Raw genomic sequence first — 45956 nt, forward strand, 5'->3', positions numbered from 1 at the left:
ACCACCGACCCGAAGGGTCTCTTCGGTCCGCTCCGGACCACCGGCCGGTGGTGGGTTGCTCGCGCCGTTCCCCGGGCCCCTGGCGGGCACCCCCTTGCCGAAGCGAACCCCACAGCCCCCGTCCCCGGCGGAAGCGCGCACCCGCCGACGCAGCCGGCGCCCTCAGGCCCGCGCCAGCGGAGGCGTACCCCCTTGCCGTGAGGGAGCCGCGGAATCCAGCCGCCCGGGAAGGGCTACTGCTGGGGTTTGGGGCATTGCGTGCCCCGGATGACGGCGTACGTACCGCCGATCCGGTACGTACCGGCGGCCGGGACATTGAGCCGCGTCCACTCACCGTCCGGCATCAAACACCCGTGCCGATTATCGTCCGCACCTTCGATCCCCAGCACCGGGGACCAGGGGATCCGCAGCAGCACCGACCCGGCACGCGGCATGGTGACGGTCAGCTCGGCCGGCCCGGCCTCCGCGACGGCGGCCGGCGGGTCGGCGAGCGGGTCGACATCCGCGGAGACCCGGAAGACCTGCCAGTTCGCGTCGTTCCACACCGGCGTCAGCCACGCGGGGGAGGACCGTACGAGCTTCGCCTCGGCGACAGCCGCGCCGTCCGGCTGGTCGGACGGCAGCACCACGTAGTAGACGCTCCAGTGCTGCAGCCACGCCTTGTAGCTGTCGGGGGCCAGTGTGCCGTCGTAGAAGAGCGGGTTGCGCTCGACGTCGGCCTGCCGGTTCCAGCCGCGGGCCAGGTTGAAGTAGGGCGACAGGCCCGACGCCTCCCAGTGCGAGCGCAGCGGTACGACCTCGATGCGGCCCTTGTCCGCGTGCAGCTTCTTCAGTTCGGCGATGAGCGGCGGCGCGTGCCGGACGGTGGAGCCGACCGCCGAGGTGTTCACCTGGTCCACGATCGGCTTGGTGATCTGCCAGCCCGCCACCCCTGCGAAGGCCAGCCACAGCGCCACCAGGCGCCGCCCGGTCCAGTGGCTGCTGCGGGCCACCAGCAGCAGCACCGTGCCGCCGAAGAGCAGCGCGAGGCGTTCCACGTTGCTGCCGATGGGCGACGGGATCACCCAGGTCATGGCGACGCCGACGGCGTACACCCAGGAGCCTGCGCGCATCTCGCGCCAGGCCTTGGGCACCACGAGGGCCGTCACCAGTGTGACGGCGAACGGGATGATCGCGAAGTACCAGGCGAAGGGCTGCACTCCGTAGAAGGGGAAGAGCAGCGAGGTCGCGCCGACCACCAGCGGCGGCACCACGGCCAGCACGTAGCTGTCAGCCTTGCGGCCGGTCAGGAACAGAGCCGCCGCCACGACCAGCATGAAGAGGCCGGCCACCGGGCTGCACATGGTCGCGAGCGCGGTCATCGCCACCGCGGTGGCCAGCCGGGGCGAGCGGCCGCGCGCGTCAGGGGCGGCGGGAAAGAGCACCAGGGCGGCGACCATCGCGAAGAGCATGCCGAGCGCGAAGGTGACCCGGCCGGAAACGACGTCACACCAAAGGGCGAACGTCGTCCACAGAACCGGCACCATCGGACGGCGGATGCCGCCCCGCATCAGCAGTGCCGCGCCGACCGTCGCCGACAGCGTGCCCGCGATCACCGCGGTGGTCCGCACCCCCAGCGCCGCCATGATGTACGGCGACAGGATGCTGTACGAGGCGGGGTGCATCCCGCCGTACCAGGACAGGTTGTACGAGGCCGCGGGATGCGCCCGTATGAAGTCGGTCCAGGCGTACTGCGCGGCCATGTCCCCGGAGTCCTTGGCCAGGAAGAACGCCCACAGCACGTGCAGCACGGCGGCCAGCGCCGTCGCCACCACGACGGGGTGGCGTACATTCACCCGGCGCAGCAGGGCCTTGGGCTTCCGGGGTGCGGAAACCTGCGCAGGCTGGCAGGTCGTCACGTGGCCTCTTCCGGGGGGCGGGGAATGGTGCGGGTGTCCCGGCCGGCAAACTCCCGGCGGGGATCGAACCCCCACCCGTGACCGGCTCGGATCAGAGTTCGAACACAGAGTTTGGACGCTAGCACGGCCCGCATGGTTGCTCGCGCGCGGGCGTGCGCCCGGATTCGCCCGTTGCCTCCCGGGGCACCCCGCCCCGGCCGTACCGTGGTATCGGCACCGCAGATCTTGTACCGGACGAGTGCGCCCGCCCGCTGGGACGGGGTCGGCGACAGCCAGGGGAAGGAGCCCAGCGAACGATGGACCGCCCTGATCCGACGGGGCTTTCCGGCCGGATGCCGCTCGCGGTGATCGTGGTGGACGCCGCAGGCGCGGTCTCGCACTGGAGCACGGGCGCCCGCAAGCTGTTCGGCCGCTCCCGCCGGGACGCGGTGGGCCGCCCCGCGGCCGATCTGCTGCCGGTGGTCGGTGCCCTGGAGGGCGCCGCGTGGCAGGCCGTCGGCTTCCCCTCGGGCGGCGGCGCGGCCTATCCGCCCGCGGGGCGCGCCCGGCTCTACGAGCCGGAGCGGGACACGGCGCAGGACGGCGCCCTCGACGTGCTGTGGTGGGCCTATCCGCTGATCGGCCCGGGGCCCGAGCGGCTGCTCGTCCTGGCCGCAGACGCCGCCCGGGTGCTGCCCGGCGACGACGACGCACCGGCCGAGGCCCGCGGGCGGATCGCGCCCGGCTTCGCCCTGCACACCGAATTCGCCGGCGCGGAGGGGCTCGCCAAGCGGCTGCCGGAGATCATGCCCAGCATGAATCCGCTGGACAGCGGCCTTTCCCGCGCGGTCCCCGTTCCTCCAGTGCACGGCCACCGGCGAACCGGTGATGCTGCCGCGCATCGGCGAGCAGGCGGGCCGTGCCCTCGCCGCGCTCTTCCCCCGGCGCGACATCGGCCCGCTGATCACCGACCGCTCGATTCTGGTGCTCCCGCTCAAGGCCCGCGACCTGGTGCTGGGCTTCATGATCCTGCTGCGGCACCGCGAACGCCCGGCGTTCAACGCCATGGACCGCGTCACCGGCGCGGAGCTGGCCGCCCGCGCCGGGCGCGTACTCGACAACGCCCGCGTGTACACGCGTCAGCGTGTCGGCGGCGTCGCGAGGTGCGCAGGGCCAGATCCCTGGTCCGCGGCACATTGCGGGCGTGGAACCTGGCCGAGGGCAGCGAGACTGCGGAGCTGCTGGTCGGCGAGGTCGTCACCAACGCCGTACGGCACGCGCACGCCCGGCCGGTGGGATTACGCGTGGTGCGCGCCGACGCCCTGCTGGTGGAGGTCTCCGACGACGACCACGGGGTGCCGGTGCTGCTCGGCGCGGGTCCCGAGGACGAGTACGGGCGCGGGATGCGGATAGTGAGCCGGCTGGCCCGCGAATGGGGCACCAGCCGGTCGGCGCAGGGCAAGACCGTGTGGTTCGAGCAGGCGCTGCCGGCCCGCCGAACGAGCTGAGGCTCCCGGCCGGCCGCGGCGGCCCGCTGTGTTTTCGTACGATCACGACGTGGGGAGTGGTGAGTACGTGTGAACGTCTCCGAGCGGTACGCGCGGGTGTGGGAGAGCTTCTGGGAGGACGCGCCGTACGAGCCGGGGGGTGTCCTGTGGGACGCCGACCCGGCGCAGACGGCCGAGCGGCACCTGCGCCATTTCGCCGCGCACTTCGACCCGGGCCTGCCGCTGGTGGACCTCGGCTGCGGCAACGGCACGCAGACCCGTTTCCTGGCCGGCCGCTACCGGCGGGTCGTCGGCGTCGACCTGGCGCACGCGGCCGTCGCGCGCGCCAGTCGGGACGACCCGCACGGCCTCGCCGCCTACCAGCAGCTGGACGCCGTCGACACCGACGCGGTCCGCGCGCTGCACGCGGAATGGGGCGACGCCAACATCTATATGCGCGGCGTGCTGCACCAGAGCGACACCGCCGACCGCAGCCGCCTGGTGGACGGCATCGCCACCCTCACCGGGCAGCGCGGCCGGGTCTTCGCGGTGGAATTGGCCGAGGCGTGCAAAGGCCTGCTCCTGGACCTCGCCCAGGACCCCGCCGGGCCGCCGCCGAAGCTCGGCGCGGTCCTCGCGCACGGCATCGCGCCCGGCGAGGTCCAGGACGCCGCGCTGCCCGGCTACTTCACCGCCGCGGGCCTCGACGTGCTGGCCGCGGGCGAGGAGCCGCTGCTGACCACCGAATTCCGGCCGGACGGCACACGGATCGAGGTCCCCTCCCTGTGGCTGGTCGCCGGACTGGCCGCGTAGTGTGATCCGGCATGCGGAAGATCCTCATCTCGGCTGACATGGAGGGCGCCACCGGTGTGACCTGGCCGGCCGACGTCCTGCCCGGCACCGAGCAGTGGCAGCGCTGCCGCCATATGTTCACCTCCGACGTCAACGCGGCCGTCGCCGGCTTCATGGACGGCGGCATCGACCAGGTGCTCATCAACGAGGCCCACTGGACCATGCGCAACCTGCTCCTCGAGCAGCTCGACGAGCGCGCCCAGATGCTCACCGGGCGGCACAAGGAGCTGTCCATGGTCGAGGGCGTCCAGCACGGCGACGTCGACGGCATCGCCTTCGTCGGCTACCACACCGGCGCCGGCACCGAGGGCGTCCTCGCCCACACCTACCTCGCCAACTCGATCACCGGTGTGTGGGTCGACGGCGAGCCCGCGAGCGAAGGCCGGCTCAATGCCCTGGTCGTCGCCGAATACGGCGTCCCCGTCGTCCTGGTGACCGGCGACGACCGCACCGGCGTCGACGCGCACGGCTACGCGCCGCAGGCCCGTACGGTCGCCGTCAAGGACTACGTGTCCCGTTACGCCGCCGTCTGCCGGCCGCCCGCCAGGACGGCCGCCGACATCCGCGCCGCGGCCCAGCAGGCCGCGGCGCTGGCCGTGCGGCACGAACCCGCGCAGGCCGGGCCGTTCACCGTCGAGCTGGAATTCGACGCGTGGCACCTGGTGGGCGCGGCCACCGTGATCCCCGGGGTGGAGCAGACCGGGGAGCGGCGGGTGGCGTATACCCTGCCGACGATGTACGCGGCCCTGCGCGCGTTCAAGGCCGTGACGACTCTCGTGTCCCAGGCGGTGGAGGAGCAGTATGGCTGATCGGTCCGTGGAGGCCTCGCACGAGCACGGCGCCCCGGTGGTCGACGACGTGGCGCTGGAGGAGGTGGTGCGGTTCACCTCCGACCTGGTCAGGATCGACACCACCAACCGCGGCGGCGGCGACGGCAACGAGCGGATCGCCGCCGAATACGTCGCCGAGCGCCTCGCCGAGGTCGGCATCGAGCCGGCCCTGCTGGAGAAGACGCCGGGCCGCAGCAATGTGGTGGCCAGAATCCCCGGCACCGACCCGTCGGCCGACGCGCTGCTGGTGCACGGCCACCTCGACGTGGTGCCCGCGCAGGCCGACGACTGGACCGTGCACCCCTTCTCCGGCGAGGTCCGCGACGGCGTCGTGTGGGGCCGCGGCGCCATCGACATGAAGAACATGGACGCGATGGTGCTCGCCTGCGTCCGCGCCTGGGCCCGCGCCGGCCGGCGCCCGCCCCGCGACATCGTGCTCGCCTTCACCGCCGACGAGGAGGACAGCGCCGCCTACGGCTCGGGCTACCTCGCAGCCGAGCACGCCGACCTCTTCGCCGGCTGCACCGAGGGCATCAGCGAGTCCGGCGCCTACACCGTCCACGCCGACAACGGGCTGCGCATCTACCCGGTCGCGGCCGGCGAGCGCGGCACCGCGTGGCTCCAGCTGACCGCGGACGGCAGGGCGGGCCACGGCTCGAAGATCAACCACGAGAACGCCGTCGTCCACCTGGCCGCCGCCGTCACCAGGATCGGCGAGCACCGCTGGCCGGTCCGCCTCACCGCCACCGTACGGTCCGCCCTCACCGAACTGGCCGCGCTCTACGGCGTCCCCGCCGACCTCGACGACGTCGACACGCTGCTCGACAAGCTCGGTATTGCCGCGGCCTTCGTGCGGCCCACCGTCCGCAACAGCGCCAACCCGACGATGCTGCAGGCCGGCTACAAGGTCAACGTCATCCCCGGCACCGCCACCGCGTACATCGACGGCCGCGTCGTGCCCGGCGGCCAGGACGAGTTCACCAGCACCATGGACCGGCTCACCGGGCCGCACGTGCGCTGGAACTACCACCACCACGAGGTGCCGCTCGAAGCGCCGGTCGACTCCGCGTCCTTCGCCGCGATGCGCGAGGCCCTCGAACACTTCGACCCGGGGGCGGTCGCCGTGCCGTTCTGCATGTCCGGCGGCACCGACGCCAAGCAGTTCTCCCGGCTCGGCATCACCGGCTACGGCTTCTCGCCGCTGCGGCTCCCGCCCGGCTTCGACTACCCGGCGCTCTTCCACGGGGTGGACGAGCACGTCCCCGTCGACGCGCTGCACTTCGGCGTACGCGTGCTCGACCGGTTCCTGCGCGGCACCGCGACGGAGGAGTCCGTATGACCACGGCCACGCAGCAGGACGCCCGCTACGGCAGCTGGCCCTCGCCGATCGACGCGGCCACCGCCGCCTCCCACGACGGCAGCCCCGACAGCATCGGCATCGTCGGCGACGACCTGTGGTGGACCGCGCCGCGCCCCGCGGAAGGCGGCCGGCGCGCGCTGATCAGGCGCCGCCCGGACGGCACCGAGGAATGCCCGCTGCCCGCGCCCTGGAACGTCCGCAACCGTGTCATGGAATACGGCGGCACCCCCTGGGCCGGCGCCCTCGTCGACGGCTCCCCGCTGATCGTCTTCGCCCACCACCTCGACCAGCGGCTCTACGCCTTCCGGCCCGACCGGCCGCAGGACCCGCCGTATCCGCTCACCCCGGTCTCCGCCGTCGGCGGCGGACTGCGCTGGGCGGAGCCCGCCGTGCGCCCCGAGCGCGGTGAAGTATGGGCGGTCCTGGAGGAATTCACCGGCGAAGGCCCCGGCGACCTGCGCCGGGTGCACACCGCCGTCCCGCTCGACGGCGCCGCCGCGGACAACCGTGACGCCGTCCGCGAACTCGCCCCCGCCGCCCACCGCTTCATCACCGGCCTGCGGCTGTCGCCCGACGGCGGCCAGGCCGTCTGGCTGGCCTGGGACCACCCGCGGATGCCCTGGGACGGCACGGAATTGCGCGTCGCCGACGTACATTCCGACGGCACCCTCGGCCCGGCCCGCACCCTCATCGGCGGCCCCGACGAAGCCGTCTCGCAGGCCGACTGGGCCGCCGACGGCACCCTGCTGGCCGCCACCGACCGCACCGGCTGGTGGAATCTGTACCGCGTCGACCCGGCGACCGGCGACGCCGTCAACCTGTGCCCGCGCGACGAGGAATTCGCCGGGCCGCTGTGGAAGATCGGGCAGCGCTGGTTCGCTCCGCTCGACCACGGCCTGGTCGCCGTCCTGCACGGCGTCGGCGCCGCCAGGCTCGCGCTGCTCGACCCCGCGAGCGGCCGGCTCACCGACGCCCCCGGCCACTGGACCGAGTGGGGCGGCACCCTCGCCGCCACCGGCAGCCGCGTCATCGGCCTCGCCGCGAGCGCCCGCAGCGCGCCCGAGATCGTCGAACTCGACGCCGCCACCGGCCGCACCCGGGTCCTCGGCAACCCCCACCACGACGCCGTCGACCCCGCGTACCTCCCCGAGGCCCAGGACCGGGTCTTCACCGGACCCGGCGGACGCGACGTGCACGCCCACGTCTACGCCCCCCGCCACCCCGAGCACATCGCCACCGGGCCGGCCCCGTATGTCATCTGGGTGCACGGCGGACCCACCAGCCGCACCTCCATGATCCTCGACCTGGAGATCGCCTACTTCACCTCGCGCGGCATCGGCGTCGCCGAGGTCAACTACGGCGGCTCCACCGGCTACGGCCGCGCCTACCGCAACCGGCTGCGCGAACAGTGGGGCGTCGTCGACGTCGAGGACTGCGTCGCCGTCGCCGAGGGCCTGGTCGCCGAGGGAGCCGCCGACCCGGCGCGGCTGGGCATCCGCGGCGGCAGCGCCGGCGGCTGGACCACCGCAGCCGCGCTGACCACCACCACGGCCTTCGCCTGCGGCGCGATCAGCTACCCGATCCTCGACCTGGCCGGCTGGTCGCCGGCCGGCGGCGAGACCCACGACTTCGAGTCCTGGTACCTCGAATCCCTCATCGGCCCGCACACCGAGGTCCCCGAGCGCTACCACGACCGCTCCCCGGTCCACCACGCCGACCGCATCACCGCGCCCTTCCTGCTGATGCAGGGCCTGGACGACGTCATCTGCCCGCCCGTCCAGTGCGACCGCTTCCTCGCCGCCCTCACCGGCCGCGGCATCCCGCACGCCTACCTCGCCTTCCCCGGCGAGAGCCACGGCTTCCGCCGCCTCGACACCCTGGTGACCTGCCTGGAGGCCGAACTCTCCCTCTACGGCCAGGTCTTCGGCTTCACCCCGCCAGGGGTGCCGGTGCTCGACCTGACGCCGTGAGCGGGACCTCCACCCCGGTCCACCCCGCCGCGGCCGGGCTCGTCAGGCCGCGGCGGCTGGCGGCCGGGGACCGGGTCGGCGTCGTGGCGCCCGCCGGTCCCGTGGCGCCGGACGTGCTGGACGCCGGGCTCGACGTGCTGCGGGGCTGGGGCCTTGAGCCGGTCGTCGCCCCGCACGTCCTGGACGGCCACCCCTGCGGTTACCTCGCGGGGGCCGACCAGGCGCGGGCCGACGACCTGCGCGACGCCTGGTGCGACCCGGACCTGGCCGCCGTGATCTGCGCCCGCGGCGGCTACGGCACCCAGCGGATGGCCGACCTGCTGGACTGGGACGCCATGCGGCAGGCCGCCCCGAAGGTCTTCCTCGGCTACAGCGACATCACCGTGCTGCACCAGGCCTTCGCCACCCGACTCGGCGTGGCCACCCTGCACGGCCCGATGCCCGGCACCCCGGGCTTCCTCACCGACCCGGCCGGCCAGGAGCACCTGCGCCGCACCCTCTTCACGCCCGAGGACGTCCAGGTGCTGCACGCACCGGCCCCCCGCGCACTCGTGCCCGGCCGGGCCGCGGGCGTCGTCCTGGGCGGCTGCCTGAGCCTGCTGGCCTCCGACCTCGGTACGCGGTCGGGCCGTCCGTCGGCCGCGGGCGGCATCCTGCTGCTGGAGGACGTCGGCGAGGAGGCGTACCGCCTCGACCGCTTCCTCACCCAACTCCTGCGCGCCGGATGGCTCGACGGGGTCGCCGGGATCGCCCTCGGCTCCTGGGAGGACTGCGGCCCCTACGACGAGGTGCGCGCCCTGCTCCTCGACCGCCTGGCCCCGCTCGGCGTCCCGATCCTGGAAGACCTCGGCTTCGGCCATTGCGACGCCGCCCTGACGATCCCCCTCGGCCTTCCCGCGACCCTCGACACGACCACGGCCACCCTCACCCTCGACACCCCCGCCCTGCACTGACCCCCGCCGGCACGGCGGCACCACGGCAAGTGCCACCCACCCAGACGCGCGGGGAACTGCGCGCCCGGCCGCAGCGCACGGCAAGCGCGAGGCGTACCGCGAGTGGCACCGACCTGGGGGGCGGGGAACCGCGCGCGCAACTCCGGCGTGGCGGCACGGTGTACGCCACGGCACGTGGCACCCCCTGAGGTGCGCGGTAGACTGCGCGCCCGGCGGAAGCGCACGGCAAGTGCGACGCCCACGGTAAGTGGCACTCACCCGGGCGCGCGGGGACCTGCGCACGCAACCCCCGTGCGGCGGCACGGTGGACGCCACCGCGAGCGGCACCCACCCAGGAGCGCGAGGACCCACGCACCCGAGAACGGCCCACCCGTAGGCCCACCCGGGCCGGAGGCCAGGCACGGGGGCGAACCGCCCGTACCCCCTAAAGCCCCCCCGGCAAGGGAGCGGCCGGGGGCAGCACGACCTCGAAGCGGCACCCGCCCGGCACATTGTGAACGGCGGCCCGCCCGTGATGCGCCTCCACGATCCCGCGAACGATCGCGAGCCCGAGCCCCGCCCCCGCCGGAGGCGTCCTCGCCCCGCTGCCCCGCCACCCCGTGTCGAAGACCCGGGGCAGATCGGCCGGCGGAATCCCGCCGCAACCGTCCGTCACGGACACCACCACCGACCCGGACGCGGCGTCCCGCAGCGCGGAGACCGCGACCGTACCGTCCGCCGGCGTCCGCCGAATCGCGTTGGCCAGCAGATTCGCCAGCACCCGCGTCATCTCCCGGCCGTCGACCTCGATCGGTATCCGCTCGACCCTTTCACCGACCAGCCGCACGCCATGCTCCGCGGCGAGCGGATCCGCACCGGCGATGGCGTCGCCGACGAGGTCGTAGACCGACATGCGCGCCGGGCTGAGCGCCAGCACCCCCGCCTGGATGCGGGACAGTTCGAACAGGTCGCCGACCATCCCGCTGAGCCTCTCGACCTCGGCGCGGATCTGCCGGTGGTAGCGGCCGGGGTCCGCCGCTATCCCGTCCTCCAGCGCCTCGGTCATGGCCCGCAGCCCGGCCAGCGGGGTGCGCAGGTCGTGCGAGATCCAGGCGACCAGCTCGCGCCTGGACGCCTCAAGCGCGCGCTCCCGCTCCCGGGAGGCGTCCAGCTTCGCGCTGGTGGCCGCCAGCACGCGGCCCAGCTCGGCGAGTTCGGCCGTGGGCGCGCCCGGGGGCGCGGCGAAGGCGTCGCCGTCACCGAAGGCGCGCGCCGCCGCGGCAAGCGCCCGGCTGCCGGCCACGACCGTGCGGCCGAGCAGCAGCGCCACCCCGAGGGAGACGGCCGCCGCTATCGCGCAGACGGTGGTGACGACGCCGAGGTCGTGCTCCGACAGGAACATCGCCCAGGCCACCGACAGTGTCCCGGCCAGCATCGCGCAGACCGCGACGACGGCGACCACGGCGAGGGACAGCGCGACCGAGCGGTTCCGCAGCAGGCGCAGGGCGGCGGCACCCAGCAGCCCGACGACCGCCGCGCCCACCGCGGCATACGCGGCGATGACCAGCAGATCACGCATCGGCGGCACCGCCCTCCGCGGCCCCGGGCGGCCCCGGATCGAAGCGGTAGCCGACGCCCCACACCGTACTGATCAGCCGCGGCCGGGCCGGATCGTCCTCGATCTTCTCGCGCAGCCGCCGCACATGCACGGTGACCGTCGACAGGTCGCCGAACTCCCAGCCCCACACCCGCCGCATCAGCTCCTCGCGGCCCAGCACCCGCCCCGGGTGCTGGAGGAAGAAGGACAGCAGGTCGAACTCGCGGATCGTCAGCGGCAATTCCGTGCCGTCCCGCAGCGCCCGGCGGGCGGCCGGGTCGAGGGCGAGCGGCCCCGACCGCAGCCACGGCCCGGGCGCGGGCGGCGAGCCGGCGCGGCGCAGCACCGACTCGACCCGCAGCACCAGCTCGCGCGGCGAGAACGGCTTGGTCACATAGTCGTCCGCCCCGACCTCAAGGCCGAGGATGCGGTCGTCCTCGTCACCCCGCGCGGTGAGCATCACGACCGGCAGCGGCCCCGCCTCCCGTATCGCGCGGCACACCTGGAGCCCGTCCATGCCCGGCAGCATCAGGTCGAGCACGACCAGGTCCGGCCGCTCGGCTGCCGCGCGGGCGACCGCGGTCGGGCCGTCCGCGGCCCGCTCCACGGCGAAGCCGGCCCGGTCGAGATAGCCCGCGACGACCTCGGCGACGGTCGGGTCGTCGTCCACGACGAGGATCCGCCGACGCGGCGGCGGTACGGAGACAGGTGCGGTGCTCATGCTGACGAGTCTGGCACCCGCCACTGACAGTGACCATGGGCCAGCGGTCCAGCACCGCCACCGTCCGTGTTCTGTAAGGATTCTCCGCCCGGATCGCCGCCGCCGGCTCCGTAGCGTGACTCAGCGGTCGGCTGACCCCGGTGCACCGGCCCACGTGCGGTCGAGGAAGTCCGCGATGAGCGGGGCGATCTCGCCGACCTGCTCCTCAAGGGCGAAGTGCCCGGTGTGGAAGAGGTGCAGTTCGGCGTCCGGCACGTCCCGCGTGAAGGCGCGCGCGCCGGCCTCGGTGAAGAACGCGTCCCCCGTGCCCCACACCAGCAGCAGCGGCGGCCGGTGCTGCCGCAGCCACTCCTGCCACCGGGGATAGAGCGCCACATTGCTGCCGTAGTCGTAGAGCAGGTCGAGCTGGATGCCGTGCCGTCCCGGCAGGTCGAGGAAGTGCTGGTCGAGCGTCCAGCCCTCGGGCGCCACGACCGCCGGGTCCGCGGTGCCGCCCTCGTACTGGCCGCGGGTCACCTCCGCGGTGAGCAGACCGGTCACCCGCTCCCGCGACCCCTCGGCCTCGGGCGTCTCCGCCACCAGGCCCCGCGCGAGGTCGCTGAGGCCCTCCTCGTAGGCGTTGCCGTTCTGCACGACCAGGCCGGCGACCCACTCCGGGTGCCTGGTGGCCAGCCGGAAGCCGACGGGTGCGCCGAAGTCGAAGGCGTAGAGAGTGAAGCGGTCCAGGCCGAGTGCGAAGCAGAAGCCCTCGACCGTGTCTGCGAGCCGGTCGAAGGTCCAGCCGCTGTCCGCGGGCAGGTCGCTGTACCCGAAGCCGGGGTAGTCGGGCGCGACGACCCGGTAGTGGCCGCCGAGCGCGTCGATCAGCCGGCGGTACTGGTGCGAGGCCGAGGGGAAGCCGTGCAGCAGGAGCAGCACGGGGGCGTCCTCGGCGGCGGGCACTGCCTCCCGGTAGAAGATCCGCAGCCCGTCGACCTCGGTGAAACGGTGTGCCACTCGCGGCAGTTGCAATGCGGGCATGATCGCGTACGCCTCCCCGTGCAGAGGGCGGCCGGTGCCGCCACGGCCAACACTAATGGTGCGAAGGCATTACTTCCATTAGGCGCGGTGATCGCGTCCCTGCCTGCGTCGTGCGCCGGGACGCGGAGCGCTCCCGTCCCGCCGTCGTCCCTGCGGCGCTGCCGCGCCCGCTCACTGCCGCGATCCGCGGGCGCGTCGATTCGGCACCGCACCCGCGGCGGTTCGCGTAACAGCCGCTGTACCACCGTTGACACCTCTGCGCCGGGCGTGTCGTACTGACGGGATCGAACTCGATGTCGTAAGGGGGCCCGGCCTTCCGTGCCCGGGCCCCCTGGGGGATTGCGGTGGCGAGGATGGCGGGGATGCTCTATCCGACGACCGATGAGATAACCGCCGGTGCCCGCGCGCTGACGCTGGGCTATCCGGGGATCTGCCGGCTGGGGAGGGTCGGCAGTTCGCGGGCCGGCCGGCCGCTGCTGATGCTCTCGGTGGGCGAAGGCCGTCGCAATGTACTGGTGGTCGCGGGTCCGCACGCCAACGAGGCCGCCGTGGGCGGCGCCACGGCGCTGCGGCTGGCCGGCGGCATCGCCCGGCAGCGCGCACACGGCGAGGACGACGGCAGCAGCTGGCACTTCCTGCTGTGCATCGACCCGGACGGCGCCGCGCTCAACGAGCCCTGGCTGTCCGGCCCCTACACCCTGCGCGGCCACTACGAGCACTTCTTCCGGCCCTGCACGGCCGAGCAGCCCGAGTGGCTGCCGCACGACGACGACACCTGTCCCGCGCTGCCGGAGACCCGCGCCCTGGTCGGCGTCCTCGACATGCTGCGGCCGGTGCTCCAGTGCTCGCTGCACGGCATCGACGTCGGCGGCAGCTTCGTCCAGCTCACCAGCGAGGTGCCCGGAGTGCCGGAACGTATCGGCAAGTCGGCCGCGGAACTGGACATCCCGCTGGAGAGCGGCTCCTCCGACGCCTTCCAGTGGCCGAGCCCCGGCCCCGGCGTCTATGTGATGCCGCCCTGCGAGGACCCCGCGGCCGGCGACGGCGCCCACTCCACCTGGGTGCACGCCAGGCGCTACGACGGTGTGACCGCGATCGTCGAGGTCCCAATGTGGGCCTGCGACCGCAGCGCCGACACCGCCCCGCACCCCGACCCCGACCGCGCCCTGCGCACCGCGGGCGCCGGCCTGCGCCGCGACCTGCCCACCGTGGGACGGGTCCTGGACGCGGTACGCCCGCAGCTCAGGGGGGTGGACTGCGCCCTGCTGCGGACCGTGAGCGAACTGATCGGCCTCGGCCCCGCGCTCACCGCCGACTGGGACCCCGCCGTCCGCGCGCCGGACGCCGCTCCGCTGCCCGACATGACCACCGCCCGGGTGACCAGCATCGAGGTCTACGCCCACCGCATCCCGCTGCGCGCCGCCGCCATGCTCCGTCAGGTCGCGGACGTCCCCCTGGTCGCCCGGCTCGTCGACACATGGTGCGAGGCGTACGAGCGCGCCTACCGCCCGCGCTGGGTGCCGGTCACCGACCAGGTCGAGCAGCAGGCCCGCAGCGTCCTGGCCGTCTACGAGGAACTGCACGCCTGACCGCGCCGTCACCCGTCCGGAGCAGTTCGCCCCCGCCCCCGCCACCGTTCCCGGGGATCATGGGCGGCGGGGGACCGGCAGCCGAGAGCAGGGTGGTCGTCATGACGTCCGACAGAGCGGCAGGCCGCGGCCTGCGCGAGCGGCTGACGCCGGGCCGGATCGCCGTCCTGGTGATCGCGGTGTTCGCGCTGGTCTTCGTCTTCGAGAACACCCACAGCGTCCGCATCCGGCTGATCGTGCCCGAGGTCACCGTCCCGCTGTGGCAGGCACTGCTCGCCACCCTGGTCGCCGGCTGGCTGTGCGGGCGCTTCCTGCGCGGCTCCCGGCGGCGCTGACACCGCCGGGATCTCAGGCCCGCGGCTGGACCAGGGACTTGCCCAGGCACACGCTGAGGTCCTGGTCGCGGTAGTAGCCGAACTTCTTCACCGGTACATAGCCGCAGGATTCGTACAGGGCGATCGCCTCCGGCTGGCGCAGCCCGGTCTCCAGCACCACCCTGGTCCGCCCGGCCGCCGCCGCGCTCGCCTCCAGCTCGGCCAGGATCGCCCGGGCCAGCCCCCGCCCGCGTGCCTGCCGCACCACGAACATCCGCTTGATCTCCGCGTCGCCGTCCTCGTGCCCCTCGGGCGAGGCGTCCTGCGCCCGCCAGCCGCCGCTCGCGACCGGCTCGCCGTCCGCGTCGTAGGCCACCAGGTACAGCCCTTGCGGCGGGTCGAAGTGATCCGCCGCCATCGGGGTGGCGTCCCCCTCGCCGTAACGCTCGGTGTACTCCAGCTGCACCAGGTCGTTCAGCCGCACCGCGGCGGGTTCGTCGTAACGCGTCCTTCTGATCTCCACATCGCCATATTACGTGGTCACAGCCCATGGCCGTCGCACACCAGTGCGACGTGGTTTCCCGCCCTCCGCCTGCTGCGGGTATCGTCCGTCCGGTGCTGACCGTGACCACCGTGAACGTGAACGGGCTGCGGGCCGCCGCGCGGAAGGGCTTCCTGCCCTGGCTGGCGGAGACCGCGGCCGATGTCGTCTGCCTGCAGGAAGTCCGCGCCGAACCCGACCAGCTCCCCGACGACGTACGCGACCCCGACGGCTGGCACGCCTACCACGCACCCGCAGCGACCAAGGGCCGGGCCGGCGTCTCCGTCTACTCCAGGACGGCGCCCGTCGCAGTACGCGTCGGCTTCGGCTCGGCCGAATACGACGCGTCCGGCCGCTACATCGAGGTCGACCTGCCGGGCGACGGTACGACGGCGGGGCTCACCGTCGGCAGCCTGTACCTGCCCACCGGCGAGGCGGAGACCGAGCGGCAGACCGCGAAATACCGCTTCATGGCGGAATTCCGCGGCCACCTCGACGCCCTGCACGAGCGCGCCGCCCGCACCGGCGGCCACGCCCTGGTCTGCGGCGACTGGAACATCGCCCACCAGGAAGCCGACCTGCGCAATTGGCGCGGCAATCGCAAGTCCTCCGGCTTCCTGCCCGAGGAACGCGCCTGGCTCACCGACCTCCTCGACCCTGCGACCGGCTGGACGGACGTCGTCCGCGGCCTCCACCCCGGCGTAGAGGGCCCGTACTCGTGGTGGTCCTACCGCGGCAAGGCCTTCGACAATGACACGGGCTGGCGCATCGATTACCACATGGCGACGCCCAAGCTCGCTTCCGCGGCCACGGCCGCCACGGTGGAACGCGCCCCGACCTACGCCGCCCGCTGGTCCGACCACGCCCCGGTCACGGTGGCCTACACGCTCTGAGGCCCGCGGGGAGGCCCGCGACGGGTCCCGCAGGACCCGCACCCGGAGAAGCGGCCCGAGCCCCGCGACACGAGGCGGCGCGCCCCGCACACCCTGGCATTCTGGCGCCGTGACCCGACCAGAAGTGACCGTCGAAATCCCGGCGGACCTGCACCTGTTCCTCCCCGCCGACCGCCGTGCCGCGCACACGACCCTGACGACGGACGGCTCCTCCTCACTCGGCCACGTCGTGGAATCGCTGGGCATCCCGCTGACCGAGGTCGGCGCTCTGGCCGTCGACGGCCGCGAGGTGCCCACCGGACACGTACCGGCGGACGGCGAGCACGTGGAGGTCCGCACGGTGACCCGCCCGCAAACGGTGCCGGGCGCACCGCTGCGCTTCCTGCTGGACGTCCACCTCGGCACATTGGCCCGCCGTCTGCGGCTGCTCGGCGTCGACGCGGCATATGAGAGCGAGGACATCGGCGACCCGGCGCTCGCCGCGCTCTCCGCGAAGGAGCGCCGCGTGATGCTGTCCCGTGACCGCGGCCTGCTGCGCCGCCGCGAGCTGTGGGCGGGCGGCTACGTCTACAGCGACCGGCCCGAGGAGCAGCTGCGCGACGTCCTGGACCGCTTCGCGCCCGTCCTGGCCCCGTGGGCCCGCTGCGTGGCCTGCAACGGCCTGCTGGCGGAGGCCGACAAGGAGTCCGTGCGGGACCGGCTCGCGGACGGCACCCGCAAGTCCTACGACGTCTTCGCCGAGTGCGCCGGCTGCGGCCGGGTCTACTGGCGCGGTGCCCACCACACCCGCCTGTCGGCGCTGGTGGAGCAGACGATGCGCGACTTCGGGGACGGCCCGCCGCGCCGCGCCGAGTAGCCGCACGCCCCTTCCCGCCCCGCCGTCTCACCGACAATCTATTTGCTCTGGACAAAAAAAGTGTTCGGTGAGACGGTGGAGCCATGTTGGACGTGAGCGTGATCGAGGACGCCGAGGCGGCTGCCGTATCCCTGGATCCGATACGGGCCCGGCTGCTCGCGGAGCTGTCCGCGGGACCCGCCTCGGCGACGATGCTGGCCGGGCGGGTGGGCCTGCCGCGGCAGAAGGTGAACTACCACCTCAAGGCGCTGGAGAAGCACGGCCTGGTCGAGTTGGCGGGCGAGCGCAGGAAAGGGAACGTCACCGAGCGGATGATGCGGGCGACCGCATCGTCGTACGTCATCTCGCCGCTGGCGCTGGCCGCCGTGCAGCCCGACCCGGCGCGCTTCCGGGACCAGCTGTCCGCGCGCTGGCTGCTGGCGGTCGCCGCGCGGCTGGTCAGGGACATCGGCTCGCTGATCACCGGCGCCGACCGGGCAGGACAGCGGATCGCCACCTATGCGCTGGACGGCGAGGTGCGCTTCGCCTCCGCTGCCCAACGGGCCGCCTTCGTGGAGGAACTGACCCGCGGCGTCAGCGCGCTGATCACCAAATACCACGACGAGGACGCGCCCGGCGGACGGCCGCACCGGATCGTCGTGGCCCTGCACCCCTCGGTGAAGCCCGCCGCGGCGGTGGCGGAGCACACCCGCCCCGACCTGCCGGCCGGGCACACCGCGCAGACCGTGGACAAAGAGGAGCCGTCGCCATGAGGAAACTGATCGTCAGCGAGTTCCTGACCGCGGACGGCGTCATGGAGGCGCCCCACGAGTGGCACGGGCCGTACTTCGACGACGACATGGCCCGTACGGTCGGCGCGCAGATGGCCGCCACCGACGCGCTGCTGCTCGGCCGCGTCACCTACGAGGGCTTCGCCGCCGCCTGGCCCGCGATGGCCGACGAACCTGGCGGCGACCACATGAACAGCGTCGCCAAATACGTCGTCTCGCGCACCCTCGACAAGGCCGAGTGGAACAACTCCACCGTCATCGGGGCCGACCCTGTCGACGCCGTCACCCGGCTCAAGGAGCAGGACGGCGGGAACATCACCGTCGCCGGCAGCGCGACGCTCGTCCAGTGGCTGCTCGGCCAGGGCCTGGTGGACGGGATCGACCTGCTCATCGACCCCGTGGTGATCGGCCGCGGCAAGCGGCTCTTCCAGGACGGCCTGCCCGCCACCGCACTGACGGTCGTCAGCTCCGAGATGTTCGGCTCCGGCGTCCACCACATCGTCTACGCGCCCCAGCACGCCTGACCCCGAGGAGAAGTGACGCACCATGTCCAAGCCGTTCGAGATCGCCCGTGAGTTCGAGGTCCAGGCGAGCCCCGGGGAGGTCTTCGCCGCCCTCACCACCGGCGCCGCCGGCTGGCTGTGGCCCAGCGAGTACGAGCCGAGGGCCGGCGGGGCCGCGCCCTTCGGCGGCACCATCACCGCGTGGGACCCGCCGCACCGGCTGACCGCCCGCACCGAGGCGCCCGAGGGCGTGCACGGGCAGACCCTCAACCAGCTCGACCACCTCATCGAGCCCCGCGAGGGCGGCGGTTCATGGGTGCGGTACGTGCACAGCGGCATCTTCGTCGACGACTGGGACAACCAGTACGACGGCGCCAACCGCCACACCGACTTCTACCTGCACACCCTCGGCCAGTACCTGGCGTACTTCAACGGCCGCGCCGCCGTCTGGTCCGCGGTGGACGGGCCGGCCGAGGCCGGCGCCCCGGACGCACTGGAGCGGGCCTGGCGGGCGCTCGGCCTGCCCGCGGACGCGGCCCAGGGCGCGGCGGTCGACGTCGACCTGCCCGGCGCCGGACCGGTCTCCGCGGTGGTCGACCACCGCGACCCGTACTTCTTCGGCCTGCGCACCGGCGACGCGATGTACCGCTTCTTCGGCCGCAACCACTGGGGTGCGACGGTCGGCGTCGCCGTCCACGACTTCACCCCCGGCGCGGACGCGGACCGAGTCGGCGCCGACTGGACCGGCTGGTTCGGCCGGGTCTACGCCTGACAGGCGGTTCCTGTTATCCGCGCCCGTGCGCCCGGGTCTCCTGACCGGACCGGGAGTGAGCGCGGGAGGCGGCGGCATGGGCAGCAGGGCGAGGCAGCGGGGGCGGCGGCCGGGAGCGCTGGGTCTGGTGGCACTGGTCGTCGCCGCCTTGTGCGTGGCCGCATATGTCGTCGTGGCCCGGCAGCCGGGCGGCGGCCCGCCCGCCGCTGCGGCGCGTACGGCGGCGCCCGCCGCGGCGGCGTCCGCGCCGGTTCCCAAGACCTCTGCGGCGGCGCCCACCCCGTCACCCACCCGCGGCACACCGGCGCCGTCGGCCATCCGCACGGCCATCCGCACGGCCGCACGCACGGCCGTACCGCCGAAGAAGCACACGACGGCCCCTGCGGCGCCGCAGACGCTCGCGCCGAAACCCGGCACCCGGGTCTTCACCTTCGTCAACCGGCTGTCGCAGACCATCTGGCTGGCCTCGGGCGAGCAGACCGCCACCCCCGCCCTCACCACCACCGGTTGGGTGCTGCGCCCCGGCCGTACGCTCAGCGTGCGGGTCCCCGACCACTGGAACGGGCGCTTCTGGGGCCGTACCGGCTGCGCCTTCGACGCCGCCGGGCGCGGGCACTGCGAGACCGGCGACTGCGGCGGCAGATTCCAGTGCCCCGGCTACGGGGTGATCCCGGCCACTCTCGCCGAGTTCAACCTGAACTCCTGGGGCGGCATGGACTTCTACGACGTGAGCCTTGTCGACGGCTCCAACCTGCCGATGTACATCAACCTCGTCGGCGGCAGCACCAAGGACCCGCTCTCCGCCGACGGCTGCTCGGCGGCCGGCTGCACCCGCCCGGTGGACTGCCCCGCAGCCCTCCGCGTCAAGGGCAACGCCTGCGAGTCACCCTGCGGTGTTTTCGGCACCGACCAGTACTGCTGCCGCGGCCATTGGGCACCGCGCACCGAGTGCCGCCCCGACCAATGGCCCGTCAACTACGCGGCCGTCTTCAAGAAGGCCGAACCCTTCGCCTATTCCTACGTCGACGACGACGCGACCAGCACCTTCACCAGTCGCGGCGAGGCCGGCTACCGCATCACCTTCGCCACCACACCCTGACCGCGCCCCACAGAACCGCGGAGAGTCGCGCGCCCCATACCCGCTCGGCGCGACCGCAAAACCCGTGCCCCTAGTGGCGGCGTTCGGCGACTCGCCGCCCTCCAAGCGCACCCCCGTCGGCCCGCGAGCACCTAAATTGACCTCAACAGTTGGGAGCACACATGGCCGACCACCGCCTGATGACGCCTCCGCAAGGTGCCCCGGGCATCCTCCTCCGCCGCCAGCCCCCGGCCGTGCCCGTACGCGCGGCGGTCTGACGGCCGTGGCGACGTACATCCTCGTCCCGGGCGCCGACGGCACCGCCTGGTACTGGCACCTGGTCGTGCCGCGGTTGCGCGACCGCGGGCACACGGTGGTCACCGTCGACCTGCCGACCGACGACTCCGCGGGGCTCGACGCGTTCGCGGACGCGATCGTCGCCGCCGTCCGGGCCCAGGCGCCCCGCGCCGACCGGCCCGTCGTCCTGGTCGCCCAGTCGCTCGGCGGCTTCTCCGCCCCGCTGATCTGCGACCGCGTCCCGGTCGACCGCATCGTGCTGGTCAACGCGATGGTGCCGCGGCCCGGTGAGACCGCGGGGGAGTGGTGGGGCAACACCGGACAGGCCGCAGCCAGATCCGCGTACGCGGAGGCGACCGGCCGCGGCGCGGACGCCGAGTTCGACCTGCGTGCCGACTTCTTCCACGACGTGCCGCCCGAGGTGGCCGAGGAGGCGCTGGCGGCCCCGCAGTCCGGGCCGCCGTCCGCCGTCTTCGCCCAGCCATGGCCGCTCGCGGGCTGGCCGCGGGTGCCGACCCGGTTCCTTCAGGGCCGCGACGACCGCTTCTTCCCGCTGCCATTCCAGCGGGACGTCGTACGCGAACGGCTCGGCATAGACGTCGAGGTGCTGTCCGGCGGACATCTGCTCGCCCTCGGGCACCCCCACGAACTCGCAGCCGAGCTGCTGAAGGAGGCATGATCCCGGCGGTGGGGCCGGGGTGTGAAATAGGGATGTGCAGGATGAAACGGGCGTCTGCGGGGGCTGGGTGACGGATGGGAACCGGGTGTTTGCGAGGATCGTACCGATGACTGCCACAACCTCCGACGCACACGCCGGCCGCCGGCCCGGACCCGCGACCAGTCCCGACGCCGACGGCCGGCGCAGCGACGACGCCGAAGACCAGAGCCGCAACCGGCACCGCCGGCCCCGCCGCCGCAAGCGGCGCGTGATGGCCCTGGCGGCCGTCGGCGTGGCCGGACTCGCCGTGCTGGGCGCCGGCTACACGGTCGTCACCCGGCACGCCGGCGCCGCGGCTGCCGACACCGCGGGCCGCCACACCGTCGGCGGACCGGCCGGTACCGCCGCCCTGGCGCCCGGCGCGGCAGCGGCGGCCGCCAGTCCGACGGCCGCCCCCGACGGCTCGGTGGCGATGATCACCGGCCTCGGTCCCAAGACCCGCGCGGCGATCCCGGCCGCCACCCGCCAGGTGCTGGTCGCCTCGGGCAAGGCGAAGAATTCCCCCGACACTGTCGTCACCCTGTGGACCAGGACCGGCAACGGCCGCTGGCAGCCCGGCGCGGCATGGGCCGCGCACAACGCCCTGCACGGCTGGACCGCCAGCCACCACGCGAGCGACCTGCACAGCCCGATCGGGGTGTTCACCCTCAGCGACGCGGGCGGCTTCGACCCCGACCCGGGCACGAAGCTGCCGTACCACCACTCCGCGGCCTTCCAGGCGGGCGGCGTCGGCTTCGACGGCGAACCGCTCGACGAGGCCTTCGACTATGTCATCGCGATCGACTACAACCGCGTCCCGGGCACGTCGCCGCTGGACGGCACACAGCCGCTGGGCGCCAACCGCGGCGGCGGCATCTGGGTCCACGTCGACCACGGCGGCCCCACCCACGGCTGCGTCAGCATCTCGGCCGCCCACATGGTCGACCTGCTGCACACCCTGCTGCCCGCCGACCACCCGGTGATCGTCATGGGCGACCGCGGCTCGCTCGCGACGTAGCGCGGAACCGGTCGTCGGCCGCGCGCCCACGGCCGGTTACTCCTGGGGGAGTACGGGGAGTACGCCATCGCGGTGACGGGGCTGACCGCAGGAGGAGGGGGAAGACCTCCCGCAGGCCGATGTCACATCCGCGCCGTTGCGGGAGTCTGAAGGGGGCAAGAGGGATTGCCCATCTCCCCACGGGCGCACAGGAGGCAACGGCATGGACCACGACCAGGAGCTGGCCGAATTCGCGCGGCAATGGACCGAGGCCGAGCGGCTGGGCGACGTGGCCGCGCTGGACGCCATGCTCACCGAGGACTTCACGGCGGTGGGTCCGCAGGGCTTCGTCCTGGACAAGAAGCAGTGGATCGACCGCTATGCCTCGGGCGCGCTCATACACGACGCCTTCACCTGGGAAGAGGTGACGGTCCGCAGGCACGGGCGCGCGGCGGTCGCGGTGGGCGTACAGGGCCAGCAGAGCGTCTACGACGGGCGGGACGTCGACGGCCACTTCCGCGTCACCCAGATGATCGTCGCGGACGGCGCGGACTGGAGGCTCGCGGCCCTGCACCTCAGCCCGACCGGCGTACGGCCGGAGCCGGAGGCGTAGACCCGCGGCCTCCTCCGCCCGGCCCGGGCAACTCGGCCGCGGCCGTACCGACTTCGCCGATCACCGGCACCCGCGTCCCGGCCTTGGCACAATTGCCGTGAACGGTCGGCGGACACGGCGGCCGGGCGGACAAGGAAACGGGGCGGGCGCGCGATGGCCGATGTGCAGCTGACTGTCGGCGCCGCGCCCGCGGTGGACGCCGAACGCGTCGACCGGCTGACCTGGCGGCTGCGGGGCGACCTGCGGGAGGCCACGGGACTGCTGGTGCGGCGCGCGTACGCAGCAGAGGTGCCGGACGGCGCCATGGCGGGTGCGGCGCTGCAGCTCGGCACCCTGGTGGTGAGCGGCGTGTTCTCGGCGGCCACCGTGAAAGCCGTCGTCGATGTGATCCTGCGCCGCCTGGAGCGGTCCGCGGTCACCCAGGCCACCGTCAGCTGGCAGGTCGGCGGGCGGACCGGCACCGTCACCGCGTCCGGCACCGGTGTCCCGGCGGACCAACTCGTCGCCCTGGCCGCGGCATGGGCCAACGCCGATGCCGATGCCGGCGCCGCGGACAGTGCGGCGCCGCAGCAGGACACGGGCGGAGGGGATACGGCAGGTGGGTCGGCGGATCGCACTGCTGGTCGCGACTGACGGTTACGCCGACCCGGGACTGAACCAGCTCAGGGCGCCGGGGCGGGAGGCCGACCGGCTCGCCCGGCTGCTGGAGGATCCGGCGGTCGGCCGATTCGACCTGGTCCGGGTGCTGCTCAACCGGCCCAAGGCCGAGGTCGAGGATGCCGTCGAGGAGCTGCTGACCGACCGCGCCCCCGACGACCTGGTCCTGCTCTACTTCGCCTGCCACGGCCTGGCCAACGACGCCGACCGGCTGTTCTTCGCGACCGTCGACACCCGGCTGTCGCGGCGCAACACCACCGCGATCCGCGCCTCGTTCGTGCACGACCTGCTCGACGAGTGCGAGGCGGCGGCGAAGATCGTCCTGCTCGACTGCTGCTTCAGCGGCCTGTTCACCCGGGACCTGACCGCGCGGGCCGAGCGCAGGGTGGACGTCGAGCGCGAGGTGGTCGGCAAGGGCACCTTCGTGCTGACCTCCACCACCAGCCTGGCGTACGCCTACGAGGGCACCCGCTTCACCGACAACGGCGAGCCCGCCTCGGTCTTCACCGCCGCCGTCATCGAGGGCCTGCGCACCGGCGCCGCCGACGCCGACCGGGACGGCGTGATCACCCCCGACGAGCTGTACGGCTACGTCTTCGACGCGGTCGTCGCCCAGCTCGGCGAGGAGCAGAAACCCACCAAGAAGGGCTCCTGCAGCGGCCGGGTGGAGCTGGCCTACGCCACCGCCGCCCACCACGGCCGCGGCGGGCACGGCCCCGTGCCGGGCCGCGACGGGCTGATCCTGGCCGACCTGCTGCCGCCGCCGGTGGTCACCACCGACCAGGGGCTGCGCTGCGAAGGCTGGCCCGGCGCGTCACGTTTCGAGGTGCCGGTCGGGCGGATCGAGCACCGCGGCGGCGCCCGGACGGTCACCGCCGACCTGGCGGGACGTGCGGGCCACGCCGCCGTCGTGGGCCGCACCGGCAGCGGCAAGACGACGCTGCTGCGCACCCTGCTGGTGGCCACCGCCTTGACCCATACCCCGGACGAGGCGGAATTCCTACTGCTCGAAGGCGGTGTGAACGGCCTCGGAGTGCTGCGCGGCCTGCCCCATGTCCGGCAGGTCGCCGCGCCGCACGAGACCGACACCGTCGGGGCGGTGCTGGCCGGTGCGCAGGCCGTGGCCGACGCCCGGCAGAGCCTCTTCCGCAGCCTGGACCTGGAGTCCGCCGACGACTTCCGGGCGCTGCGTGCCTCCCGCGGGCTGCCGCCCGGCAGGCACGCCGACATCTTCCTGGTCATCGACGGGTGGCTCGATTTCGCCCTCACCCGCCCCGCTCTCGCCCATGAGATCCAGCGGATCGCCAATGTGGGGCTGTACTGCGGAGTGCACGTCATGGTCAGCGCCCGGCAGTGGGACACGCTGCCCGGCGAGCTGCTGAGCGTCCTGGAGACCCGGTACGAACTCGCCCTGGACGACCCCGGCGGCTCGCGCTACGACCCGGTGCTCTCCGCCACACTGTCCACCGGCCGCGGCCTGGCCGACGGCCGCCCCTTCCGGATCGCCGCGCCGCGGATGGTTCAGGACGGCGGCGACCGCGAGGCGCTCGGCGCGCTCGGCGCGCGGATCACCGCGGAATGGGCCGCCCCGCCGCCGGCCGAGCCGCAGGCCGTCGCCGACCCGCTGAAGGCGGAGACCCGGCTGGCCGCGCTCCTCGGCATTGCGGAGCCCGCCGCCTATGACCCCGGCGCGGCCTGGCAGGGCGCCCGCCCGCACGGCTTCCTGCGGGTGCCGGTCGGCGTCACGGAGGGCGGCGGGACCGTGCTGCTCGACCTCAAGGACGGCGCCCAGGGCGGCGCAGGGCCGCACGGGGTGTGCGTGGGCGCCACCGGCTCCGGCAAGTCCGAGCTGATGCGTACCGTCGTCATGGCGCTGGCCCTCACCCACCCGCCGGAGGAGATCAGTTTCGCGCTGATCGACTACAAGGGCGCCGCCGCCTTCGCCGGTTTCGGCCGGCTCCCGCACACCTCGGCACTGATGACAAGCCTGGCGGAGAAGCCGGATCTCGTCACCCGGATGGAGCAGGTGCTGACCGGCGAGATGAGCCGCCGTCAGGAGATCCTGCGGGAGCGCAGCTTCGCCACCGTCGGGGCGTACGAGCAGGCGCGGTGGGCGGGGGTGCCGCTGCCGCCGCTGCCCAGGCTGCTGGTGGTCATCGACGACTACGACGAGCTGCTGACCGCCTGGCCGTCCGTGGGCGACGTCCTGCGCACGCTCGCCAGGGCCGGCCGCAGCGTGGGCATCCACCTGCTGATGGGCGCCCAGCGGCTGGGCCCGCCCCTGCGCGGCGACCTCATCGGCGCGTTCGGCTACCGGATCGCGCTGCGGGCCTTCTCCCCGGCGGACAGCGCGGCCGTACTCGGCAGCTCCGACGCGGCCTCCCTGCCGCCCGCACCGGGTTCGGGCTATCTGCTGGCCGACGGCGCGCCGACCCGGTTCAGGGCCGCCTTCGCCTCGTACACCCAGCCGTTCACGGACGTCGTGGGCGAGCCGCGGCCCGCCGAGTACGAACTGCTGGCGTTCCGGATGGCCGGGGTCACCTCGCGCGCGCACCGGATGTGGCTGCCGCCGCTCGACGCCCCGGCCTCCCTCGGCGCGCTGCTCACCACGCTCCCGCCGGGCGCGCCGACACTGGCCGACCCGGCGGCGTACGGCCGGCTGCGGGCCCCGGTCGGGCAGGTCGACCGGCCCGCGGACCATACGATCGCCGCGCTGGTCGCCGACCTGTCCAGCCGCAGCGGACACCTGGCGGTGGTCGGCGGGCCGCAGTCGGGCAAGACCACGCTCGTCAGCACCCTGCTCTGCTCGCTCGCGCTGACACACACCCCGCGGCAGGTCCGCTTCCTCTGCCTCGACTTCGGCGGCGGCGGCCTGGGCCGTCTCGCGGACCTGCCGCATGTCGGCGGAATCGCCGACCGGGTGGACCCGGAGCGGGTGGTGGCCGTGGTGGAGGACGCGGTGCGGGTGTGGAAGGCCCGCGAGGAGCGCCTCTCGGCGCAGGGCGGGCACCGGTCGCCGGACGACGACCGCGCCGCCGCCGGCGCGGCGCCGGGCGGCGCGGACGACCCGGGCGACGAGGCGGGGAACGGTGACCTCCTGCTGGTCATCGACGGATGGCCGGTGCTGCGCAAGGAGTTCGAGCAGCTGGAAGAGCAGGTGGAGAGCCTGCTGCGGTACGGGTCCGGCTGCGGCATCCACGTCGTCGTCACGGCGAACGGCTGGCGCGACATCCCGCGCACCCTGCACGAGCAGTTCAGCACCCGGTACGAGCTGCGGCTGACCGACCCCGCCGACTCCGAACTGGGCCGTTCCGCCGCGGCAATGGTCCCGACGTTCACCCCCGGCAGGGGCATCACCGCGGACGCCCAGCACTTCAGGAGCGCGCTGCCGCGCATCGACGGCGGCGGCACGGCCGACGGGCTCGGCGACGCGCTCGGCGCCCTGGCCGAGCAGGTGGGCAAGAGCGCGCCCGGCCCCGCCGTGCGCAAGGTGCGGGTGCTGCCCAGCCTGATCACGCTCGCCGAACTCCACACCGCGGCCCCGCCGTCCCGGCGGTTCGTCCCGCTGGGCGTCGCCGAGGGCACGCTCGCCCCGGTCGGCTGGGACTTCACCGCGGAGCAGCATCTGCTGATCTACGGCGCGCCGGGCTCGGGCAGGACCAACGCGCTGCGGGTGCTGGCCCGCGGCATCATGGCGGCCCACCCGCCCGACGGCGCCATGATCGCCGTGGTGGATTACCGCGGGGCGCTCGCCGACGCCGTGGAAGGACCCCACCTGCTCAGTCACGCCGCCTCGCGCGACGTCCTCAAGGGGCAGATCGGCGAGCTGTGCGAGGTCCTGCGCGGGCGGGCCTCCGATGTGCGGACCCTGCCGCGCCGGGCGACCGCCGCGCCCCGGTTGCCGAGGCCCGAGGCGTACGTCCTGGTGGACGACTACGACGTGGTGGCGCCGCGGGGCGACGACCCGTTCACCCCGCTGGCCGAGTTCCTGCCGGTGGCCCAGCAGATCGGCCTGCACCTGGTGGTGGTCCGCAGCGCGGCCAATGCCGCGACGTGGCAGTCCGACGCCTTGCCGCGGGCACTGAGCGACGCGGAGACCGGCGGCATCCTGCTGTCCGCCGACCGCGCCCACGGGCCGCTGTTCGCCACCGCCCGGCCGCGGCGCTTCCGCCAGCCGGGCCGGGCCGAAGTGCACACGCGCGGCCGGAGCACCACCGTCCAGCTCGCCCATGTGCCGCCGGGACCCGTGGGGTTCGTGGCGCTGAGACCCGCGCCCTGAGCCGCCGGTGCGCCCCGCGGCGGACCGACCACCGCGGGGCGCACCTGTCAGGGACGGCGGGCCGCCGGCCGCGGGCTCAGCCGCGCGGCAGGACCGTCGCCTGGACCTGGTTCAGGCCCTTCCAGTCGTTGGAGGCCACCGTGGCGTGCGCCTTGGCCAATTGCGCGACCCTGGCCTGTGCGTCGGCCGGCGCGGGATTCACGTCGTCCAGCGCGGGCGCCACATTCTGCGAGTCGGTCATGAAGAGCAGGTAGTGGTGCGTGTCGTACCAGCTCGTGTCGATACTGCCGTTGAGATAGGTGGCGGCGTCACCGTCGAAGGCCACGAACCACGGCCGCAGCGAGCTGTCCGAATACCGCGTCCTGGGGTCGCCCGCCTGGGCGGTGTGGACCGAGGGGAAGATGTTCGCCTGCGCGGTCTTGCCCTGGGTGTGCAGGTCCCGCAGGTAGCCCGCGTATTCCTTGTCGGTCCACAGCGTGTCGGTGGGGTTGGCCTCCTCGACCGTGCCGGGGATGACTTCGAGCAGCACCTTGCCCGCGAGCTGGGCGCGGCTCGGCCAGTTGCCGGCGTTCGCGGCGTCGTCCAGGGTGGCGTACTGCCCGCCGCCCGGCTTGTTCAGCAGGTCGTTCGGCTTGAACACCAGACTGCCCAGGTGGGCGCTGATCGACTGGTCGAGCTTGGCGGCGCTCATCCCGAAGGTGGCCTGGAAGCCCGCCTTCATCTCCAGCTTGATGATCAGCGGCCCGTGCCCGGGATGCGCCCCGAGCCACACCCGTACGTCGTCCAGGCAGCTCTCCAGGTCCTTGTTGGCCCCGCCGGTGTAGAGCTGGGCGGCGGAGGACGCGTTGACGCAGTTGTTGCTGTTCCCGGTCGGGTTGGAGTGGCTGACCTTCCATTCCTGGGTGAGGAAGTCGTCCCACACGTCGAGTTCGATCATGGAGGTGCCCGAGTCGAGCGCCTGAGCGAGATACGTGAACGCGGCGGGATCGTAGGTGTTGTGCAGCCCGGACATGGTGGTGCCGGACAGCGGCAGCGCATCGGTGTCGGCGGCCGAAGCGTTGCCGCCACCGGGGCCCGCGACGGTGAAGGCGAGGCAGGCGGCGAGCGCGCCGAGCAGCGCGGTGCGCGCGGTGGCGCGCGGGCGGAGCGGAAGGCGGCGGGTCAGCGGACCGGTCACGTGTGTCCTCCTGTGGGGGTGGCTTTCCGTCAGAACGGTGTCGTCCGTGGGTGAAGCGACGGAGACATGACACGTAACACGGCCTGCATTCCTGCTGTCACCTCCGAGTTCGGCCACATTGCCGCCGGCCCGGCGCGATCGTCCCCGGCTTGGCCTTCACGACACGCCGAGCAGCCGCAGCACGCCGGTGGTCGCGGCGGCTGCGAGGACCACCGCGAGGAAGGGCGCCCCGCGCCACGCGCACAGCGCACCCACCGCCACCCCCGCGGGCCGGGCGGGTCCGGCGAAGGTGTGCGGGGTCGGTGAGCACGGACGTGGCGACCATCGCGGTGAGCAGCACCACCACCGCGACGCCCACCAGCCGTTCGGTGCGGGGCGGCAGCGTCATCCGGGAGCGCAGCACGGGACCGGCGAAGCGGAAGGCGAAGGTGCCCGCGCCCAGGACCGCGGTGGCGGCCACCAGACCTGCCCCGTGCTCATCGCGGCCCCTTGGCGGCGGCCCGGCGCCCGTCGCGCCGCGTGCCGGCCGCGGCGACCCCGGCCAGCGCGAGCAGCACGGGCAGGCCCGCGGGCAGGAAGGGCGCCGCGGCCAGTGCGATCAGCACCCCGGCGAGGGCAGCCCTGCGGGTCGGCGCCGTCGCCAGCGACGGCAGCAGCAGGGCGATCAGCACCGCGGGGAAGGCGGCGTCGAGCCCCAGCGTGTCGGTGCCGCCCACCGCCTGCCCGCCGAAAGTGCCCGGCACCACACCGGCGTTCCAGCTGATGAACAGCCCCGTGCCGCACAACCAGTACGCCGTACGCCGCCGGGCCGGTTCGTCCTGCGCCAGCGCGAAGGCCACCGTCTCGTCCACCATCAGGTGGCTGCCGACGATCCACCGCAGCCGCCCCGCGCCGAAGACGTCGCCCAGGGCGAAGCCGAACGGCACATGACGGGCGTTCACCAGCAGCGCCGCGGCCACCGCGGCGGCCGGATTGCCGCCCGCGCCCAGCAGGCCGACGAAAAGGAACTGCGACGCGCCCGCGAAGACGACCAGGGACAGCAGCATCGGCAGCCAGGCCGGCAGGCCGAGCCCGACCGCGATCGCGCCGAAGGACACCCCGACCACGGCGTCGGCGGCGTACACCAGTGCAATGTCCCGCGCCAGGCTGCGCGTTGGAGCTCGTCTTGTTCGCCATGTCGAACGCGTCGTCGCCTATGCTGAACACTCGGGGAGTCGTTCGTCAAGGCGAACACATCGACTTCTAAGGCGAACGATCCGGCGAACGAAGGAGTGGCGTGGCGCACGCAGAGAAATCTCCCGGCGGCCCCCCGCTCGCCGTCATCGCGGCCTCGCTCCAGCGCGAACGCCGCCGCGTCGGCCTCTCGCTCGCCGAGGTGGCCCGCCGCGCCGGCATCGCCAAGTCGACGCTGTCCCAGCTGGAATCGGGCACCGGCAACCCGAGTGTGGAGACGCTGTGGGCGCTCAGTGTCACCCTCGACGTGCCCTTCGCCCAGCTCGTGGAACCGCCCCGCCCCCGGGTGCAGATCATCAGGGCGGGCGAGGGCCCCGCCTTCGCCGCCGAACGCGGCGACTACGTGGCCGCCTTGCTCGCCTCGTCCCCGCCCCACACCCGGCGCGACATCTACCTGGTGTCCGCGCAGCCCGGCACCGCCCGCGAGTCCGACCCGCACATGCCGGGAGTCGTCGAGCACGTGGTGCTCAGCACCGGCCGCGCCCTGGTCGGCATCGCGGACGACCCGGTCGAACTCGCTCCCGGCGACTACGTCTCCTACCCGGGCGACATCGCCCACGTCTTCGGGGCACTCGAACCGGACACCCTCGCCGTGCTCGTACAGGAACACCGCTGACCCGCCGACCGGACGGAGCCGCCGCCATGCCGGAACAGCCGGAACCGTACGGACCCGCCGTACGGATCGAGCGCGAGGGGGCGGTGACCACCGTCGTGCTGTCCCGCCCCGCGGCCCGCAACGCCGTGGACGGCCCCACCGCACGGGCACTCGCCGACGCCTTCCGCGCCTTCGACGCCGACGACGGAGCGGCCGTAGCGGTGCTCTGGGGCGAGGGCGGCACCTTCTGCGCGGGTGCCGACCTCAAGGCGATCGGCACCGCCCGCGGCAATAGCGTCACCGACGTCCCCGGCGGCCCCGTCGCCGCAGGCGCGGCCCATGGCGACGGCGCGGCACCGCATGGTGACGGCGTCGCGCATGGCGACGGTCCCATGGGGCCGACCAGGATGCGGCTCGGCAAACCGGTCATCGCGGCCGTGTCGGGACACGCGGTCGCGGGCGGCCTTGAGCTGGCGCTGTGGTGCGACCTGCGTGTCGCCGAGGAGTCCGCCGTCTTCGGCGTCTTCTGCCGTCGCTGGGGCGTCCCGCTGATCGACGGCGGCACCGTGCGGCTGCCCCGGCTCATCGGCGCCGGCCGCGCCATGGACCTCGTCCTCACCGGCCGGCCGGTGGACGCGGCCGAGGCACTGGCCATCGGCCTCGCCGACCGCGTCGTCCCCACCGGCGCCGCCCGCGCCGCGGCCGAGCGACTCGCGGCCGAGATCGCCGCCTTCCCGCAGACCTGCCTGCGACACGACCGGCTCGCCCTGCTGGAGCAGCAGGGACTGCCGGAAGACGCCGCCCTTGCCGTGGAATTGGCCCACGGCCGCGTCTCCCTGGCCGAGGCGGCACAAGGCGCGGCCCGCTTCGTCGCGGGCGAGGGACGGCACGGCGCCTTCGGCGGCTGACGCCGGGCCAGGACGCGCCCGCCGGACGGGCGTTGACGGAAGGCGCCCAAGCGGTCGACGCTCACGCGAGGGGTGGGCCGCTCCCCTGTGGCGGCCCACCCCTCGCCGGTCGCGACAGCCGCCGGCTCCGGCGGAGCCGGGGCGTACCGGCGTATCACGCGCGGCCCGTGCTGCCCGCCACCCGCATCGCCCACGCCAGGCAGCCGAGCGCGCCGGTGGTGACCAGGGTCCGCGCGATGTTCCAGTGCACCCACGTGGACTCGAACCGCGCCCGTACCGCCGCCGGATCGTGCAGGCGCCCCGGCGCGCCCGCGTCCGCCAGCCGGTCGTTGAGCGGCACGCTGAAGCCCATGGTGATCACCAGCGAGGCCGTGTAGAGCACCACGCCCGCAATGATCCACGGCAGCGCGGACCGCCCCTCCCCGCCGCGGTGCATCACCGCCGCGAGCACACCGAGCACCAGGGCGCCGCCGAAGGCGAGGGCGAACCAGCCGTTGAGTATTGCCGCGTTCACGCGCTGCATCGTCTCGATGAGGGTGCGGTCGCCGGCCTTCGCGAGACCGGGCATGACGGCGACGGAGAAGGCGAAGTAGAGGCCGGCCATCAGGCCGGTGGTGAGGGTGGCGGCAAGCAGCACCAGGCTGCGCAGGTCGCCGTTCATGACAACTCCTCGGGTGGGGCGGTGCGTGGCATACGGCGCGGGGACTCGGGTGTGCGCGACCGGTGCGATGCGCGTGTTCTGCGTCATGACCTCAGTGAATCCGCCCGGACCTCGGCCCGGCCATCGCCGAAAAGCTCGTCCCCATACGCAGGCGTCCAGCTTTAGGCTGTGGCCATGGACGCGCTGGCCAATCTGCTGGACGGCCCGCGGGCGCGGGGTGCCTTCCTGCTGCGGTCGGTCCTCACCCCGCCCTGGTCGGTGAGGATCGCCGACCTCGCGCCGCTGACCCTGGTGCACATGGTCCGCAACGACGCCTGGATACGCACCGACGACGGCCCGGCGCGACTGCTGCGCCCCGGCGGCATCGCGGTGATCCGCGGGCCGGAACCGTACACCGTCGCGGGCGACCGGGACACCGAACCGCAGATCGTCATCAGGCCGGGCCAGGTCTCCACCGATCCCGACGGCGACGAATTGTGCGAGCGGATGGACCTGGGGGTGCGGACCTGGGGCGACGATCCCGGCGGGGCAGGCGGCCCGGTCGGCGAGTCGCCCGCGTCTGCGGTGATGATCAGCGGGACCTACCAGATGCGCGGCGAGATCAGCAGCCGGCTGCTGTCCGCGCTGCCCCGGGTGCTGGTGCTGTCGGGCGACGCCTGGTCGAGCCCGCTGCCCGCGCTGCTGAGCGAGGAGATCGTGCGGGACGAGCCCGGTCAGGAGGTGGTGCTCGACCGGCTGCTCGACCTGCTGCTGATCGCGGTGCTGCGGACCTGGTTCGCCCGGCCCGAGACCGCCGCGCCCGCCTGGTACGCCGCCCAGGGCGACCCGGTCGTCGGGCCGGCGCTGCGCCTGCTGCACGACGATCCCGCGCACCCCTGGACGGTCGCGGAACTGGCCGCCAGGACCGGGGTGTCCCGGGCCGCGCTCGGCCGCCGCTTCACCGACCTGGTCGGCGAGCCCCCGATGGCGTATCTGACCGGCTGGCGGCTCGCCCTGGCGGCCGACCTGCTGCGTGAACCGGACTCCACCGTCGCCTCGGTCGCCCGCCGGGTCGGCTACGGCAGCCCCTTCGCGCTCAGCTCGGCCTTCAAGCGGGTCCGCGGCGTCAGCCCGCAGCAGCACAGGGAGCGCACCGCGCCGGCCTCGTAGCACCGCGGCCCGCGTCCGGAGGCCGGCCGAATACCGGGGTCCGCGCCCGGGCGTCGGCAGAACGTTCCGGCGGGGAATGTTTAGGCTGGCTGAATGAAGGACTGGGACCTCCGCAAACTGCAGATCCTGCGCGCCCTGCACGACACGGGCACCGTCACCGCCGCCGCGGGCGTGCTGCGGATGACACCGTCGGCCGTGTCGCAGCAGCTGGCCGCCCTGTCCAAACAGGTCGGCACGCCCGTCATCGAGGCGCGGGGCCGCGGCGTCCGGCTCACCGGAGCCGCGCACCTGCTGCTGCGGCACTCCGAGATCGTCTTCGCGCAGCTCGAACGCGCCGGGGCCGAGATCGACGGGTGGGCGCAGGGAGAGGCCGGCGTGGTGCGGGTCGGGACCATCGCCACCGCGATCACCCGGCTGGTGGTGCCCGCCGCGGCCCTGTTGCGCCGCAGCTCGCCCGGCATCACGATGTCGGTGCGGGAGGCCGAGGCCGCCGAGGCGTACGAGCAGCTCGCCGCCGGTGACGTCGATCTCGCGCTGTCGCTCGCGGTGGACGCGCCGACCGCTCGGGACCCGCGCTTCGTGCTCTTCCCGCTGCTCACCGATCCGCTCGACATCGCCCTGCCGCCCGGCCACCCGCTGGCGGCGGCGCCCGCGCCGCGGCTGGCGCAGCTGGCGGAGGAGCCGTGGATCTTCGGCAGCCGGGGGCCGTGGCGTGACCTCACCCTCGCGGCCTGCGCCGACGCCGGGTTCGTGCCGGAACAGGCGCATGCGGCGACGGACTGGCCGGCGATCTTCTCGCTCGTCGCGGCCGGGATGGGGATCGCGCTGGTGCCGCGGATGGCGACCGCGGGCGGGCTGCGCCAGGAGGTCGTCGTCCGGGCGCTGGAGGCGGACCGGCCGCGCCGCCGGATCGTCGGGGCGGTACGCGGCGGGGCGCAGGACGCACCCTTGTTGCGGCGGATGCTCGACACACTGCGGCAGGCCGCCGACCTCGACCCACTGTACAGCACAACTGAAAGATCTATTCAGTAAGTTTCGATGGACGTGAACGGTGGTCGCATCGGAGAGTGGAGGACAGAAAGAGATCGGAGCAGGCGAGCGAAGAGAAACCGAAGAGAGGCGGACGGGCGATGACAAGGACAGTGGCCGGCGCGGGGTCGGACGTGGGTGTGGGCGCGAGTGCCGGGACGGGCGCTGAGGCAGGGGCGACGTTCACCGCGCTGACGTCCTTCACCGGGGACGCGCTCCCGTACGCGGGCGGCAATCCGTTCGCGGACTACCGAAGTACGGACCTGGGCCCGGCCGGGCTCGCGCGATTCGCCGACCTGGCCGACCGCAGGCTCGGCGCGGGGGTGATCGCGGCGAACGACGAATTCTTCGCCGATCGGGAGAATCTGCTGGTACGGGGTCCGGCCGTCTTCGATCCCGAGCGCTTCGGGCACAAGGGCAAGATCATGGACGGCTGGGAGACCAGGCGGCGGCGCGGGGCGTCGGACCAGATGCCGCACCCCGACCCGGCCGACCACGACTGGGCGCTGATCCGGCTGGGGACACCCGGGGTGATTCGCGCGGTCATCGTCGACACCGCGCATTTCCGGGGGAATTACCCGCAAGCGGTGTCGGTGGAAGCAGTCGCGGCGTCACCGTGGGCGTCGCCGGACGAGCTGCTGGATCCGGCGGTGCGCTGGACCGAGGTGATACCGCGGACCGCCGTCGGCGGCCACGCCGAGAACGCCTTCGCGGTGCATGTCGAGCGCCGCTTCACCCATCTGAGGCTGCGCCAGTATCCGGACGGCGGCGTGGCGCGGCTGCGGGTGCTGGGCGAGGTGGTGCCCGACCCGGCGTGGCTGGCGGGCCTGGGAACGTTCGACATGGTGGCGCTGGAGAACGGCGGGACGGTGGAGGACGCCTCCGACCGCTTCTACTCACCGCCCGAGCACACCATCCTGCCGGGCCGCTCGCAGAAGATGGACGACGGCTGGGAGACCCGGCGGCGCCGCGACCTCGGGCACGACTGGATCAGCTATCGGCTGGTCGAGCATGGCGAGATCCGCGCTGTCGAGATCGACACCGGGTATCTCAAGGGCAATGCGGCGGGCTGGGCGGAGCTGTGGATCAGGGACGGCGAAGGTTCCGGGCCGGGCGGTGGCTCCGAGGCTGCCGGGCCGGGCGGGGGAGAAGGCTCCGGATGGGTCAGGCTGCTGGACCGGGTGCGGTTGCAGCCCGACACGGTCCACCGCTTCCTTGTTGAGCCGCGGCCGGCCACCCATGTGAGGGTCGACATCTTCCCGGACGGCGGGATAGCCCGGCTGCGGCTGCACGGCTCCTTGACCGAGCAGGGCGCGGACCGACTCGCCCGGCGCACCGAGGCCATCGCCTGACCGGGCGTCATCCGCCGCTCGGCCGGGAGGGGGTCACCCGGCACTGAAGAGCGTGAGCAGGTCGTGCTTGCCGAACAGCCGGGCCGTGTCGATCGCCGACGGCGCTCCGGCGGCCGGGTCGGCGCCCGCCTCGACCAGGGCACCGATCACGTCCTGCTCGCCCTTGAAGACCGCGCCGGCCAGCGGGGTCTGGCCGCGGTCGTTGGCCCGGTCGGCTTCCGCGCCGCGGGCGAGCAGCGCCCTGACGGTGTACGCATGACCGTGATAGGCGGCGAGCATCAGCAGCGTGTCACCGCGGTCGTTGGTCAGATTCGCCGGGACGCCGGCGTCGATGTACGCGGCGAGCTTCGCGGTGTCGCCCTGCCGGGCCAGGTCGAAGACCTGCGCGGCCAGTTGCAGCACCTCGGGGTCGTGGGCGGGTTCGTGCTCGGCGTCGGGAGTGTGTCCAAGGGGCGGCTCGGTCATGGGCCCACCCTATGCAGGGCACTCGCCGTCGAAGAACGAGATCACCACCCGCTGCGGCGCGCCATCACCCACCCGGATGTCCAGGGGCACGCACGCCTTGCCGTCGCCCGCCACGAAGAACGCACCCAGATAGGAGGTCGCCGCATCAGCACAGCCGTGGAAGGTCACCGCAGGCGCGGGCGCCATGCCCTGGCTGCCGCCGAATTCCAGACCCGCCCGGGCACGCTGCTCGGCGCCGATGGTGAGGGTCACCGCCCCGCCGTCCCGCACGGAGGTGCCGATCAGATAGTGCCAGCCGTCCGCATTGCGCACGCCGTGCGCGCCCTGGTCGCCGCCGGCCAGACCGCGCAGACCGCGCAGAGTCAGCGGACCGACCGTCACGTCGTCCCGTCCCGGGCTGGGCGACGGCGAGCCGGGCGGTGACCAGGGGCGGCCGGTCGCGGAGGCCGAGCCGGTCCCGCTGCCGGGCAGCGGAGTCGCGCCGTCCAAGCAGTCGACCGGGCGGGGGTGGTCGATGCTGCCCACCGGGGGTTCGGGGGATCCGGTGGGGAGTGCCGCTCCGGGCGGGTCGTGGTGACCGCCCCATGAGCAGCCCGCGATCAACAGCAGCGCCACACCCGTCACACCGGCCGCCTGCCACCCTCGACCTGACATGGGCATCACCCCTTTATCAGGACGGTACGTCCTCAGTCGAGCGGCGGCCAGACCACCAACTGCCGTACGAGGGCGTCGTCGCCGGTCACCCGCAGGGTGCCGCTGTCCCAGGGGACGCGGCGGTAGAGGGCCAGCAGGAGGTCGCTCGCCGGAGCCCACACGGTCGCGTCGGCCTCGGGCCTGCCCTCGCCGGTCGCGCTGCGGACGGCCGAGGCGCCGGTTTCGTCCAGGATCAGCGTCCAGGTCCGGCCCTCGTCCGCCACCAGCGCGACCCGGGAGGGGGAGTGCGGCCAGCCGTCCATCGAACCGAAACCGACATGGAGGAACTCATCGATCGCATCCATCGCGAGCCCGGACGGCAGGGGTTCGGGCACACCCGCGGCGTCCTGGGCGTCCCTGACATGCACCGCCGCCAGCTGCACATGGTGCCGGGCCACCGCGCCGGCCGTGGCGGCGTTGCCCGAGTCCGCCCACCAGGTCCAGCACCGCGCGTCCGCACCCGCTGCGCGCAGCGCACCGAGCAGTGCCACCGTGGAGCGCGCCGACCACTCCAGCAGATCACCGGTCGGCGTGCGGTCCGGCACCTCGCCGTCGGCCGGCGGACGGGGCGCGGGACCGGCCGCGACGGTGGCGGCCCAGAAGCGCTGCACCCCGCCGACATGCTCAAGCAGGTCCGGCACCGTCCAGTCGGGGCAGGCCGGAATCCGGCTGCCGGAGGGCGCCTTGCCTGCCGCGGACCGCAGGGCGGCGGACCGCTCCTCGATCTGGTCGAGCCATTTTTCGAACCGCGGCTCCGGCGACGTCGTCATGGGCTCCGTTGTAGCAGCGAACACCGACAACCAACCCGGTCGGGGGCGAGTCCGACAAGCCCGCCACCATGGTGACCGATTACGGCAGTTTTGCCCAACCCTGACTCGGGCAGGGCCTGTTCAGAGCGCGGCGAAGGCTGTTCCATGGTGATCGTCGGCCCTGCTGGTCCTGTCAGGTCCCGCACACCCGACGACCGCCGCCGCGGACCACGGCGGCCGAGCCGTACCCGACGAACCGGATGAGGTGGCCTTGGCTACGACCGTGCGCAGTACGAAGGTGAGCATTCCGGCCGCCCCGCTCGGACCGGAGAATCCACTGCCCGCGCTGCGCCCGCGCGGTGAACTGCACCGGCTCGACCCGGCCGACCTCGACGGGCTGCCCGCCGACATGGCACGGCAGATCGGGTACGGACCGATGAGTACGGTGCTCCCGGTGCGGCTGCTCGACGGCTACGGGCGGGACCGCGAGCCCGCCGAGCTCGACGCCCTGGTGATCGAGAACAGCCGGCTGCGCGCCACGGTGCTGCCGGGCCTCGGCGGGCGGCTGTACTCGCTGTTCCACAAGCCCACGGGGCGCGAACTGCTCTACCGCAACCCGGTGTTCCAGCCCGCGGACTTCGCGCTGGCCGGCGCCTGGTTCTCCGGCGGGGTCGAGTGGAATCTCGGCACCACCGGGCATGCCGCGCACACCTGCGTCCCGCTGCACGCCGGCCGGGTGCCGGCGCCCGACGGCGGCGAGATGCTGCGGCTGTGGGAGTGGGAGCGGCTGCGCGACCTGGCCTTCCAGATCGACCTGTGGCTCCCGGAGGACTCCGACTTCCTCTACGTCGGCATCCGGGTCCGCAATCCGCACGACCGCACCGTCCCCGCCTACTGGTGGTCCAACACCGCGGTCCCCGAGACCGACCGCACCCGCGTGCTGGCCCCCGCCGAGGCCGCCTGGCACTTCGGGCACCGGCGCGCACTCCGCCATGTCGGGCTGCCCGCCCCGGCCCCCGGCGGCCCGGACGTCAGCTACCCCACCGGTTCGCAGCACCCGGCCGACTACTTCCTCGACATCCGCGGCGAGGACCGCCGCTGGATCACCGCGCTGGACGGCGACGGCCACGGACTGGTCCAGACGTCCACCGACCTGCTGCGCGGCCGGAAGATCTTCCTGTGGGGCCGGGGCAGCGGCGGCCGGCGCTGGCAGGACTGGCTCACCGAGCCGGGTACCGGCGGCTATCTGGAGATCCAGGCGGGCCTGGCCCGCACCCAGTTCGAGCACATCCCGATGCCCGCCGACACCGACCTTTCCTGGCTGGAGACCTACGGCCCGCTCAGCGCCGACCCGGACCTGGTGCACGCCGAGGACTGGGCCACCGCCCGCGCCGAGGCCGCCGCCCGGCTGGAGGCGGCCCTGCCGCGCGTGACCGTCGACACCGCGTACGCCGACTGGCTCGCGCACGCCGACGCGGACCCCAAGGACATCCTGGCCACCGGTTCGGGGTGGGGCGCCCTGGAGATCGCGCGCGGCCACTTCCCACTGCCCGGCACCCCCTTCGAGCCCAGCACCCTCGGTGACCCGCAGAAGCCCTGGCTCGAACTGCTGGTGGCCGGCGTCTTCCCCCGGCCGGCCGCCGGCGCCGCGCCGGGCCCCTGCCTGGTCTCACCGCAGTGGCGCGAACTGCTGGAGTCCGCTGACACCTACCCGGGCAACGAATGGTTCCGCGACTACTACCTCGGCATAGCCCAGTGGGCCGCGGACGACCGCGCGCAGGCCGTCCGCAGCTGGGAGCGTTCGCTGGCCGCCCACCCCTCGCCGTGGTGCCATCGCGCGCTGGCGGTCGCCGACGCCGCCGCGGGCAGGACGGAGCAGGCCGCCGAGCGCTACACGGCGGCCTGGGACAGCCTCAGGGCCGGCGCCGGGCAGTACGGACCCGAGGCGCGGGCCGTCCAGCGCGCGCTGCTCGTCGAGGCCGTGCCCGTGCTGCTCGCCGCCGGCCGGGCCGCCGACGCCGACCGCATCATCGCGGAGCCGGCCTTCGGCGGGACCGTACCGCTGGACGACGGGCGGATCAGGCTGCTGCGCGCCCGTACCGCACTCGCCCGGGGGGACGCGGCCGGCGCGCGCGCCCTGCTGGACGCCGGGATCGTCGTCACCGACCTGCGGGAGGGCGCGGAGGAGCTGAACGAGACCTGGTACGCCGTCGCGGAAGTCCTGCTGGCCGGCGACGGCGAGATCACCGACGCGGTGCGCGCCGCGGCCCGGGCCGAGCACCCGCTGCCCGCCCACTACGACTTCCTGATGCGTCCCGACAGCTGAGACGCCCAGCAGTTGACGGGCAGTCGGCCGCGCGGGCCGCCGACCGCCCGCGGCGGTAAACCGGTGGCCCGGCCCGCGCACCTCCCGTCACAGTGGTCGCTGCGCCCCCTGACCAGGGGGCGACGCCGTACCGACGGGGGAGTCGGGGGAGGGGGACAGCCATGTCCACACTGCGGGTGACCGCCGAGCAGCTGACCATCGTGGAGCACCCGGACGCCGACGCGCTGGAGCTGGCACAGGTCGGCCTGTATCGCGCGGTGGTCGCCAAGGGGGCGTACCGCACGGGGGAGTTCGCGGTGTACATCCCCGAGCAGGCGGTGCTGCCCGACCCGCTGATCGCCGAACTCGGCCTCACCGGTCGGCTCGCGGGCGGCGCGGCCAACCGGGTCAAGGCGGTACGGCTGCGCGGGGAGCTGTCCCAGGGCATCGTGTGCCGCCCGGCCGCGCTGGAGGGCAGCGACCTGGCACGCGCGTCCGCCGCGGACGAGGACTTCGCCGAGCGGCTCGGCATCACCAAGTGGGTGCCTCCGGTGCCGGTCTCGATGAGCGGCGACGTGGAGTCCGCGCCGGACCTGCTGCCGTGGATCGACATCGAGAACCTCAAACGCCACCCGGACATCTTCGCGCCCGGCGACCTGGTCACCGTCACCGAGAAACTGCACGGTACGGCCTGCTGCCTGACCTTCCACGCCGATTCGGGCGCCGTCCACGTCACCTCCAAGGGCCTGGGCTCGCAGCGACTGGCCCTCACCGAGGCACCCGGCAATCTCTACTGGCGTGCCGTGCGCGGCCACGGCCTGCCGCAGCTCGCCGCCGACCTGGCCGGCAAGCTCGGCGCGACCAGGATCGGCATCTACGGCGAGGTCTACGGCAGCGGTGTGCAGGACCTCGGCTACGGGGTCGACGCGCGCCGCGCACTGCCCGGTTACGCCGCCTTCGACGTGTGCGCGGAGATCGGCGGCCGGCTGACCTGGCTCGACCCGGCCGAGCTCCCGGTCGGGCAGCTGCCGCTCGTGCCGCGCCTCTTTCACGGCCCCTTCGATGTGGACCGGGTCCTTGAGCTGGCCCAGGGCCGGGAGACCGTCTCGGGCCGGGGCGCGCACATACGCGAGGGCGTCGTCGTACGCACCGCCGACGACACCTACAGCCCCGTCATCGGCGGCCGGGCCATCGCCAAGGTGGTCGGCGACGCCTATCTGACCCGCAAGGGCGGCACCGAGTACGAGTGACCGCCCCGGCACCCACTGCTCGCACGGCCCGCCAGCCCGCCGGGCCAGCCCGCCGGCCGGGGTCAGGCCGCCAGCCGGGCGCGCAGCCGCTGCCGCGCGTCCGGCCACTCGTCGGCCAGCAGCGAGAAGAAGACGGTGTCGCGCCAGGTCACCCCGTCCGACCGCAGCCGGTGCCGCCGCCACACTCCCTCCCGGACCGCGCCGAGCCGTGCGATGGCCTGCTGCGAGCGGGTGTTCAGCAGATCGGTCTTCCAGCAGATCCGGCCGTAGCCCAGATCGTCGAAGGCGTGCCCCATCAGCAGCAGCTTCGCCTCGGTATTGACCGCCGTACGCCAGTACGCCCGCCCGTACCAGGTCCAGCCGATCTCCAGCCGCTCGTCGGCCGTGCTCACATCGAGGTAGGTGGTCCAGCCGACCGCCTGCCCGCCGGCCCGGTCGAGCACCGCGAAGGCCAGCCCGCCGGCGGCCTCGGAACCGGCGACGACACCGGCCGCCAGCGCGCGTATCGCGTCCTCGCTGCGCGGCGGCTCCACCGGCAGCCAGCGCCACACGTCCTCATCACCACCGCCCGCGGCGAACAGCGCGGCGGCGTGCGCGGGCGGATCCAGCGGTTCCAGCCGGACGTGGCGGCCTTCGAGGACAGTGGGTGCGGGGCTCGTGGCGACCATGCGCGCACGCTAACCGGCCAGGGAGGGGCCTGGTCAACGTCATTTCGCCGGTCGGACGGCATGGTCCGCCGGTGGATGGGTACGCGCCGGGTTCAGCCAGTGACCGTAACCGTAGGACGAGCCCCCGCGGCGAGAGGACACAGAAGCGATGACCGACAACATCAGCCCCAACGGCGCCCTGCCCCCCGCGCAGCGCGCGCTGCACGAGATCGCGAGCGGCAGCGAGAACGTCATCGCGCTCAGCACCCTCGCGGTCAGCGAAGTGCTGCTGCCCGTGCCGGGCCTCGACGACGAGCCGGAAGTCATGGGCGGCGCCGAGCCGCCCCAGGAGATCCAGCTGCCGGTCTACGAGCAGGAGGACGGCAGGCAGCTGGTGCCGGTCTTCACCTCCGAGACGCGGATGGCGGACGCGCTGCCGACGACCCGCCGCTACCGGCTGGTACAGCTCGCCGCGCTCAGCGGTGCCTGGCCGTCGGACGAGCTGATCCTCTCGATCGACACCGGCAACGCCGACGCGCTGAGCATCTCGGGCGAAGGCGTACGCGCCCTGGCCGGTCTGGCCGGCGGCACCAACTGACCGACCCGGCGGACCACCGCACCGGCCCCGCGCAGCACTGGCGGACCGGTGCGGCCGTGCGTTCAGGGCCATGCGTTCAGGGCCGTGCGCTCAGGTCCGGCCGCGGTAGACCACGAGCCCGCCTTCGACCTTGTCGAGCAGCAGCTCCCGGGGCGCAGGAGCCACCTCGCCGTCGCACGCCAGATGGACGCCCGGCCCCGGTACCCGTACCCGCAGCCTCGGCACCGCCGCGGCCTCGTAGACCGGCGACCTGGTCAGCACCCCGGTCAGCGCCGCGCCCACCAGCCGGGTCCTGGCGTACGGGCCGCCGTCCACGATCCGCACGTCGAGCCGCCCGTCGGCCAGGTCGCGGCGGCGCACCGGCGCGAGGCCCACGCTCGAATAGCGGCAGTTCCCCGCGAAGAGCAGCCACACCGAGCGCGGCCTGCCGTTGATCTCGATGTCCACCGGCTCGCAGGTCCGCAGCACGTGCACCGCGGCCAGCAGGCTCGCCGGCCACGACCCGACCCGCCGCGACCAGCGCTCCCGCACCCGCACCAGGTCCGGGTAGGAGCCGATGCTGAACGTGTTGAGGAACGGCTCCCCCACCCCGTCCGGCGTGTCGAGCACCGTGGTGCGGGCCACGTCCACCCGCGCCGCCCGCCCGTCGAGCACCGCGGCCGCGGTGTCCTCCACCGTGGCCAGGCCCAGGTCGAGCGCGAAGTGGTTACGGGTCCCGCCGGGGAAGACCGCCAGCGGCAGCCCGTGCCGCAGCGCGACCGCCGCCGCCAGCCGTACCGTCCCGTCGCCGCCGCACACCCCCAGCGCGCCGCCCAGCTCGACCGCGGTCCTCGCTGCCTTCTCCAGCGCCTCCGCCAGGTCGTCGTCCTCCGTGCACTCGGTGACCCCGGCCTCCGGCAGCGCCGCGGCGATCCGCACCTCGGGCGTGGTCAGCAGCGGCGGCGGCCCCGAGGCGGCGTTCACCACCACCTGGAGCCCGCGCCCGCCTGCCAGCGACGGCGCCCGCGCCGCGGCACCCGGCTCCGGAGTGCCCGGCGCGGGCGGCAGCAGCGCCCGCACGGTCAGCGCCGCGCCCACCCCCAGCGCGCAGCCCACCAGCACATCGCTCGGGTAGTGCACCCCGGTGTAGATCCGGGAGAAGGCCACGCTCGCCGCCAGCGGCGCCACCGCGGCGCCCCAGCCCGCCGACTCCATCGCCGCACCGACCGCGAAGGCGGCGGCCGAGGCGGAGTGCCCGGAGGGGAAGGACGAGGTGACCGGCTGCCGGTTCAGCCGCCGTATCACCGGCACGGCATCCAGCAGCGGCCGGGAACGCCGCACGGCGCCCTTGCCCGCGGTGTTGACCGTCAGCGACGCCAGCGCCAGCGACCCCATGCCGCGCAGCGCCGCCCGCCGCCCGTCCCTGCCGCCCGTCACCGCCATGCCCGCCGCGACCGCGCACCACAGCCGCCCGTGGTTCGCAGCCCGGCTCAACCGCGGCAGCACCGGCTCGGCGCCCGGCCAGTGCCGGCCCGCCACCTCGGCGAAAAGCGCCGTGTCCCAGTTCTTCCATGGGTATGCCATGCCTGCCGGTTACCCAGGGCCGGGCGGTGCACGCGCAGGGTACGCTCACTCGGGTGAACGACACCCGCCTCGGACGCCCGGACCTGGTCATCTTCGACTGCGACGGGGTCCTGGTCGACAGCGAGAAGATCGCCGTCAGGATCGACGCGCGGATGCTCGCCGACCTCGGGTGGCCGCTGTCCGAGGACGAGATCGTGGAACGCTTCGTCGGCCGCTCCTTCGCCGACATGGCCGCCGACATCGCCGCCCACCTCGGGCGCCCGCTCCCCGACGACTGGGACGCCCGCCACCGGCAGCTCTACCGCGACGCCTTCGAGGCGGAACTGACCCCGGTCGACGGCATCGTCGAAGCGCTCGACGCCCTCACCCTGCCGACCTGCGTCGCCTCCAGCACCAGCCACCCCGGCCTGCGCCACACCCTCGGCCTGACCGGGCTGTACGAGCGCTTCGCCGGCCGCATCTTCAGCGCCTCCGAGGTCGCCCGCGGCAAACCCGCCCCCGACCTCTTCCTGCACGCGGCCCGCACGCTGGGTCTCGACCCGTCGCGCTGCGCGGTCGTCGAGGACAGCCCCTACGGCGTCGCGGCGGCACGCGCGGCCGGCATGCGCGCTTACGGCTACTGCGGCGGCCTGACCCCGGCGCACCGCCTCGAAGGCCCCGGCACCACCGTCTTCGACGACATGCGCGAACTCCCGGCGCTGCTGGGGGACTGACCCGGTGCGGCCCCCCGTCGACCGGCGCTGCTGGTGCGGGAAGCGCCGCGGCGAGGGAAGGTGGGCTCACGGGGCGCCTACCAGCGGAGGTGCGCAATGCCGACCACCCTGCCGCACGACGTGCGGCCGGAGCCCGGCCTTCCGGTACCCGCGTACTGGCCCGCCCACCTGTCCGCGGCCACGACCGGCAGCGAACCCGCGGGCGGCGGGCCGCGCCTCCTGGACGCCGCGTGCGGCCACTTCACCCGGCGCGGCATGTGGAGCGGCCCCGGCCAGGTGCTCGCCGGCCCCGGCGCCGAATCGCTGCTGCTCGCACTGCTTGCCGCGTCCGGCGGCGACGCGGTGCTCGCCCGGCCCGCCCCCGCCTGGCAGGCGCCGGTCGCCGCGCTGGTCGGCCGACCCGTCCACGCGGTGCGCAGCGCGCCCGAGGGCGGTGGTGTGCCGGACCCGTTCGCGCTGCTGGAGACGGTGCGCAGGGCCAGGGCCGCGGGCGCGGACCCGCGGCTGCTGGTGCTCTCGGCGGCCGACGACCCGACCGGGACGGTGACCGCGCCGGAACTGCTGCACGAGACCTGCGAGGCCGCGGCGGAGGCCGGGCTCCGGGTCGTCTCCGACGAGACGTACTCCGACACCCTGCACCACCGCGACACCGTGCTGCTCAGCCCGGCCGAGATGCTGCCCGACCACACCGTCGTCCTCACCGACCTCGGCGCCAGCCTGGCACCCGCCGCCGTGCCCGTCGCTCTGGCCCGCTTCCCCGCCACCGCCCACGGCACCGCGTGGCGCGAGCGCACCGCGGCGGCGCTCGCCGCGCTGCGGGCCGTACTGCCCGCGCAGGTCGCCGCCGCCACCGCGTACGTGCTCAGCGAGCCGGCCGAGGTCACCGAGCTTGCCGCCGCCGCGAACCGCCTGCACGCCAGGACGGCCGCCGCCGCGTACCGGGCGATCACCGGCACCGGCGCGGTGTGCCGCCCGCCGCAGGCCGGCTTCCAGCTCTACCCGACGCTGCGCACCCCCGACCTCGACGCGGCCGCACTGGAGGAGCACCTCACCGCCGCGCTCGGCAGGACCGTACCCGGCGGCCACCGCTTCGGCGACGACCCTGCGGAACCCCGGGTGCGCATCTCCACCGGCGTCCTGCACGGCCGCACCGAGGGCGAACGCCGTACGGCGCTGGCCGCCGCCGACCCGCTCGCCGTTCCCCACGTGGCGGCGGCGCTGGACGCGCTCACCGCCGCCTTCAGCGCGTTGACCGGCCCTGATGTGGTCAGCGGTTCGGCCGATCTCGGATCGCGGGGCCGCGCGGGCTGATTTACGTTCGAGGCGTCGCCCCGCCCCGCGACCCGGCTCCCCGCGAACCCGGCGCC

Annotated in this window: 41 protein-coding genes and 3 pseudogenes; 30 read left to right on the plus strand and 14 right to left on the minus strand. The window is 74.0% G+C overall.

Going from position 1 to position 45956, the window contains the following annotated elements; translation table 11 throughout:
• Window positions 1–233 precede the first annotated feature (233 nt).
• Window positions 234–1898, minus strand: a complete 1665-nt coding sequence (locus V7E46_RS06615; RefSeq protein WP_333767532.1) for an MFS transporter — start codon at window positions 1896–1898, stop codon at window positions 234–236.
• Between the two features lie 296 nt (window positions 1899–2194).
• On the opposite strand from V7E46_RS06615, the pseudogene V7E46_RS06620 reads away from it, so the two are divergent.
• From V7E46_RS06620 to V7E46_RS06645, 7 genes and pseudogenes are all read left to right on the plus strand, one after another.
• Window positions 2195–3020, plus strand: a pseudogene (locus V7E46_RS06620) (PAS domain-containing protein); the annotation flags it as partial.
• 26 nt (window positions 3021–3046) lie between these two features.
• Window positions 3047–3385, plus strand: a pseudogene (locus tag V7E46_RS33835) (ATP-binding protein); the annotation flags it as partial.
• A gap of 69 nt (window positions 3386–3454) precedes the next feature.
• Entirely contained in the window at window positions 3455–4177 is a 723-nt protein-coding gene (locus V7E46_RS06625) for a class I SAM-dependent methyltransferase (RefSeq protein WP_333767533.1), read from the plus strand.
• An 11-nt stretch (window positions 4178–4188) separates the two neighbouring features.
• Window positions 4189–5025 carry a M55 family metallopeptidase gene (locus V7E46_RS06630; protein ID WP_333767534.1) on the plus strand — a complete coding sequence of 279 codons (837 nt, stop codon included), beginning with the start codon at window positions 4189–4191 and terminating at the stop codon, window positions 5023–5025.
• Window positions 5018–6385 (plus strand): M20/M25/M40 family metallo-hydrolase, encoded by a 1368-nt coding sequence (locus V7E46_RS06635; RefSeq protein ID WP_333767535.1) that lies wholly within the window; start codon window positions 5018–5020, stop codon window positions 6383–6385. Before V7E46_RS06630 ends, V7E46_RS06635 begins: the two co-directional genes overlap by 8 nt.
• The gene (locus V7E46_RS06640) at window positions 6382–8376 is read left to right on the plus strand and encodes a prolyl oligopeptidase family serine peptidase (RefSeq protein WP_333767536.1); all 1995 of its coding nucleotides are present in this window, start codon (window positions 6382–6384) and stop codon (window positions 8374–8376) included. Before V7E46_RS06635 ends, V7E46_RS06640 begins: the two co-directional genes overlap by 4 nt.
• Window positions 8373–9329 carry a S66 peptidase family protein gene (locus V7E46_RS06645; RefSeq protein ID WP_333767537.1) on the plus strand — a complete coding sequence of 319 codons (957 nt, stop codon included), beginning with the start codon at window positions 8373–8375 and terminating at the stop codon, window positions 9327–9329. The genes V7E46_RS06640 and V7E46_RS06645 overlap by 4 nt, the downstream gene beginning before the upstream one ends.
• Window positions 9330–9753: 424 nt before the next feature.
• Here V7E46_RS06645 and V7E46_RS06650 read toward each other — a convergent pair whose 3' ends face one another.
• The 3 genes from V7E46_RS06650 to V7E46_RS06660 form a co-directional block, all read right to left on the minus strand.
• Window positions 9754–10887: a sensor histidine kinase gene (locus V7E46_RS06650; protein WP_333767538.1), complete on the minus strand. Its 1134-nt coding sequence runs from the start codon at window positions 10885–10887 to the stop codon at window positions 9754–9756.
• Entirely contained in the window at window positions 10880–11626 is a 747-nt protein-coding gene (locus V7E46_RS06655; RefSeq protein WP_329173502.1) for a response regulator transcription factor, read from the minus strand. The genes V7E46_RS06650 and V7E46_RS06655 overlap by 8 nt, the downstream gene beginning before the upstream one ends.
• A 120-nt stretch (window positions 11627–11746) precedes the next feature.
• On the minus strand, window positions 11747–12622 hold the full coding sequence (locus V7E46_RS06660) for an alpha/beta fold hydrolase (RefSeq protein ID WP_333767539.1): 876 nt from the start codon (window positions 12620–12622) through the stop codon (window positions 11747–11749).
• A 386-nt stretch (window positions 12623–13008) separates the two neighbouring features.
• Between V7E46_RS06660 and V7E46_RS06665 the strand changes: the two genes are divergently transcribed.
• Complete coding sequence (locus V7E46_RS06665; protein WP_333767540.1) at window positions 13009–14235, plus strand: M14 family zinc carboxypeptidase; 1227 nt, start codon at window positions 13009–13011, stop codon at window positions 14233–14235.
• A 101-nt stretch (window positions 14236–14336) separates the two neighbouring features.
• A complete protein-coding gene (locus V7E46_RS06670) occupies window positions 14337–14570 on the plus strand; it encodes a DUF1049 domain-containing protein (RefSeq protein ID WP_329173498.1) in 234 nt (77 codons plus the stop codon).
• Window positions 14571–14583: 13 nt separating this feature from the next.
• On the opposite strand, the gene V7E46_RS06675 is transcribed toward V7E46_RS06670, so the two are convergent.
• Complete coding sequence (locus tag V7E46_RS06675) at window positions 14584–15072, minus strand: GNAT family N-acetyltransferase (RefSeq protein WP_333767541.1); 489 nt, start codon at window positions 15070–15072, stop codon at window positions 14584–14586.
• Between the two features lie 92 nt (window positions 15073–15164).
• Between V7E46_RS06675 and V7E46_RS06680 the strand changes: the two genes are divergently transcribed.
• From V7E46_RS06680 to eccCb, 11 genes are all read left to right on the plus strand, one after another.
• Window positions 15165–15983, plus strand: a complete 819-nt coding sequence (locus V7E46_RS06680) for an exodeoxyribonuclease III (protein WP_333767542.1) — start codon at window positions 15165–15167, stop codon at window positions 15981–15983.
• Window positions 15984–16092: 109 nt separating this feature from the next.
• Window positions 16093–16839 carry a Mut7-C RNAse domain-containing protein gene (locus V7E46_RS06685; RefSeq protein ID WP_333767543.1) on the plus strand — a complete coding sequence of 249 codons (747 nt, stop codon included), beginning with the start codon at window positions 16093–16095 and terminating at the stop codon, window positions 16837–16839.
• Window positions 16840–16922: 83 nt separating this feature from the next.
• Window positions 16923–17591 (plus strand): ArsR/SmtB family transcription factor, encoded by a 669-nt coding sequence (locus tag V7E46_RS06690; protein ID WP_333767544.1) that lies wholly within the window; start codon window positions 16923–16925, stop codon window positions 17589–17591.
• Window positions 17588–18133 carry a dihydrofolate reductase family protein gene (locus V7E46_RS06695; RefSeq protein ID WP_333767545.1) on the plus strand — a complete coding sequence of 182 codons (546 nt, stop codon included), beginning with the start codon at window positions 17588–17590 and terminating at the stop codon, window positions 18131–18133. Before V7E46_RS06690 ends, V7E46_RS06695 begins: the two co-directional genes overlap by 4 nt.
• A gap of 22 nt (window positions 18134–18155) precedes the next feature.
• Window positions 18156–18884 (plus strand): SRPBCC family protein, encoded by a 729-nt coding sequence (locus V7E46_RS06700; RefSeq protein WP_333767546.1) that lies wholly within the window; start codon window positions 18156–18158, stop codon window positions 18882–18884.
• A gap of 76 nt (window positions 18885–18960) precedes the next feature.
• The gene (locus V7E46_RS06705) at window positions 18961–19983 is read left to right on the plus strand and encodes a thaumatin family protein (protein ID WP_333767547.1); all 1023 of its coding nucleotides are present in this window, start codon (window positions 18961–18963) and stop codon (window positions 19981–19983) included.
• Between the two features lie 262 nt (window positions 19984–20245).
• Window positions 20246–20938, plus strand: coding sequence for an alpha/beta fold hydrolase (locus tag V7E46_RS06710; protein WP_333767548.1), 693 nt, complete (start codon window positions 20246–20248; stop codon window positions 20936–20938).
• A gap of 106 nt (window positions 20939–21044) precedes the next feature.
• Window positions 21045–21974 carry a L,D-transpeptidase family protein gene (locus tag V7E46_RS06715; protein WP_333767549.1) on the plus strand — a complete coding sequence of 310 codons (930 nt, stop codon included), beginning with the start codon at window positions 21045–21047 and terminating at the stop codon, window positions 21972–21974.
• Between the two features lie 202 nt (window positions 21975–22176).
• On the plus strand, window positions 22177–22566 hold the full coding sequence (locus tag V7E46_RS06720) for a nuclear transport factor 2 family protein (protein ID WP_333767550.1): 390 nt from the start codon (window positions 22177–22179) through the stop codon (window positions 22564–22566).
• Between the two features lie 153 nt (window positions 22567–22719).
• Window positions 22720–23199 carry a hypothetical protein gene (locus tag V7E46_RS06725; RefSeq protein WP_333767551.1) on the plus strand — a complete coding sequence of 160 codons (480 nt, stop codon included), beginning with the start codon at window positions 22720–22722 and terminating at the stop codon, window positions 23197–23199.
• On the plus strand, window positions 23165–27502 hold the full coding sequence (gene eccCb / locus V7E46_RS06730; RefSeq protein ID WP_333767552.1) for a type VII secretion protein EccCb: 4338 nt from the start codon (window positions 23165–23167) through the stop codon (window positions 27500–27502). The genes V7E46_RS06725 and eccCb overlap by 35 nt, the downstream gene beginning before the upstream one ends.
• A 76-nt stretch (window positions 27503–27578) precedes the next feature.
• On the opposite strand, the gene V7E46_RS06735 is transcribed toward eccCb, so the two are convergent.
• The 3 genes and pseudogenes from V7E46_RS06735 to V7E46_RS06745 form a co-directional block, all read right to left on the minus strand.
• A complete protein-coding gene (locus tag V7E46_RS06735) occupies window positions 27579–28679 on the minus strand; it encodes a phosphatidylinositol-specific phospholipase C domain-containing protein (RefSeq protein WP_333767553.1) in 1101 nt (366 codons plus the stop codon).
• Between the two features lie 301 nt (window positions 28680–28980).
• Window positions 28981–29139 (minus strand): annotated as a pseudogene (locus V7E46_RS33840) (AzlD domain-containing protein); the annotation flags it as partial.
• A 16-nt stretch (window positions 29140–29155) separates the two neighbouring features.
• Window positions 29156–29803 (minus strand): AzlC family ABC transporter permease, encoded by a 648-nt coding sequence (locus tag V7E46_RS06745; RefSeq protein ID WP_333767554.1) that lies wholly within the window; start codon window positions 29801–29803, stop codon window positions 29156–29158.
• 152 nt (window positions 29804–29955) lie between these two features.
• Between V7E46_RS06745 and V7E46_RS06750 the strand changes: the two genes are divergently transcribed.
• Entirely contained in the window at window positions 29956–30528 is a 573-nt protein-coding gene (locus tag V7E46_RS06750; protein WP_333767555.1) for a helix-turn-helix domain-containing protein, read from the plus strand.
• A 26-nt stretch (window positions 30529–30554) separates the two neighbouring features.
• Window positions 30555–31415 (plus strand): crotonase/enoyl-CoA hydratase family protein, encoded by an 861-nt coding sequence (locus V7E46_RS06755; protein WP_333767556.1) that lies wholly within the window; start codon window positions 30555–30557, stop codon window positions 31413–31415.
• Window positions 31416–31569: 154 nt separating this feature from the next.
• Here V7E46_RS06755 and V7E46_RS06760 read toward each other — a convergent pair whose 3' ends face one another.
• Complete coding sequence (locus V7E46_RS06760; protein WP_333767557.1) at window positions 31570–32076, minus strand: anthrone oxygenase family protein; 507 nt, start codon at window positions 32074–32076, stop codon at window positions 31570–31572.
• Between the two features lie 174 nt (window positions 32077–32250).
• Between V7E46_RS06760 and V7E46_RS06765 the strand changes: the two genes are divergently transcribed.
• The 3 genes from V7E46_RS06765 to alc all read left to right on the plus strand — a co-directional run bounded on the left by V7E46_RS06765 (window position 32251) and on the right by alc (window position 35606).
• Window positions 32251–33225, plus strand: a complete 975-nt coding sequence (locus V7E46_RS06765; RefSeq protein ID WP_333767558.1) for an AraC family transcriptional regulator — start codon at window positions 32251–32253, stop codon at window positions 33223–33225.
• A gap of 93 nt (window positions 33226–33318) precedes the next feature.
• Window positions 33319–34257 (plus strand): LysR substrate-binding domain-containing protein, encoded by a 939-nt coding sequence (locus V7E46_RS06770; RefSeq protein ID WP_333767559.1) that lies wholly within the window; start codon window positions 33319–33321, stop codon window positions 34255–34257.
• A gap of 98 nt (window positions 34258–34355) precedes the next feature.
• A complete protein-coding gene (alc, locus tag V7E46_RS06775; RefSeq protein ID WP_333767560.1) occupies window positions 34356–35606 on the plus strand; it encodes an allantoicase in 1251 nt (416 codons plus the stop codon).
• Window positions 35607–35639: 33 nt separating this feature from the next.
• Here the strand turns inward: alc and V7E46_RS06780 are convergent, their stop codons facing one another.
• Genes V7E46_RS06780 through V7E46_RS06790 form a run of 3 tightly spaced genes read right to left on the minus strand, consistent with a single transcriptional unit; the run spans window position 35640 to window position 37534 of the window.
• Window positions 35640–36071 (minus strand): ankyrin repeat domain-containing protein, encoded by a 432-nt coding sequence (locus V7E46_RS06780; protein ID WP_333767561.1) that lies wholly within the window; start codon window positions 36069–36071, stop codon window positions 35640–35642.
• 9 nt (window positions 36072–36080) lie between these two features.
• Complete coding sequence (locus tag V7E46_RS06785; RefSeq protein ID WP_333767562.1) at window positions 36081–36725, minus strand: hypothetical protein; 645 nt, start codon at window positions 36723–36725, stop codon at window positions 36081–36083.
• A 32-nt stretch (window positions 36726–36757) separates the two neighbouring features.
• Window positions 36758–37534 carry a maleylpyruvate isomerase N-terminal domain-containing protein gene (locus V7E46_RS06790; protein ID WP_333767563.1) on the minus strand — a complete coding sequence of 259 codons (777 nt, stop codon included), beginning with the start codon at window positions 37532–37534 and terminating at the stop codon, window positions 36758–36760.
• A gap of 250 nt (window positions 37535–37784) precedes the next feature.
• On the opposite strand from V7E46_RS06790, the gene V7E46_RS06795 reads away from it, so the two are divergent.
• Together V7E46_RS06795 and V7E46_RS06800 are read left to right on the plus strand one after the other, a co-directional pair.
• The gene (locus V7E46_RS06795; protein WP_333767564.1) at window positions 37785–39839 is read left to right on the plus strand and encodes a DUF5107 domain-containing protein; all 2055 of its coding nucleotides are present in this window, start codon (window positions 37785–37787) and stop codon (window positions 39837–39839) included.
• A gap of 161 nt (window positions 39840–40000) precedes the next feature.
• Entirely contained in the window at window positions 40001–41068 is a 1068-nt protein-coding gene (locus tag V7E46_RS06800; RefSeq protein ID WP_333767565.1) for an RNA ligase (ATP), read from the plus strand.
• 62 nt (window positions 41069–41130) lie between these two features.
• Here V7E46_RS06800 and V7E46_RS06805 read toward each other — a convergent pair whose 3' ends face one another.
• On the minus strand, window positions 41131–41736 hold the full coding sequence (locus V7E46_RS06805) for a GNAT family N-acetyltransferase (protein WP_333767566.1): 606 nt from the start codon (window positions 41734–41736) through the stop codon (window positions 41131–41133).
• 148 nt (window positions 41737–41884) lie between these two features.
• On the opposite strand from V7E46_RS06805, the gene V7E46_RS06810 reads away from it, so the two are divergent.
• Window positions 41885–42313, plus strand: coding sequence for an SseB family protein (locus tag V7E46_RS06810; protein WP_329173456.1), 429 nt, complete (start codon window positions 41885–41887; stop codon window positions 42311–42313).
• Window positions 42314–42403: 90 nt separating this feature from the next.
• On the opposite strand, the gene V7E46_RS06815 is transcribed toward V7E46_RS06810, so the two are convergent.
• Entirely contained in the window at window positions 42404–43876 is a 1473-nt protein-coding gene (locus V7E46_RS06815; RefSeq protein WP_333767567.1) for a bifunctional phosphatase PAP2/diacylglycerol kinase family protein, read from the minus strand.
• A gap of 53 nt (window positions 43877–43929) precedes the next feature.
• Here V7E46_RS06815 and V7E46_RS06820 point away from each other — a divergent pair, with 53 nt between their 5' ends.
• Together V7E46_RS06820 and V7E46_RS06825 are read left to right on the plus strand one after the other, a co-directional pair.
• The gene (locus V7E46_RS06820; protein ID WP_333767568.1) at window positions 43930–44589 is read left to right on the plus strand and encodes an HAD family hydrolase; all 660 of its coding nucleotides are present in this window, start codon (window positions 43930–43932) and stop codon (window positions 44587–44589) included.
• A gap of 96 nt (window positions 44590–44685) precedes the next feature.
• Entirely contained in the window at window positions 44686–45900 is a 1215-nt protein-coding gene (locus tag V7E46_RS06825; protein WP_333767569.1) for an aminotransferase class I/II-fold pyridoxal phosphate-dependent enzyme, read from the plus strand.
• Window positions 45901–45956 lie beyond the last annotated feature (56 nt).

Origin of the sequence: Streptomyces sp. IBSBF 2435 (assembly GCF_036815005.1) — a bacterium.
Classification (GTDB): Bacteria; Actinomycetota; Actinomycetes; order Streptomycetales; family Streptomycetaceae; genus Actinacidiphila.

Bases quoted from the DNA above. Each gene is read 5' to 3' on its own strand.
- V7E46_RS06630 (WP_333767534.1), top strand. From the start codon at position 4,189: ATGCGGAAGATCCTCATCTCGGCTGACATGGAGGGCGCCACCGGTGTG.
- V7E46_RS06635 (WP_333767535.1), top strand. From the start codon at position 5,018: ATGGCTGATCGGTCCGTGGAGGCCTCGCACGAGCACGGCGCCCCGGTG.
- V7E46_RS06640 (WP_333767536.1), top strand. From the start codon at position 6,382: ATGACCACGGCCACGCAGCAGGACGCCCGCTACGGCAGCTGGCCCTCG.
- V7E46_RS06650 (WP_333767538.1), bottom strand. From the start codon at position 10,887: ATGCGTGATCTGCTGGTCATCGCCGCGTATGCCGCGGTGGGCGCGGCG.
- V7E46_RS06655 (WP_329173502.1), bottom strand. From the start codon at position 11,626: ATGAGCACCGCACCTGTCTCCGTACCGCCGCCGCGTCGGCGGATCCTC.
- V7E46_RS06665 (WP_333767540.1), top strand. From the start codon at position 13,009: ATGCTCTATCCGACGACCGATGAGATAACCGCCGGTGCCCGCGCGCTG.
- V7E46_RS06670 (WP_329173498.1), top strand. From the start codon at position 14,337: ATGACGTCCGACAGAGCGGCAGGCCGCGGCCTGCGCGAGCGGCTGACG.
- V7E46_RS06690 (WP_333767544.1), top strand. From the start codon at position 16,923: ATGTTGGACGTGAGCGTGATCGAGGACGCCGAGGCGGCTGCCGTATCC.
- V7E46_RS06695 (WP_333767545.1), top strand. From the start codon at position 17,588: ATGAGGAAACTGATCGTCAGCGAGTTCCTGACCGCGGACGGCGTCATG.
- V7E46_RS06700 (WP_333767546.1), top strand. From the start codon at position 18,156: ATGTCCAAGCCGTTCGAGATCGCCCGTGAGTTCGAGGTCCAGGCGAGC.
- V7E46_RS06705 (WP_333767547.1), top strand. From the start codon at position 18,961: ATGGGCAGCAGGGCGAGGCAGCGGGGGCGGCGGCCGGGAGCGCTGGGT.
- V7E46_RS06715 (WP_333767549.1), top strand. From the start codon at position 21,045: ATGACTGCCACAACCTCCGACGCACACGCCGGCCGCCGGCCCGGACCC.
- V7E46_RS06720 (WP_333767550.1), top strand. From the start codon at position 22,177: ATGGACCACGACCAGGAGCTGGCCGAATTCGCGCGGCAATGGACCGAG.
- V7E46_RS06725 (WP_333767551.1), top strand. From the start codon at position 22,720: ATGGCCGATGTGCAGCTGACTGTCGGCGCCGCGCCCGCGGTGGACGCC.
- V7E46_RS06755 (WP_333767556.1), top strand. From the start codon at position 30,555: ATGCCGGAACAGCCGGAACCGTACGGACCCGCCGTACGGATCGAGCGC.
- V7E46_RS06760 (WP_333767557.1), bottom strand. From the start codon at position 32,076: ATGAACGGCGACCTGCGCAGCCTGGTGCTGCTTGCCGCCACCCTCACC.
- V7E46_RS06765 (WP_333767558.1), top strand. From the start codon at position 32,251: ATGGACGCGCTGGCCAATCTGCTGGACGGCCCGCGGGCGCGGGGTGCC.
- V7E46_RS06770 (WP_333767559.1), top strand. From the start codon at position 33,319: ATGAAGGACTGGGACCTCCGCAAACTGCAGATCCTGCGCGCCCTGCAC.
- alc (WP_333767560.1), top strand. From the start codon at position 34,356: ATGACAAGGACAGTGGCCGGCGCGGGGTCGGACGTGGGTGTGGGCGCG.
- V7E46_RS06780 (WP_333767561.1), bottom strand. From the start codon at position 36,071: ATGACCGAGCCGCCCCTTGGACACACTCCCGACGCCGAGCACGAACCC.
- V7E46_RS06785 (WP_333767562.1), bottom strand. From the start codon at position 36,725: ATGTCAGGTCGAGGGTGGCAGGCGGCCGGTGTGACGGGTGTGGCGCTG.
- V7E46_RS06790 (WP_333767563.1), bottom strand. From the start codon at position 37,534: ATGACGACGTCGCCGGAGCCGCGGTTCGAAAAATGGCTCGACCAGATC.
- V7E46_RS06800 (WP_333767565.1), top strand. From the start codon at position 40,001: ATGTCCACACTGCGGGTGACCGCCGAGCAGCTGACCATCGTGGAGCAC.
- V7E46_RS06805 (WP_333767566.1), bottom strand. From the start codon at position 41,736: ATGGTCGCCACGAGCCCCGCACCCACTGTCCTCGAAGGCCGCCACGTC.
- V7E46_RS06810 (WP_329173456.1), top strand. From the start codon at position 41,885: ATGACCGACAACATCAGCCCCAACGGCGCCCTGCCCCCCGCGCAGCGC.
- V7E46_RS06815 (WP_333767567.1), bottom strand. From the start codon at position 43,876: ATGGCATACCCATGGAAGAACTGGGACACGGCGCTTTTCGCCGAGGTG.
- V7E46_RS06825 (WP_333767569.1), top strand. From the start codon at position 44,686: ATGCCGACCACCCTGCCGCACGACGTGCGGCCGGAGCCCGGCCTTCCG.